Raw genomic sequence first — 56747 nt, forward strand, 5'->3', positions numbered from 1 at the left:
AATGATATTGCGAGTCATTCTCATTTGCGTTAAGGTTAACGATAAGCGAGCTCGAACGAGAGCACGTTTCGTCAACACTCAACAACAACACCGTCGAACAATCATGTCATTTCGGCCTCGCAGCGCTGCCGTTCGGTCTATTTATCCGATTGCCGCTCCATCTTCCGTTGCTCTCAAACCTTTATTGATCGCGGTACGCACGGCCTTTGTCGGTTTGTTGGCGACGGGCCTCGGTACCGTCGCCTGCGCGCAGGCGTCCGCGGACTCGGTGACGAGCCCGAGCGATTCGCGCAACACGCTCCCTGCGGTCGTAATCAAGACCGACGCAGTGGCGGATGAGCCGGTCAAACCCTACGCGGGCGGGCAGATCGCCCAGGGCGGGCGGCTGGGATTGCTCGGCAACAAAAGCGCAATGGATACGCCGTTCAGCGTGAGCAACTACACGTCGCAGCGCCTGGACGATCAACAGGCGCCCACGCTCGGCGATGCGCTGAACAAAGACCCATCGATTCGTTTCACTGGGCAAACGGGCGGTGTGACCGATTCCTTTTATATCCGCGGCTTTCCAGTCAACGAAGGCAACCTGAGCGATTTCGCATTCGACGGCGTATATGGCGTGGTGCCGAATTATCACGTCTTCACCGAATACGTCGAGCGTGTCGATGTGCTCAAGGGGCCGGCGGCGCTGCTTTACGGCATGTCGCCGAACGGTGGGGTCGGGGGCGTAGTCAACATCGTGCCGAAACGGCCGCTCGCGAAAGACCTAACCCGGTTCACGGCCGACTACACCTCCGATTCGCAAGTGGGCGGCCATATTGATATGAGCCGGCGGTTCGGCAGCGAACGACAGTTCGGCATCCGTTTCAACGGGCTGCATCGCCAAGGCGGCACACCGCTCGATAACCAGCGTTCCCGCGCGGAGGTCGGCGCCTTGTCGCTCGATTATCAGGGCGAGCGCTTGCGGGCGACGCTCGATGTCATCGAGCAATATCAATGGATCGATGCGCCCACACGGCCTTTCCTCGTGACATCGGGCATCGCGGTGCCGTCTGCCGCCGACGGCCGGCGCAACGTCACGCAATCGTGGGGCTGGTGGAAATCCTACGATCAGTCGACGCTGTTGCGTGCCGAATACGACGTGAACAGCAACGTGACGGTATTCGCCGATGCAGGCGGCGCCAAGACCGACGTTGCACGGCTGTCCGACCAGACGCCGACGATCATCGATGCCGCGGGCGATACGCGCTCGACGCCGCAGAACTGGAAATTCCAGGTCAACCGCTGGAGCGCCGACACGGGCTTGCGCGCCCACTTCGATACGGGTCCGGTCAAGCATGCGCTGACGCTGCAGGCGAGTCTCTATCAGGATCGTCTCGCGCAGACGAGCAATTCCGGCACCGCGATTCTCTCGAACATTTATTCGCCCGTCGCGAGCCCGGCTCAGGCCATCGCTTCGCCGTCGAGTGCGCCGAAGGTCTCGTCGTCGCAACTGACGGGCGTGGCGCTCGCGGATACGCTGAGCGTCTTGAACGATCGGGTCCAGCTCACGGCCGGCGTGCGCCATCAGCAAGTCGAGTCGGACAACTTCAGCGCAGCCACTGGCGCCAAGACCACATCCTACGACAAGAGTGCGGTGACGCCATTGGTGGGGATCGTCTTCAAACCCGTGCAGAACGTTTCGCTTTACGCGAACTATATCGAAGGGCTCAGCAAGGGCGACATTGCGCCGGCTGCCGCTTCGAACGCAGGCCAGGTGTTCGCGCCGTACAAGACGAAGCAGCACGAGGTCGGCGTAAAAGTCGACTTCAAGAACGTGATGGCGACCCTCGCGGCATTTCGAATCACGAAGCCCAGCGGTCAATTGTCAGGGACGGTGTTTACCGTCGATAGCGAGCAGCGCAATCAAGGGCTCGAGCTCACCGTAGCAGGCGAGCCGATCAGAGGCGTTCGCGTGCTCGGCGGCGCGACGCTGCTCGACGCGAAGCTGACCAGGACCGCCAGCGCCGCGACGACGGGCAATCGGCCCGTGGGTGTACCGACCTGGATGGCGAATGTGGGCGCCGAATGGGATCTGCCGTGGGTCGCGGGCCTGACGCTCACAGGTGGCGTGAACTTCACGGGGCGCGAGTATGTGAATCAGGCGAACACGCAGTCGGTACCGGGCTGGACGACGGTCGATTTCGGCACGCGATATACGACTGCCATTCACGGTAAAACCACCACCTTTCGTGCCGGCGTGTTGAATGTCTTCAACCGGAAGTATTGGTCTGGCGTCGCCTCTTTCGGCACGATCTCGCTCGGCGCACCGCGAACACTGTTCGCCTCCGCCACCGTGGATTTCTGATCGCGGCGATGGGAATACGGATGCAAACTCATCGCTCGCATCGGCAAGACCGAACGCAAGGCGTCCAGGTGTTCGAACCTGCCTCGCTGCGTCCCATTTTGGCGCCGGCGCTCGACCGTCTCGTGCACGGCGCGCCGCAAGCGCTGGGCGACATGACGCGGCAGTATGGCTCTCCACTCAACGTCGTGGTACCGGGCACGCTGGCTCGCAACGTCGACGCGTTTCGCGCGGTGCTGCGCCGGCACGATCTGCGCTTCGAGATTCTTTACGGCGCGAAGGTCAACAAGTCGCCCGCGCTCGTGCGTGCGGCGGTCGACGCAGGCATCGGGGTTGACGTATCGAGCCTCTACGAAATGCGCGATGCGCTGCGCGCCGGGATCGACCCGGCTCGATTGTGTGCGACGGGCCCGGCGAAGACACGAGTCTTTCACATGGCATTGGTCGCCAATGCAGCGTTGATATCGGTCGACTCGAGCGAGGAGTTGGCGGACCTCGAAACGATCGTCCGCGAGATCGAACCCGACCGGCCCGCACGCGTACTGTTGCGCTATCGCCCTGAAGAAGCGCCGGCGAGCCGCTTCGGTATGAACGCGGCGGATCTGCTTGCCTGCATGAAGCGGTTGGCTCTGCAAAGCAATTCATTTTCTTTCGAGGGTTTTCATTTTCATCTCGGCGGATATCGTTACGAGACGCGGGCCAGCGCCATGCGCCAACTCGTTCATTTCGTCGATGCGGCTCGCGCGATGGGCCTCGTTCCGAAGATCGTCGATATCGGCGGCGGAATGCCCGTGGGATACGTCGATCGTGAGGAGTACGAAGCGTTCGTTCGTGCACAGGACCCGAGTCACTACCGCAACGGCAAGATCCCCGCATCGTTTTATCCCTATGGCGGTCCGATCGGTGCCTGCGAGTGGCTGGACCGGTTGCTCGGCTCGCCCTGCACGGACGGTATGTCCATCGCACGGTATCTGAATGCGCAAGGCCTGACGCTGGCGATCGAGCCGGGAAGAAGCCTGGCCGACCAGACGGCCGTATCGATTTTTCGCATTACCCGTGTCAAGGCGCAGGCGGCGGGCGAGGCCGTCGTCTTCGTCGAAGGCAGCAGCTTCAGCGCGTGCGAAACGTGGTTCGGCTCGGAGTTCCTGGTGGACCCGATCGTCGTATCGGTGAATCCCACCGACGATGAAACGCGGACCGCGGTACCGGTGCGGGCCTGGATCGCCGGACACAGCTGTCTCGATGAAGACGTCTTGACGAATCGCCTCGTTCATTTTTCGAGAAGACCCCAAGCCGGGGATCTGCTGGTCTATGCCAACACAGCCGGCTACCAGATGGATCTGCTCGAAAACGAATTTCACCGCCATCCCATGCCGCGCCGGATTGCCGTGGCATTTGACGCCACGGGCGGCATGGACATTTCACCTGACGATCGAATGGAGAATCGGAATGATTTTGAATAAAGTCACCGACCTGATCGGAAACACACCTGTCCTGAGCATTTCTGTTCCAGCCCGGCAGGCAAGGCTGCTGCTCAAGATCGAGAAGAACAACCCCGGTGGCAGCATCAAGGACCGCATGGCGCGCAATATGATCGTCGCCGCGCTCAAATCGGGACGGCTGAGCCCGGGTGGCGTCGTCGTGGAGTCCTCCTCCGGCAATACGGGCATTGGCTTGGCGATCGCCGCCGTCGAGTTCGGTCTGCGCTTCATCGCCATCGTCGATCATCATGCGGCGCCCGACAAAATTGCCGTCATGCGCGCTTTGGGCGCCGAGATCCGTTATGTCGAAGGCACCTACCGCGAAGACGAAGTCGCGGTGGTTGAGCGCCAGCGCATGGCCGCGGAGGTAGCGAGCCAGATTCCTGGCGCCGTCTTCATGAATCAATCCGATAACGCGGCCAATGCAGGCGGATATTCGGAGTTCGTGAGGGAAGTCATCGCCGAGGTGGGCGGGGTGGATGCCTATGTGGGCTGTGTCGGGACGGGCGGTTCGATGACCGGCATCGCGCGCGGGCTCAAAGTCCACAACCCGCGCACGACGACCATCGCTGTCGAGCCTGACGGATCGATCGTCTTCGGCCAGCCGGGGCACCCCTACTATCAATCGGGCACCGGCACACCGGCCGGCGATACGGTGGGGCTCGTACTCGATTACAGCTGCATCGACATGGGCGTGCAAGTGGGCGATGCGCAAGCGTTCGAGACCGCCCGCTATATGGCGCGACGCACGGGGTTGCTCGTCGGTGGCTCGACGGGCGGTGTGATCTACAAAGCGCTCGAACTGATCCATAGCGGAACGATCGGCGGCAACGTGCTGGCCGCGGTGGCCGACGGCGGCGAGAAATATTTGAACACGGTCTTCGACGAGACGTGGCTCAGGGACCGCAATCTGCTCGACGCCGCGGTTTGGGACCAGCTCGATGGCTGGCTTGGACAGGAACATCCAGCCGAGCTGCCGCGCGACATTCCGCGTTTGCACGCGGTGCAGGCCGCATGACGGCGAGCGAAGCGAATCCCATGTCCACTCTGAACGTGGTGGTATGCGGCGGCGGCCGAACCGGGCATCTCGCGGCGGTGCTGTTCAAGCAGATCCCCGGTGTGCGCGTGGCGCTGTTGACGAACAGCGAGTATGCGATCGCGCGCGCTCGCGAGCACGAGAACGGCATCGTCGCAGTGCTGCCGGATGGCAGCCGATGCTTCGGTCGCCTGGATGCCATCGCGTGTGACCCCGCCACGGTGCTTCCGGGTGCCGATATCGTCATCGTAACGGTACCGGCGCATGTACGGCCGGCACTCGTGCGGGCCATCGCGCCGCATCTGTCTTCGGACAAGCCCGTATACGTCGGCGCGATCCCCGGCTTCTGCGGCTTCGATTGGCTCGCCGAGCGCGCCTTCGGAGAGCGCCCCAACGTCGTCATCTGGGGAATGAAGGATGTCGCGCATATCGCGTCCGATCTGCAGCCCGGCGAATCGGTCCGCATGGGGGGCGCGAAAAGCGTGCTCCATGTCGCGACGCATGCGCGCGAGAGCGATGCGTCGCGCCGTGCCTTGCTGGCGCACTTGCGGCGCCTCTATGCGGCGCCTGTCGAGTTGCTCGACGATTATCTCGAGATCACGCTGACGCCGGGCAATCCGATCATGCACAGCTCGGTGATCTATGGACTCATCGGCCCATACGGTCAGTGGCATGACAAGACGTTTGCCGCCCCGATCTGCTGGTGGACCGATTGCCCCGAGCTCGGCGCCTATTTCCTCGAACGCAGCGACGAAGAGAATCAGTTGCTGTGCAAGACCGTCGAACGCCGCCTGGGCGTAGAGCTTTCTTCGGTCAAACCGTTGAAGCAGGAGATCGTCGAGGCCTATGAACAGCAGATTCGGGACCGCGACACGATGCTGTCGGTGTTGCGCACGAACCGGGCATACAACGGCATCCAGGCTCCATTGATCCGTGCGTCGGATCGCCCGGGGTACGTCATCGACAGGACGCATCGCGCCTTTCACGAAGACGTGGCCTATGGGCTTGCGCTGCTGGTGGAAATGGGCCGCCGCCTCGGCGTTCGCCTGCCTCATATCGAAGAGGTCTTTCGCTGGAGCGTGTCCTACATGGGGGGACTACGCGGCTCCGCGCTCGACTACTTTCCCGAAACCTGGCCCGCCCGACGCAGGACACTTCATGAACAACACGCTTTTGCCATTGCAATCCGACGATGTCCGTTATGCCGAGCGCCATGAGACGGCGCTGAATCTGGCGCGGCGCAATGCGCTGCGGCGCGTGGTGCGCTGCCTTTTCGCCGAGAAAATTATTGCCACGGACAAACTCGTCTTCGCGCCGGTTGGCCCCAGTGCATGGCTGCCGCTCTGGGATACGCGGGCGCTGCTGTTCTTCAGCAATCTCGAATCCGCATTGGCCGATACGTTCGTCAATCACGGCACCGTGACGTTGATCGGTGTCGATGGCACGCGCGAGGAGATTCTCAGCGCGGCACGGTTGATCGATCTGCTACTGCCGCACTTCGACTTCGCGCCGAGCGAGGAGGGGGTAGCCGGGCTCGCGCGCGACATCGCCAACAGCATCGAGAACGACGCACTCGCGCGCGTTCACCGGGACGGTTGGAATGCCGATCTGCGCGCCGACATCGATGCGAGCGCAGCCGCGGGCTTTGCCGACTATCTTCGCAAGCAGCTGAGCGTGCGCGACGCCGCGATATTGCTTGACCAATGGGGCGCGCTCGAGGGCCACCCGTTCTATCCCACGTGGAAGAGCAAACCGGATCTCGATGCGCGGCAAGTCGCGGCGCTTTCTCCCGAATTCAATGCGACGGTGGCCGTGCGCATCGCGGCCCTGCGCGGCGACATGGCTCATATCGAGCGGATGCCGCATGTCGAGAGCTATCACGATTGGTTCGCCGAGAATTTCCCCGAGGTCTGGGCGCGCTGGAAGGACGGCTTGAACGAGAAGGGGCTCGACGAGCGTGCTTGGCTGCCCCTGCCGATTCACGCGTGGCATCTCGAACATTTCGTGCACAAGGAATACGCAGCCGAGATCGAGGAGGGCATACTCATGCTCGACGGCCCCGATATCGAGACGTGGCCGACGATGTCGTTTCGCACCATGATGCCGCGGTTGCCCGGTGCGGTGCCGTTCATCAAGCTGCCTGTCGCGCTTTGGCTGACGAGCGAGCAACGCAGCCTGCAAGCGAAATCGATCCATATGGGGCCGCGCATCAGCACGCTGATCCAGCGCATCCTGGCGGACGAGCGGGGCTTCGACCAAACGCTCGAAATCTTTCCCGAAGAAGTCGCATTTCACTATAAGCATGCTGTGCGGCAGGAGGACAGGCCCGGACGGCATTTGTCGGTCGCGTTCCGCGCGAGCAAGGACGCGTTCGAGCGTTCGGACGGACTGCTGCCGGTCACGGTGGCGTCCTTGCTGAGCGCATCGCCGATCGACGGCCGGCCGCTCGCGGCCGAGTTGATCGAAACGCGCGACGCCCGACGCGCCACGGCGAAAACGGCCGAAACCATCGAAGCGGTCGAAGCGTGGTTCAGGCAGTACGCGCATGTGGTCACGCATCCGGTGATCGGCATCTATCTGCTGTACGGTATCGCGCTCGAGGCGCATCAGCAGAACACCTCGGTGCTGTTCGCGGCTGACGGCACCCCGAAGCGCCTGCTGATTCGCGATTTCGGCGACGGACGCACCTACGCGCCGCTACTGGCCGCCCGCGGGCACACGCTCGAGCCCTATGTGCATCCCGGCATCCTCCCCACGGTTTTCGAGGGCGATATCGAACCCGTGCGTGCGTTCGTGCTCGATGCGTGCTTCGTCTGCCATCTGCACGAAATGGCGCTGTTGCTCACGCGCGAGTATGGGCTGGCACCCACGCGCTTGTGGGAGATCCTCCGTGAGGAAACGGCCCACTCGTTCGACGCCTTCGCCTCGCGAGTCGATGCGACGCTGTGGGAGACAGAGCGCGCCGCGTTTCTCGAGCACCCGTGGCCGACGCGCTCCGTCTTGCGCATGCATCTGCTGAGATACGCCGACTACCGGCTTCAGCATCATCTGCCCAATCCATTGCGACATGCGATGACGGCGCTTCGGGGGACCGACCGATGACATACGCCGGCGCCTCGCTTGCACCGCCGCGCGCTTCGCGGCTGATTCATGTGCTGTTCGCGATTCAACTCGTCTCCATGGGTGCGATGGAGATGAGCGGCCCGTTCTGGCCGCTTCGTCTCAAGGCACTCAGTACATCGAATCTCGAGTTCGGCTTTGCGGGTGTTGCCGTCTATGTCGGGCCAATGCTCGGCATCATGTTGACCAGTGCGTTGTGGGGCCGCATCGGCGACCGCACCGGGCACAAACTCATGATGATCCGAGCGCTGCTGGGCCTCGCATTGACGCAGCTCGCGCTGGCATGGGCGAGCGATGTCTGGGCGATCCTCGCGCTGCGTTTCGTGCAAGGCGCGTGCGCCGGCTATATTGCGCCGGCCCAGACTTATGGGGTGGGTATCGTTGCGCCGTCGCGGCGCGCGCGGCTCTTTGCGTATCTGCAGGTGTCGACGAATCTCGGCTCGCTGACGGGGGCTGTCGTCGGCGGGCTGATTCTCGATAACGCGACGTTTTTCTGGATCAATTTCGTCGCCGGCCTGCTTTGCTTGTGTTGTGCCATCGCCGTCGCGGTCGTCCTGCCGGATGTGCGTGCACAGCAGCCCGCGCGGACAGATTCCCCCGCACCGGTGCCGGCGGGCGGGGCGGGGACGGGCGCCGCATTTCCTTGGCGCGCATCTCCAATACCGGGCCTGCTCGGCATCGTGGGCATTCTGCTCGTGAGTCGGACGATCACGCAGACACCGTTCTCGCTTTATGTGAGCTCGACATTCAAGGCCGACAACTGGGTCGTCGGCCTGTGCTACGGCATGCTGTCGTTCGGATTCGTCGTTTCCGCCGCCCTCTGGGCCCGTTACTTCGAGAATCGGATGCGCAGCGAGGCGCTGCGCGCCATGACCTTCGTCGCCATCGCATGCATGGCCCTCACGCTGAGCGCGGCGCTCACGCGGCATATCGTCGTTTTCGTGGCAATCCATTTCGCGTGGGGTGTGCTGCTCGGCGCGACGACGCCCGTGCTGATGTCGTTGATCTCGCGCGCCGCCGGAACGGTTCATCAAGGGTATGTGCTCGGCATCGCGCAGAGCGTGACTCAGTTCGCGTCGATCACAGGCATTGCGCTGGGTGGCTGGTTGAGCGACGGCCTGGGCCTGCGATACACCTATTTTTTCGTGGCGGCGGCCTACGCATTCGCCGTGGCTGTCATCCTCGTGCTCTCGCGCGATCGGCATCCTGTCGCACGTGCGCGGGTTTCGGTCCGACAGTAACGGGTTCATGTTTATTCATCGCTATTTCCCGCAATGACACAAAAACGCCAACGGCGCGGCACCTCGATAGCCGCAGTCGCAATTGCCGCGCTCTGCGTCGTGCTCTCGTTATGGTGGTTATCGAAGCCGGCTGCGCAGCCCGCGGAGGCTTCGGCCGTACCGGCCTCCGGTACGCCCGCGCTGACGACAGTCACGGATTTGCTGGGGCGCCGGGTGCAGGTTCATGTGCCGGTGCGCCGGGTGATCCTCGGCGAGGGGCGTCAGCTCTATCTCGTCGCAGCACTCGATACCGACGATCCGATCAAGCGGATCGTCGGCTGGCGCAAGGACTTGATCCAATCGGATCCGGATACCTGGTCCGCCTACCGGACCAAATTCCCGAAGATCGCGGATATTCCGACGTTCGGCGGATTCGAGGACGGCACCTTCGACATCGAGCAAGCCGTTTCGCTCGAGCCCGATGTGATCCTGATGAATATCGAGGCGAAGCGCGCGACCGACGATGCGCGATACACGGAGAAATTGAGCGCGCTGGGCATTCCCGTGGTGTATGTCGATTTTCGTCACCATCCGATCGAAAACACCGAGCCGACGATGCGCCTCATCGGCAAGCTTTTCGGCAAGGAGGCGCGCGCGGAAGCATTCATCGCGTTTCGCAACGAACAGATTCGGCGGGTGACGGACGTCATCGCCGCCCGCCGTCCGGCGAGACCGAACGTGTTCATCGAACGCATCGGCGGCTATACGGAGGACTGTTGCCTCACGTTCGGGAACGAGAACTTCGGCAAGTTCGTCGAAATGGCGGGCGGGCATAACGTCGCCGACGGCATCGTGCGCACGACGTTCGGTCAGTTGAACCCCGAGCAGGTCGTCGCCGCGAACCCGGATCAGGTGATCGTGACGACCGCGAATTGGGAGGCCTTCGTGCCGCATGGACACTGGATCGGTCTGGGCCCGGGCGCGGACATGACCGAAGCCGCGCGCAAGCTCGAGTATTTCACGGCGCGACCGGCTTATGCAGGGACCGCCGCCAACCGAAATCGTGCGTTTCATGCGATCTGGCATCAGTTCTACAACAGCCCATACGATTTCGTGGCGATTCAGCAACTGGCGAAATGGTTTCATCCCGAGCTTTTTGCCGACCTCGATCCCGGTGCCACATTCCGCGAATTGCATAAGCGTTTTTTGCCGGTCGATTACAAACCCGGTTATTTCGTCAGCCTGCCCGCGAAGGAGCTTCATCAATGAGTTCGGTGTCCCTGCCCACTACGGTCGAACGTAGCGCCTATCGCGGGCTCGTGCGCCGCAAGCGGCTGCTGCTCGGCATCGTCGCGATCGCGCTGATCGCCAGCGTGCTCTGCGATCTCGCGCTCGGACCGGCAAGCTATCGCCCCGCCGACGTGTTGCGCGCCGTGCTGAGTCCCGCCTCGGTACCGGATCAACTGCGCGTCGTGCTGTGGGAGATTCGCATGCCGGTGGCCTTGATGGCGGTGGCCGTCGGCGCTGCCTTGTCGCTGGCCGGTGCGCAGATGCAGACCATCCTCAACAATCCGCTTGCCAGTCCATTCACGTTGGGCATCTCCGCGGCAGCCAGTTTCGGTGCCGCGCTGGGGCTGGCGTTCGGCATCAAGCTGCTGCCCGTGGCTGTCGACTACATCGTGCCGCTCAATGCGTTCGCCATGGCACTCGTTTCGGCGATGCTGATTCATTTGCTCAGCACGCGGCGCGGCGTCACGGCCGAAACCATCGTGCTGCTCGGCATTGCACTCGTGTTCACCTTCAATGCCCTGCTTGCGCTCGTGCAGTATCTGGCGACCGAGCAGGCCGTGGCCGCCGTCGTGTTCTGGACGATGGGCAGCCTCACCAAGGCCACGTGGGCGAAACTCGGCATCGTCAGCGCGGCGATCCTCGTCATGTTGCCGATCTTCGCGCGACGCGTATGGCAATTGACGGCGCTGCGGCTCGGCGACGACAAGGCGGCAAGCTTCGGGATCGACGTCTCGCGGCTGCGCTTGCAGACGCTCGTCATGGTCAGCGTGCTGGCGGCGTTTCCGGTCGCTTTCGTCGGCGTCATCGGTTTCGTCGGGCTCGTCGGGCCGCATATCGCCCGCATGCTCGTCGGCGAGGATCAACGCTTTTTCCTGCCGGCCTCGGTGCTGACAGGTGCGTTGATGCTCTCGGCAAGCTCGGTGGTCAGCAAGACCATCGTGCCGGGCGCGATCTTTCCGATTGGGGTGGTCACGTCCCTCGTCGGCGTGCCGTTTTTCATTTCGCTGATTCTGAGCCGCAAGAGGAACACATGGTGAAGCTATCGCTCGAGGGTGTCGGCGCCGCGTACGGCGCCCGCCGGATTCTTTCCGATGTCAGCACGCCCGTGTTCAAGGGCTCCGAAGTGATCGCGGTCGTGGGGCCGAATGCAGCCGGCAAATCGACGCTGTTCAAACGCATCGCGGGGCTCGTCGATGGGCCCGGCGAGGTGCGGATAGAGGGGGCGCGTCGCGGCATGGACGGCATCTGCTACATGCCGCAGGACTCGGTTGCCACCGCTCGGCTGACTGTCTACGAATCCGTGCTGCTGGCGCGCAAACAGCGCCAGCCGACATGGACCGTGCATGAAGACGATCTCGCGCTGATCGACACCGTCATGGCATCGATCGGCATCGGCGAGCTTGCGTTTCGCCATCTGGACGAGTTGAGCGGCGGACAGCGTCAGCTCGTTTCGATTGCCCAGACGCTCGCGCGCGAGCCCGAAATCATGCTGATGGACGAACCGACGAGTGCGCTCGATATGCGCAGGCAGTTTCAGGTGCTCGGCTTCATCCGGAACATTGCGAAGGCGCGGGGCATGATCGTGTTGATCGCGCTGCACGATTTGAATCAGGCATTGCGCTTCGCCGATCAAGTGCTCGTGATCGCTGACGGCACTGCGCGCGCCAGCGGCCCCTGCGAAGACGTCATCACAGGCCAGATGCTGCGTGACGTGTACCGGATCGAGGCGCGCGTGGAGCGCTGCTCGATGGGGGCGCGACACGTCATCGTCGATGGTGCCCTGCACGATCTGGCAGTGGCGTGACGCATCGAACACGCACGGCCTGCGCCTTAGCGACTTTCGTTCGATCCGGCGGTCCGGCGGTCCGGCGGTCCGGCGATTCCACCACGGAGGGCGAATGACCATCGAAATGCCCACTGAACCCGCATACTGCGTAGCGCTCAAGCCAGTCTCGTTTCTGCGGGCGTCGGAGATCGTCGACGAGGGCGACGTCTGCCGTCTCGCGTTGGCGATTCGCAATGTCGGCGACTGGACGACGCCGATTCCGATCGAGAAGGAGTCGGGGATCGTGATGGACGGCAATCACCGGCTACGCGCCGCGGCTGTGCTCGAGCTTCGCTATCTGCCATGCGTGCTGCTCGACTATCGAGACCCGAGAGTCTCGGTTACGCACTGGCAGACAGGCGAGCCGTTTTGCGTCCGTCATATCTGCAAGCGGATCTTGCAGGACAAGCTTCTTTTTCCGTATAAAACGACGCGCCACAGCTTTGCCCCTCGGCTTCCCTGCACGGAGATACCTTTGTCGCTGCTGCGCGGCGCCGTCTGATTCCCTGGGGCCCGCATGGCGGCGGCAGACGAACGATGCGCGGCGCAATTTTTGCAAAGCCTTCGACGGACAGTTGCTGGACAATCGCTTTGCTGTTCCAACGATCTCAGGAGGCGTCAAATGCTGGACCACGTTTCTATCGGCGTACGGAATATCGCGAAGGCCAAATTGTTCTACGACGCGGCCCTCGGTGCGCTCGGGTATCGCCGCTTGCGCGAGGCTGCCGACTTGCTCGGATATGGCGCGGATTCCCCGAGGTTCTGGATATCCCCCACCGATCACCCCGTCGATCCCGATATGCGCACCGGGCTGCATTTTTGCTTTACCGCACCGGACCGTGCGAGTGTCGACGCATTTTATAAACAGGCGCTGGAGGCGGGCGGACGCGACAACGGCAAGCCCGGCATACGCGATCTCTACGCGCCGGATTACTATGCCGCTTTTGTCATCGATCCGGATGGATATCGGATCGAGGCTTACTGCGGCGGGCAATAGCGGGACTTGCCACCGCTGCAATTTCGTTCAAGACGGCCAACGCCCCCTTCGTCACGATACGGACTTTCCGTATCGGTAGAGGAGGCGATTCGATGTATTTTCGACATGCTCGAGAGATCTGGGAGGATCATCCCGCTCTGGTTCCCGGCGTGCTGTTGGCGCCGGAAATCACCGACGGCGTCGACGTCGATGGACGCATCGCAAGGTTTCAAGGGATGGCCCGGTCGCGGCTGAGTCAGGTGGCGGAAGGCGAATGGCCGGAGATCCAGGCCTGGCGGCGGGCTTTTGCCAAGATGGGATGCAAGCCCACGCAATACCGCTGCGCCGCCGAATCGTTGCTTCGGCGTTTCCGAAAGGACGGCGCTTTGCCGCGGCTTCATCCGCTGGTCGATCTATGCAACGCGATCTCGCTCGCGTTCGCGGTTCCGATCGCAGTATTCGACGTCTCACGCGTTGCGCAGTATCTCGAGGTCCGCTTTGCGGCGGGCGACGAACACTATCTGTCCTTTTCCGGCGAACTCGAGTCGCCCGAGCCCGGCGAGGTGATCTTTGTGGATGAGGCGGCGTGCGCGCACGCTCGACGCTGGACACATCGGCAAAGCGCGGCTTCAGCGGTTCGTTCGGATACCAAGCACGTACTGATCGTTATCGAAGCGCTTCATGCCACGGCGATGACGGACATTGGCACGGTGCTCGATGTCCTGGCTCGTGAGGTAAGCGAGCTATGGACTGCGCCGAAGGCGCAGGCGATCTTGACGAAGACATCGCCCGCTTTCGAGTTTTAAACGCCGATTCGGATTTCTTTCACGATGCGATTGAAGCGGTTCCGTCGCTATTGGGCTTTTGTCATATGAAAATGGCGAAACCCTCTGCGCCGATGAAAGGTGAGGACGCTATTCAGCGTTCGTGGAATTCCGCGATCCTGCTCGCTACCGGGGAGCCCAGTGGGTTGGGGCTTTCGACGCTAGGGGGCTAAATCATTTCTCCGCGCTGCCGATAAGGCATTCCTTAGCGTGGAGAAGAATCTTGAGACTGCTCGCCAGCGTTTTCGTCGTGACCGCTTTTGCCGGTTGCGCCCAGTTGCAGGCAATGCGCCCAGATGCCGGCAATGCCGACGCCAAAACGCAGCCTGCTTCGGCGAGCGTCGTCGACCTCGTCATTCCACCGGATGCGCTCGGGGCGCGCGATCCGCAATTGAGCGAGGTGCTTGCCAAGGTCGGCGCCGTGGCCGCAAAGCAGCCGCAGCCGACGACGATCGTCGTCGCCGCGCTGGCGCAGGATTTCGGCTACCTCGATCAGGCAGTACGACGAGGCATCCCGCCTCAGCGCGCCGGGGTCGTTCGCATCGATAACGTGGCGACGGGAAGTTGCCAACCCTATAGCGTCAGGGTCAAGCCGACCGAGTGACAGGAGACGATTCATGTTGCGATTCACGATTGCTCTTGCACTCCTGCACGCCTCGCAATGCACATTCGCGGCACCGGGCAGCACGGACGCTACGCCCGTCGCTACGACGGCGGGCGCACCGGCCATGAAATTCGTCGCGCCTGCCGATCCCGACAAACTGCTGCCGCCCTTGCCGCCGCTCGCGTCGTTGCCGACATCGGCCGCGCAGGATGTCGAGGATCTGAAGGACGACGCTCCCGTCCCGCGCGGCACTCATCGTTCCAAAAAGGCGTTGCGCGCACGCGCTCATTCCACCAAGCCCGCCGAGATCGTCGTGCGCACGGTGGTCAGCCCGGAGTCGCGCGCCTACCTCGCGTCGATGTCCAGCAAGCTCGATGCGGTATTGCGCGGGACCGCGAACGATGCGCGTTCGGCGGCCGACGCCGTATCCGTTGCCATGACGCGATGATTCGCCGCCGCCAGCGCCAGGGGAGCCTATTGCGATGAAGAACCTTTTACCGGCTAGCCGCCGTTGCCGAAACTCGGTATGGATGCGCCTTGCGCTCGCGCTTGCCTGCACGGTCGCATTGAACGGCGCTGTCCACGCCGAGGCGGACTGCTATGAGCAGGCCGGCGCTTATCAGGGCGTCAATCCGCTGATCCTGCGAGCGATCGTTTGGTTCGAATCGAAAGGCAATCCGGAGGCCGTGCACCGCAACACGGACGGCAGCGTCGATATCGGAGAGGCGCAGATCAACTCGATTCACTTCAATGAGTTGCGCCGCAATGGCGTTCCGCCCGGGGCGCTGCGCAATGGCTGCGTGAATGTCTATGTGGCCGCGTGGATGCTCAAGCAGAAAATGCTGCGTCACGGCAATACGTGGCGAGCCATCGGCGCTTATCACTCGGAAACGCCGCGCCTGCGCGATCAATATGCGCGCGACATTCACGCGGTACTCGTTTCGTGGGGCGCTTCCGAATAGCGGCGGCGTTCTTTTGACGCGGGCGAGCCAGAGAGGCGCGACTCGCATGCCGCGAGCCAACGTCTTAGTCGCGCGAGCGCACGCGCCGTGCTCCCGCTTTCGGCGTTTTCGCCGGTTTCGCTGTTTCGGACGCCTCGGTCTGCCGATCCTGCGTGAACGATCGCGCATGCTCGATAAACGCACGCAGCTTCGGCAGTACCTGTTTCCTGTCAGGGAAATAGAGGAACAAACCCGATGTGAGCGGCGCGTGTCTGGCCAGCGCTTCTTCGAGCCGCCCCGAGCTCAAGTGCTCCGCGGCGACGGGCTCCGGCACCTGCGCCAACGCCGCACCGCTTAGCGCGGCCTCCAGCATCGTCGGGAAATCGTGAACGATCAACGAGCCCGACACGCTCAGATCGACCATTTCGCTCCCTTCTTTCAGCCGCCACGTGGCAAGCGCACCGTTGGACCGCCGCAGCCGAATGCACGAATGCGCGGCGAGCTCGGCCGGTGTGCGGGGGCGACCACGCCGTGTGAAATAGGCGGGACTTCCCACCACGATGAATCGAAACGGCGGCGTGAGCCGGATGGCGACCATATCGTTGGCGATCAGCTCGCCCATCCGTATCCCCGCATCGAAACCTTCCTTTGCCAGATCGACGAGCTTTTCGCTGGCGGCAATCTCGACGGCGATATCGGGGTAGGCGGCGCTGAACGAGGCCAGAAGCGGCTGCAATACGAGCGGTACGGCCGCGCGCGGTACCGCGATACGAAGCAGGCCCGACGGTTTTGCGCCGAGTTCGCGGGCGGCATTGCTTGCGGCAAGGATTTCCTGGAACGCGGGCAGGGCGCGCTCGAGAAACCGCTCACCGGCTTCGGTCAGGCCCACGCTGCGCGTCGTGCGCGTGAAAAGCGCGATGCCGACGCGCGCTTCGAGTGCCCGGACGGCTTGGCTCACGGCCGATGGGGTCACGCCGAGATCGGCCGCTGCGCCTCGAAAACTGCGGCGTTCGGCGACACGTACGAATGCCTCGACCCCGTCGAGTGTGCCCCGCTGGACTGCGTAGTCGCGCTTCATGGTCTGCTCGTATTCATTCGATTTGCCGAACGCCAAGTGGACGTAGCTTACGCGCAGCGCGGCAAATGGGGGAGCGCGAGTCTCTACAGACCCTGCCGCTTGACCCAGTTGGGGTCGTAGGTTTCGGCACGCTCGCCCAGCAGCGTCAGAGCCAGGTCGGGATGTATGGCGATCGGCTCGAACTCGGCGCCCTTCGCGTCATAGCTAACGGTGACGTGCGCGATATAACCGCCGCCGTACGCCCAGCCAGCGCCCTTATCTCTCGCGGCTTCCCACCTCTGCTCGAGGGCGGGCGCGTTGAAACGCAATGCGATGCCGTCGCCCAATCGCACCAGATGACAGCCTGCCCGCAGATCGATCGTCACCGGCTCGGTGAGCGGATCGAGCGTCGCGCCAGGGCGTAGCGGATTCGGGCTGCGTACGACCGTAACGTGCATCTTGTCCGGCGGTACCAAGGTCATTTCGCTCGTCGATATACCCTGCCCATGCAGCGTTTCGTCAACCAAGTCGAGCAAGCGTTGCGCACTGCCGTGTTCGACCTGGCGCGAGATGTATAGACCCTGCTCGGCGTCCTTCCTCAACGCTGCGCCGGCTTCACCATCGGCGGCGTCGGCCACCGAGGGTGAACGTCCATGGTCGCGCCGTGGCAGTTGCCGCAAACGGTCCAGGAGAGGATGAGACGCGGGCGCGGACGTCGGCGTCCCGGAATCGTTCGACGTCGTCTCGTTATTATCGTGCGGCGGCGCCGGTCCGGGCCGGGAGGCCCTGTTCCAAGGTAACCAAGACGTCAAGTGGCGGTCCGTAACCGTAGTGGGAAGTCCTGATCCTATCGGCGAGAACCGGCCACTCGAGCGAGCGATGCGAAGCACAGCAGCGCCCAACGAAGGCTCGATACGGCCCTTCGCGCGGGCGGTTCGCCTCCGCGTCGCGCACCAGCAGATGACCTAAGGGCAATCTCCCGTTGACAGAAAAAGTTTTGGCTTCCTATGATTGCATCCAATGCTGCACACAATGAAGCACTCATTAATGTGTGGCAGAGCTATTACTCCATCTGCGGGATTACCCTAGTTCGAGAGGTCAACATGGTTCGGCTGTCTCTTTTTTCGCGTCAACTCCTTCTCTGTGTGGCGGCATCGGTTGCGTTGATGGGCAGCGCGCCGTCGCGGGCCGAGGACGCCAACGCCTGGCAAAGCGTCAAGAAAGCCGGTGTGTTGCGCTGCGGCGCGGCCGTGGCGCCGCCCTATGTCATGCGCGATGCAAAGACGGGGCAGTACAGCGGATTCTTTTCCGAACTGTGCCGTGACTTCGGGCAGAACGTGCTGAAGGTCAAAGTCGAGTTCGTCGACACCACCTGGGACAACATCGTTGCGGGCTTGCAATCGGACAAGTGGGATTTGTCGATGGCGCTGAACGACACACCCGAGCGTGAAAAGGCCATTTCGTTCTCGACGGCCGCGACCGACTACAACGTCTCGCTCGTCTACAACAAGAACAATCCGAAGCTGCCCAAGGACACCCATTCGCTTGGCGACATCGACAAATCCGGCGTCGTCGTGGCAGTCATGTCGGGCACGGCGCAGGACAAAGCGATCTCAGCCGTGCTGAAGAACGCGCAAGTTATGCGGCTTCCGGGCAACGACGAAACGCGTTTGGCATTGATGTCGAGGCGCGCGGATCTGCTCGCGGATGCGAATATCACCAACATGCTGCTGACCGAGGCGCATCCGGACTGGGCGACTGCTCTTCATCCGAATCCGCCACTGGCTCAACAGGAAGTGGCGTTCGGCGTGAGGAAAGACACTTCCGCGGCCGATCTGGCCGTACTCAACGGCTACCTGGAAAAGCAGGTCAAGTCCGGCGCGGTCAATCGCTTGATCAAGACGTCGGTGCAACAAATGCTGGTTCAACAAAAGAATTGAGATCGGTCCCGCGCCGCGTAGCGACGTATTCGCGGTCGCGAGATCGATCGTCGACTCGATATAAGAAAGCACTCCGAGCACAGGGCCAGCCTGGGACAAGAGCGTCGCTGTCACCCATGACTCGATAGCGACGGCTCGACGCATGCCCATCTCAACGACATATCAGTTTGGACTCCTAATGAAAAAGACCATTCTTGCGGCGTTCGTCGCGGCACTATCGATTCCCGCATTTGCGCAGAGCACTGTCGCGCTTTACGGTCTGATCGATGAAGGTTTCGACTTCACGAACAATGTGAAGGGCAGCAAAGTGTACGAACTGCAGAGCGGCTATGCGCAAGGCAGCCGCTGGGGCCTGAAAGGCACCGAAGACCTCGGCGGCGGGCTGAAAGCGGTCTTCCAGCTGGAGAACGGCTTCAACGTGAATAACGGGCGGCTCGGGCAGGGTGGTCTCATGTTCGGCCGGCAAGCCTATGTCGGTCTCGCGGACAGCCGGCTGGGCACTGTCACGCTGGGCCGGCAGTACGACTCGCTCGTCGACTATCTGGCGCAGACCACGGCGAACGGCAACTGGGCCGGCTATCTGTTCGCGCATCCGTACGACAACGACAACACCGACAACACGTTCCGTGTGAACAACACGGTCAAGTACGCGAGCCCGAACCTTTCGGGCTTCCAGTTCGGCGGCACCTATAGCTTCAGCAACGACACGAACTTCGCGAACAACCGTCAGTACAGCTTCGGCGCGCAATATGCAAACGGCGGACTGCTCGTGGCCGCTGCCTACTTGCAGGCCAACAATCCGTCGTCGAGCGCCGGCGGAGCAATCAACAACGGCGGCGACGAGAACTTCCTCGCCACGCGCCTGCGCGTCTTCGGTGCCGGTGTGAATTACGCATTCGGCCCGGCTACCCTCGGCTTTGCCTACACGAACACCTACGTCGTGCAGCCGACGAGCTCCGGCTACGTGGGAGCCATCACGCCGACGGCGGGCACGCTCTCGAACCTGCGCTTCCAGAACTTCGAGGTGAACGGCAAGTACCAGTTCACGCCGGCGTTGTTCGTCGGTGGGATGTACACCTACACGCGCGCGAGCTTCAACGCGACGACCGGAAAGGAGCATCCAACCTATCACCAGATCGGCTTGATGGCGGACTACAACCTGTCGAAGCGCACGGACGTCTATGTGCAGGGTGCCTATCAGCACGTGGCCGGCGACAAGACCGGGACGGTGCTCGATGTCGCCTACGTGCCCGGCGCGGCCGATGTTTCGTCGAATCGCAACCAATTCGTCACGCGCGTTGCCATCCGCCACAAATTCTGAGCGCCGCTGTTTGAACGAGAGTGTTTCGGCGCCTCGACAGGGGCGTCTCTCCGCGCTTTACGCCGCCTTGCCAGCGGCGTTTTTTTGCCCGCGGACATCGGGCGTACGCACGCAAGCCGCCCCGCCGCTCAGTGATTTCCCTGAGGCGATCAGGCAAACGTTGACAGTCGCGATTTTGGTCCCCTACTATTGCATACATTGATGCACGCAATGAAGAGCACAAGTATGTGCTCCAAATGCCATCGATGCAGTGCGTGCCCCGCTGGCGGCGACCTAACGGATTCGCCTATCAAGCGCTTCGATGGAGAGACTCCTCATGTCGGTACCTGAATCCGTGGTTATCCCCGCGCATGTTCAAGCGGCAAGCCGCGCCGGCTCGTCCGCAGCCGAGTTTGTTCGGTTTCACGAGGTCTATAAGTCGTACGGCCCGAATCTTGTCGTCATGGACAAAATCGACCTCGAGATGCGCGCCGATGATCGGCTCGTCATCATCGGCCCAAGCGGGAGCGGAAAAAGTTCGCTGCTGCGCGTGATGATGGGGCTGGAAGGGATGCAGGGCGGCCGGATCGATTTCCAGGGCCGACCGTACATCCATGGAGCCGATTCGGGGCGCGCGAAACGCATCGACGGGAAGCTGCAAAAGCAGATCGGCATGGTGTTTCAGCACTACACGCTGTTCCCGCATTTATCGGTGCTCGGCAATCTGGTTCTCGCTCCGGTCAAAGCGGGGGGCCTTTCGAAGACCGAGGCGACCGAACGCGCACGCACCTATCTGGCCCGTCTCGGGCTCGAGAGCAAGCTGCACGCGTATCCGAGCCAGTTATCGGGAGGACAGAAGCAGCGCGTCGCCATCGCCCGCGCGCTGATGCTCGAACCGAAGCTGATGCTGTTCGACGAAGTGACGTCCGCGCTCGATCCCGAAATGGTGATCGAAGTGCAGAACGTAATGCTGCAACTGGCCGACCAGAAGATGGCGATGATCATCGTGACCCACGACATGCACTTCGCTCGCGATATCGCGACGCGCGTCGTGTTTTGCGCGGGCGGCAAGATCGTCGAGCAAGGGGCGCCCGCGGAAATGTTCAAGTGTCCGAAGGAAGCGCGCACGCGCGAGTTCCTCGAAAAAGTCCTGCATCTCGATTGAGGTCGAAGCCATGAACTATCACTTCGATTTCGGCTTTCTGGCCGGGAGCTTCGGCAAGCTGCTGGAAGGTTTGAGGGTCACGCTCGAGCTTGCCATCGCGGCCAACGTCATGGGGGTGGTGCTCGGCTTCCTGCTGTGTCTCGTCGTCATGAGCCGCTGGTCGTTCGTGCGCTGGCCCGCTCAGCTCTTCATCGAATTTTTCCGCTGCACACCGGCGCTGCTGCAAATCGTCTGGTTCTTCTACTGCATTCCGATGATCGTCGATGTCTTCATCGATCCGATCACGATGGGCGTGCTCGCGCTCGGTCTCAATCTCACCGCGTTCAATGCCGAGGCATATCGCGCGGGCATTCAGTCGGTTCCGAAGGAGCATCTCGACGCTTGCGTCGCACTCGGGCTGAAACCGTGGCAGCGCACTGTTTATGTCGTGCTGCCGCAGGCACTGCGCAGTGCGATGCCGGTGCTGATGACCAATGGAATCGGCACGCTCCAGCAAAGCGCGCTCGTTGCAATCGTTGCGGTGGCGGATCTGATGTACGTCGCGAAAAGCCTCGCGACCGAAGCGTACCGGCCGCTCGAGACCTACTCGGTCGTGGCGTTGATCTATTTTGCCCTTTCCTTGCCGGTGGCGCGGCTCGTGCACATGATCGAGCGTCGGCAGGACGCAGCGATCCAGCGTTGAGGAGCGGAATATGCATCTCGATTTCTCGCTCGTTCCGCCGTATTGGGCGGTGTTGCTGAAGGGCCTCGGGTTGACGCTCGCATTCACGAGCGCGTGCGCGATCGTCGGCAGTCTCGGCGGCTTCGTGCTGAGCCTGCTGCGGATGTCGCCTTCTCGCTGGATGAAGGCCGTGACGACGTTCTATGTCGAGTTCTTCCGCGGCACGCCGCTGCTGATTCAGCTGTTCTGGGTGTTTTTCTGTTTCCCCGTCGTTTTCCGGCTGCCGATTCCGCCGTATCTGTCGGTGCTGATCTCGCTGACACTCTATATGGTTGCGATCACGAGCGAGACGTTTCGCGGCGCGCTGAAGTCGATCTCGTCCGAGCAGCACGATGCCTGCATTGCATTGAGTCTCACGCCGCACGTGAAGATTCTCTATGTGATTTTTCCGCAGGCGCTGCTGCGCGCAATTCCGCCGCTGCTATCGAATGTCGTGAGCCTGTTCAAGGAAAGCGCGCTCATTTCGTCGGTCGGCATTGCGGATCTCATGTTCGTCGGCCAGAACATCTCGAACAGCACGGCGCACCCGGTCGAATTTCTGACGACCGTCGCGCTCGTCTACTTCGTCGTGGCATTCCCGCTGACGCGTCTCGTCGGCGTCGTGGAATCGCGCTTGCTCAGGCGCTTCGCCTATTAATTCCTCTCGTTATCCGGAGAAACTCGCATGCAACTGAAAGGCATCCTTCCCGCTCTTGTCACACCGTTCAATGCAGCGGGCGCGGTCGATCACCAAACGCTCGCCGATATCCTCGAGTTTCAGCTCGCGGTCGGCGTCAAGGGTTTCGTTCCGCTCGGGTCGACGGGAGAGTATTACGCGCTCACGAACGAAGAGCGTCGAGCCGTCCTGAAGACGGTGCGTGAAGTCGTCGGTAATCGCGGTACGCTGATCGCCGGTGCAAACGGCTCGTCGACGCGCGAAGTCATCGAGCAGGTCATGCAGACGCGCGATGCGGGCTATACCAACATATTGATCGCGCCGCCGTACTACGCGCTGCCCTCGCAAGATGAGCTGATCGGCCACTATCAGGCGATTCTCGATACAGCGACGGACATCAACGTGATTCTGTACAACTACCCGGTTCGGACGAACGTCGAAGTGGGTTTTGGTGTGCTCGAGGCGTTCAAGGATCACCCGCGCGTGATCGGCATCAAGGAAAGCAGCGGTAACTTGCTGCGCGCCATCCAGATCGGCACCCAGTACAAGGACGACTATCAGCTGTCGTGCGGCTCCGACGATCAGGCTCTGGACTTTTTTCTGTGGGGTGCGAGCAGCTGGATCTGCGGACCGGCAAACTGTTTTGCGAAGCAAGTCGTCGACTTCTACGACAAGTTCACGGCCGGCGATATTCGCGGCGCGCAGGCGGTCATGTGCTCGTTGTTCCCGGTGATGGCCAGCATGGAAGCCGGCAAGTTCATTCAGAAGGTCAAGTACGGCTGCGAGCTGGCAGGCTTCAAGGTCGGCAACGCGCGTATGCCGTTGCAGCCGCTCACCGATGAGGAGAAGGGCGAATTTCGCGCAGTGTTCGAGGCGTCGCGGGCGTGATCGAGCGGCAGCGCGGGCGATGGCATCGGTGCAGCCTTATGCGCATGATCTTTCCTTGCAGGAGTTCGTCAATTGAACGCCATTCCTCGTGATCGCGCTGATTTCTCCCGGGCAGCGGTCAAGCCGGGCGCCGCCGTCGTGATCGGCGGCGGGATAGTAGGCGTATGTTGCGCGCTGTACCTGCAGCGCAACGGGCATGCCGTCACGTTGATCGATCCGGCTGCACCCGGCGACAGCACTGCGAAGTGGAGCTGCGGTCAAATGGCGGTGAGTGAAGTGATTCCGCTATCCAAACCCGGCATCCTGATGAAGGTGCCGGGCTGGTTGATGGATCAGGAGGGACCGCTGGCGTTGCGGCCGCGCGCGTTGCCCGGCATTTTGCCGTGGTTCTTGCGATTCGTCCTGTGCGCGCGCCATTCGAAGATCGTCGATATCGCGAAGGCGATGGCAACACTCACACACGACGTCTACGCGGACTTCGCTCCGCTCATCGATGCCTGCGAAGACAAGACGCTGATGGGCGAACAGCCGATCATCGAAGTATTCGATACGCCGGCGGGCCTCGAGCACGAGCGGCCGCATCTGGAGCTGCGCGCCTCGCTCGGCTTCGCATCCCAGCGGCTGAACGCAGCGGAGATCGGCGATCTCGAACCGGCGCTGGCTGGCCGCTTCTCTCATGGCATCCTGTTTCCCGATTGGCGCGCGGTGAGCGATACAGAAGGCTTTATCGCCGCGCTGACCGCCAGTTTCGTCGCACAGGGCGGACGCCGCGTTCGCACGGAAGCGACGCGTATCGATGAGTCGTCCGGGCATGCGACCGGCGTCACGCTTGCCAACGGCGAACGCGTTGCGGCCAGTCACGTCGTCGTTGCGGCCGGGACCGGCTCCCGCCGTTTCTTCGATGCGCTGGGCGTGCGTGTGCCGCTGGAAGGCATCGCCGGATATCAGGCGTTGCTACCAGAGCCGGGCGTCGATATTCGCCATTCCGTCATTTATGCGGACGGCGGCTTCTGTTTCAGCCCGATGACGCGAGGCTTGCAGATTGGAGGCACGATCGAGTTCGCCGGCCGCAACGCGAAGCCGAACTTCAAGCGGGCCGAGATCATCCTCGCAAAGGCTCGGCGGGTCCTGCCAGAACTGCGTACGGACAGGCTCGAATACGGTGTCGGCTATCGCCCGTTCCTGCCGGATACGAAGCCCGTCATCGATGGATCGCGCCGCCTGCCGAATGTCTTCATGGCATTTGGGCATGGGCAGCTCGGTTTGACGCTCGGTGCGACTACGGGGCGGCTGATTGCCGATCTGGTTGCAGGCCGCCCCACCAAACAGGACCTGGCGCCGTTCAGCGCCTATCGGTTCGCTTGAAAAGAGACATTCATGAAATCGTACGACCGACTATTCATCGACGGCGAATGGGTAAAGCCTGTCGAGGGTGGCACATTCCAAACCGTCAATCCGAGCGACGAAACCGTTCTCGCTGATGTGGCGGCCGCGACGGCCGAGGATGTCGACCTCGCGGTGGGCGCCGCGCGCGAGGCTTTCGACGAAGGTCCCTGGCCGCGCATGAGCGGAGCCGAGCGGGGCGCGATATTGAGGAAAATCGCGGCAGGAATCCGCGAGCGCCTGGACGAGCTGGCTCAAATCGAAGTCCGGGACAACGGCAAACCGTTACCCGAAGCGCTGTGGGATCTCGGCGATGCGGCCGGCTGCTTCGAGTTCTATGCCGGTCTGGCGGAAGCGCTCGATGCCAATGCCGAAAAGCCGGTCGCGCTCGCCGACGGTCGTTTCAGCTCGATCGCGCGAAAGGAGCCGATTGGTGTGGCCGGCGCAATCATCCCGTGGAATTTCCCGATGCTGATGGCCGCCTGGAAGGTTGCGCCCGCTCTTGCGGCGGGGTGCACGATGGTGCTCAAGCCGTCGGAGCTCACACCGCTGACGGCACTCGAATTGGCGGGCATCGCGTCGAAGGCAGGGCTGCCGCGCGGCGTGCTGAATGTCGTGACCGGGCTCGGGCAAGATGCGGGCGCGCCGCTCGCTGAACATCCGGGCGTCGACAAGCTCGCGTTCACAGGCAGCGTGCCGACAGGCAGCCGCATCATGCAGTCCGCGGCGCGCGACATCAAGAACGTGAGCCTCGAGTTGGGCGGCAAGTCGCCGTTCATCGTATTCGACGATAGCGATATCGAAGCCGCCGTCGAGTGGATCATGTTCGGCATTTTCTGGAATCAGGGCGAAGTTTGCTCGGCTACGTCACGCGTGCTCGTGCAACGCAAGCTCTACGCGCCGTTGCTCGAACGCCTGACCGAGCAAGCGCGAAAGATCACCATTGGCGATGGCCTTCAGCAAGACGTGCTGCTCGGGCCGCTCGTCTCCCGGGGGCAATACGATAAGGTGCGCGAGGCAATCGCGCGCGGCGAAGCCGAAGGCGCGCGACGCCTGACGGGCGGCGAACGCCCGGCGCATCTGGCCAAAGGCTACTTCATCGAGCCCGTGGTGTTGGCCGATGTGTCCGAGGACAGCTGGATCTGGCGCGAAGAGATCTTCGGTCCTGTCGTCTGCGTGCGGCCGTTCGACGATGAAGCCGAGGCCGTCCGGAGTGCGAACGATTCCCGCTTTGGCCTCGCGGCGGCGGTCATGTCGAGCGATCTCGCGCGCTGCGAGCGCGTCGCACGCCTCATGCGTGCCGGTATCGTCTGGATCAACTGCTCGCAGCCCACGTTCACCGAGGCACCGTGGGGCGGCTACAAGCAAAGCGGCATAGGCCGCGAACTGGGCGAGTGGGGCTTGAACAACTACCTCGAAATCAAGCAGATTACGCGTTATGAAAGCGACCAGCCATGGGGTTGGTACATCAAGTCCGAACGGAGCGAATGATGAATTGGGAACGCTCGCTGGATCTGCTCGAGGTGCATTGCCAGGGCGAGATCGGCAAAGTCATCGTCGGCGGCGCACCCGAGATTCCGGGCGCGACCCTGCTGGACAAGATGAATCACATCAACACGGTCGACGACAGCCTGCGCCGCTTCGTCACGTTCGAGCCGCGCGCGAACGCCGCGATGTCCGTCAATCTGCTCGTCGCGCCGACCCGTCCGGACGCCGACGCCGGCTTCATCGTATTGCAGGCCGACCGTGCGCATCCGATGTCGGGCAGCAACTGCATCTGCGTCGTCACGGCGCTGCTCGAAAGCGGACGCGTGCCGATGCAGGAGCCGGAGGCGGTGGTCCGGCTCGATACGCCGGCGGGCCTCATCGTCGCGCGGGCGGCTTGCCGTAATGGTCGGTGCCTTTCGGTCAGCCTCGACAACGTGCCGTGCTTCGCCGAGTTACTGGACCGGCCGATCGAGACGCCACGCTGGGGGCGTATCGAAGTCGATGTCGCGTTCGGTGGCGTCTATTACGCGCTGGTCGATGCGCAGCAGATCGGGCTCGATATCGTGCCAGGCAACGCGCGCGCCCTGGCCGAGGCAGGCATCGAACTGAAAGCGCTGCTTGCGGGCCAGATCGAGGTGCGGCACCCGACACTGACGGGCGTCGACGAAATCGCCTACGTCATGTTTCGCGGCCGCGAGCCTGATGGTGCCGTGCGCACCTGTACGACGCTCAAGCCGGGCCGCGTCGATCGTTCGCCATGCGGTACCGGCAGCTCGGCGAACCTCGCGACATTGTTCGCGCGTGGGGCTATCGCGGTCGGAGACCGCCGTACGTCGCGCTCGATCATCGGCGGCGAATTTGTCGCGGAAGCGATCGGCGAAACCGAAGTGGGCGGTCGCCGCGCGATATTGCCGCGTATCACGGGACGGGCATTCGTCTATGGCCGGGAACAGCTCCGGTGGTCCGACGATGACCCGTTTCCGGATGGATTCGCGCTGTCCGACACCTGGGGGCCGCAGGTTCATTTGCTGGCGTAAGGGCGAACGCGATGGCTATCGACGGCGCATCGCGGCTACATCGGACCCGGCTCCGAGTCACTGTCGAGTTTGTGCAGTGCTACACTGAAACGCATGCTGGATCAGCGGATCGATGATGGAGAGACGGGTGTGACGAGCAAAGCGACGAAGGAAGCGGAAGGTGGCGTGCGCCGGCACGGCGGGCGGTACGTCTATGAAGAACTGCGCAAGCAGATTCTGACGCTCAAGCTCAAGCCGGGCGCCCAGCTGGATGAGATCTCTCTGGCCGAGCAGTTCGGCTTGTCGCGCTCGCCCGTGCGCGATGCGCTGGCCCGATTGATCAGCGAAGGGCTCGTCACGATTTTGCCGAACCGAACGACGCTCGTGACGCCGTTCGAAATCGAGGAGTTTCCGAAGTACATTTCGGCGTTGGATCTCATGCAGCGGGCCGTGACGCGATTGGCCGCGACGCAGCGGACCGAAGCGGATCTGGGCAAAATCCGCAAGGCTGACGATGTCTACATGGAAGCGGTCGAAAGCGGTGATTTCCAGGCGATGTCGGAGACGAACAAAGCGTTTCATATGGCTATCGCGCACGCGGCAAACAATCCGTATTTTGTCGGCTACTACGAACGGCTACTCGGCGAAGGACAGCGGCTGCTGCATTTGCATTTCGATTTCACGGTCAACTCGCCCACGGCCTCGAAGCTCGATCGGGACCATAACGAGATGATCGAGGCCATCGCGAGGCGCGACGCGGACGCTGCCGAAAAAGCCGCGCACGAGCACACGATGTTGTTTCAGAAGCGGTTCCTCGACTATATGCGGCAGAACATGACCGAATCGATGGCCATCGTGTAGCGATTCAACGAATCGGCCTTGGCGGGAGGCATCGTCCGCTTTCGGTCCCCGAACGCTATGCCGCAAGCCCACGGATGAACTCCCACAGCTCGGGCACATCGGATGTCGCCGCATTGAATCTGAACCAGGCCGATTCGGCCTCGGCCGGGCGGAAATACGATCCGGGTGCGAGCCAGATTCCCTTGGTCAGCGCTTCGGTCGCAACGGCCAAACTCTCGTCGGGCCGGATGGGCAGCTTCGCCCACAGGAAAAGCCCGGCGTTGGGGGTATGAAAGATTTCGAGCCCTGAGCTCAGCATCGATTCGGCCACGCTCGCATGCGCATTGAACAGCCGCTCGCGTATATGAGCCGTGTGACGATCGTAGTGTCCTTCGATCAGCACATTGGCCACCATTCTTTCCGTGACTTCGGAAGACGTCAGCCCCACGACCATCTTCGTCAGTGCGAGCTTTGAAATGAGCTCGCGGTTGGCGGCGATGTAGCCGACGCGCGCAGCCGGCGTAATCGTCTTCGAGAATCCCGACAGATAGATCACGCGCCGCAATCCTTCCATCGCGGCGAGACACGGCGCGCCGGGCGGCGCGAGTTCGCGCGAGATGTCGTCTTCGACGACCCATAAACCTTCGCGATCGGCGATCTGCAGCAAGCGGAACGCGGATGCCGCGCTGAGCGACGTGCCCGATGGGTTTTGCAGCGCCGTGTTGACGAATATGCCTTTGGGGCGATGCTCGCGGATAACGGTTTCGAGTTCTTCCGTATCGATGCCTTCCGCCGTGCGGGTCACGCTGACCACATTGATGAACGCGACCTTCAGGATCTGCAGCAAATTGCAGTAGCAAGGATCCTCGACGACGACGGTATCGCCCGGCTGCAGCAACGTCCGTACGATCAGGTCCAGCCCCTGCGTGACGCCTTGTGTCAGCAGGACGTCCGCAGTGCCGACGGACAGCGAATAGCGGCGCAACGATCCGCTGATGTATTCGCGAAGGGCGCCCAGACCATAAGGATGCCCGTAACCGCCGATGCGCGCGCCCGGCGTGCGGCTCACCACACGCAGCGCATGCTGCAGACCGCTCTCGTTGACCCAATCGTTCGGTATCCAGCCGCTGCCGGCCTTGATCGGTATCGATTGATCGGCGAAAACATCCGAGAGCAACCAGGCTCCGTTCAGGCTCGGCGCATGCCATGCCGGCGCGGCGGGCGCCCGACCCACCGGGGTTGCGACGCGGTAGCCCGCGCCTGCGCGCGCCACGATCAAACCGAGCGAGACGAGCCGCTGATACGCTTCGGATACCGTATAGGTGCTGAGGTTGTACGACTTGGCGAGCGCGCGTACCGACGGGAGCGCAGTGCCCGCGGGGTAGGTGGCGTTCTTGAGTTCCTGCCTGACCGACGAAACGATCTGCTCGACCAGCGTACCTTCGTCTTTCCGGGACCGGGATAAATTCAGCTTGAACATTTCAATACAGTCGGGACGAAAAAACCAGTACGGTCTGAGTATTCGTTTTTTGCTGTCCAGTGATTGTAGCCTGCACAGTCGCTAAAGTCGGTCGCACATCGATGGAGACATAGAATGAGCGCAATGGAAAACCCGAATCTTTCCAATTTCTGGATGCCCTTTACGGCAAATCGCCAATTCAAGACCGCGCCGCGTCTGTTCAAGGCCGCCAAGGGCATGTACTACACGACGGTCGACGATCGCTTCGTGCTCGACGCAACGGCGGGGCTGTGGTGCGTGAATGCGGGGCACGGTCGCGCCGAAATCACCGAAGCGGTCTCCCGCCAGTTGGCGACGATGGACTACGCGCCGACGTTCCAGATGGGCCATCCGCTCGCGTTCGAAGCGGCATCGAAAGTGGCCGACTTCATGCCGGCCGGCCTGGACCGGATTTTCTTCACCAATTCGGGTTCCGAATCGGTCGATACGGCCCTGAAAATCGCGCTCGCCTATCACCGTGCGCGCGGCGAAGGTCAGCGCACCCGCTTCATCGGGCGCGAACGCGGTTATCACGGCGTCGGCTTCGGCGGCATTTCGGTTGGAGGTATCGCGCCCAACCGCAAGGCGTTCTCCGGCAATCTGATGCCGCATGTCGATCATTTGCCGCACACGCTCAATATCGCAGAATGCGCCTTCACCCGCGGCCAGCCGACCTGGGGTGCGCATCTCGCCGACGAACTGGAGCGGCTCGTTACGCTGCACGATGCCTCGACGATTGCGGCTGTCATCGTGGAGCCGCTCGCCGGATCGACCGGCGTGCTGGTGCCGCCCAAAGGCTACCTGCAACGGCTGCGCGACATTTGTACCAAGTACGGCATCCTGCTCATCTTCGACGAGGTCATCACGGGCTTCGGCCGTCTTGGCGCGCCAACCGCGAGCGAATACTTCGGCGTGACACCAGATCTGCTGACGATGGCCAAGGCGATCAACAACGCGGCGATCCCGATGGGTGCCGTTGCGGCGAGCCGTGCCGTTCACGACGCGGTGATCAATGCCGGGGCCGCCAATGCGATCGAGTTTTTCCACGGCTACACCTACTCGGCCCATCCGTCGGCGGCGGCCGCCGCGATCGCCACGCTGGACATTTACAAGCGTGAGCGGCTCTTCGAGCGCGCGAAGGAATTGTCGGGCGCGTTCGAGGATGCGGTGCACGAATTGCGCAACTCGCCGCACGTCAAGGACATCCGCAACCTTGGCCTGGTCGCCGGAATCGAACTCGAATCGCGGGCGGATGCGCCAGGGGCGCGCGCTTACGACGTTTTCGTGAAGTGCTTCGAAGCCGGCGTGCTCGTCCGTTATACAGGCGATATCCTGGCTTTCTCGCCGCCGTTGATCGTCGACGAGCGGCAGATCGACCAGATCTTTTCGACGGTTGGTGACGCGCTGCGCCAGGTCGGCTGATCGAAAATGGGCCGCCGTGCGCGGCCCGTATCGTCGCTACCTTTCCCGGGACCAGGCAACGCCGGCTGCGCGCAGCGATGCGGCAGCCGCTTGGGCTCGGGCGATGTTCTTGTTGTACGACAGCAGGTTGCGCGGGTCGAATTCGGACTTGAGCGCGCACAGGCGTTGCCATTTCTCGGGAGAGCCGTAGAGGTTGCGTAACCATTCGGCGCCACGGTCGGTCGACAAATTGACGTACCCGGTTCGCAGCGAATACGGGTTCAGTGCGTTCATCACACCGTCCACCCAACCCTCGTACTGCGCGTCTTCATCGGGCGTGTCCCATTGCCCTAGCACTTCCCAGAGCCAATAGGCACCTTCGCGCGAGTACGCCATCGCATCCTCGCCAACGTCGAAGTTCGCGCCACCCAGACAAGGAAAAGCAATCGCGACGCTCGGGCCGGGCCCGGTCGGTGCCGGCGCGCGCGATACGAGATCGACGGCAGTCTGGGCGATCTCGGGGGTGATCGCCGCCAGGTATCCGCCGCGGCTATGCTGGCGGCGGCCCGGCGGTGCCAACACATCGAGGAGCGAATTCGCTTCCAGCCACGACGATGGGCGAACCATGTCGGCAAGCGGGCGTGCCAACGGCCGCACTCCTGTGAGCGCTTCTTCATACTTCGCCGATTCGCCTGTGTAGACCACGATCAGCACGAAGATCGGTACCCCGATCATATGCGGAGGCAGCCCGGGTAGCGGTGGCGCCGGCAGAATCACAGGGTACAGCGTAAGCTCGCGCGGGGCGGCGAGCATGACTTCGTCGATTCGGCCGAGGATGGGCACCGCAGCCTCGATGGGATAGACGATCAGCCCGCTCGCGATCTCGGGTCCTACCTTGTGCGCCCGATAGGTGAACGACGTGGCGATTGCGAGATTGTGCCCGGCGCCGCGCAGTCCCCAGAACAGTTCCGGGTTTTCTTTCGCCGACGCGCTCAGCCTGCGGCCGTCGACGGTCACGACATCGACCGAGAGAAGATTGTCGACTGTCATGCCGAATCGCCGCGTCAGGTAGCCGATACCTCCGCCCAGTGTCAGGCCAGCCGCGCCGGTGGTCGAAACGGTACCAGAGGGCACGACGTACCCGTGTCGTTGCGTCGCCGCGTCCATCTCGCCGAGCAGCACTCCCGCTTCGATCGTCGTGACGCCGGTCTGTGGATCGACCTCGATGTGCTTCATCAACGACATATCGATGACAAATGCATCGTGCGGCATCGCGTGCCCGTCGATCGCATGCCCGCCGCTGCGAATGGCGATCGGTTCGCCGCGCCCGGCGCAGTACTCGACCGCCATCACGATGTCCTCGATATCGCGGCAGCGCGCGATCAGCGCAGGCTGACGCGTCGCATATCGAGCGTTGGGTAGCGCCCGGGCCTCGGCATATCCCGGGTCGCCCGGACGCAAGACGACACCTTTGAAGCCCGCGGGAGGGAAGTCTGAAAACGTCTTCGAAGACATGGGTCGAGTCATTGAACGATCCGAGCGGGCAGCGATTTGATCAGGGCGGTCTCCGAACCGGCAAATTCGTGCTTGACCGCATCGGGTGCTATGAGCTCGATGTCCGGCAGCCTCCGCAACAGCGCACCTAGCGCCACGTTCATCTCCATGCGAGCCATCGGCTGACCCATGCAGGCGTGTATCCCGAAACCGAAGGTCAGCAATCGGTTACTGCCGAGGTCGCGATCGAGATCGAATGTATCGGGGTCCCGGAACACCTTCGGATCGCGATTGGCGGCCGCCCACATCAGTTGCACCGAGCTGCCGGCCGGGATATCGACGCCACCTACCGTCACATCTCGGGTAGTCATCCGATAGATGCCGAAAAAAGGTGTATGCAGCCGCATCGATTCCTCAACCGCGAATGGGATGAGGAAGGGATCTTCGATCAACCGGCTTCGTATGGCAGGGGAGCGCAGCACTTCCCATAAAAGGCTTGTCAGCCCACTGACCGTTGTGCCGTGGCCCGCGTTCAGAAGACTGTTCATCGTCGCGCCCACTTCCATCGCGGTCAGCGGCCGGTCGCCCAGCCGCGCATGCGCCAGCTTGGTCAGGAAGTCATCGCGCGGTTCCTGGAGCCGCGCATGAACCTCTTCGAGACCAAACTCGGCAAACGCCTGGAAGGCCGCGGCTGCTCTATGAGGGTCTCCAGAAGCAGCATGCAGTTCGACCGTATAGCGTCGGACTTCGCTGCGCTTGGTCTTGTCGAAGCCGATCAGATGACACAGCGCGAGCAACGGAACCTGCTCCGCGAAATCCGCTTGCAGATCGAATGTCCCGCGCCGAGCGACGTCGTCGAGTAGTTCTTCCACGTCCTCCCGTACAGCCGCTTCGTGAAGCGTTGCCGTATCGGGGTTCAATACCTCCGCAAATAATTTGCGCCACGACGCATGTTCGGGCGGATCGTATTCGATCGGCGGAAATCTTGGCCGCTCGGCCAGCGGGCGCAGCACCTGTGGGCCGGAACGGTAGGTTTCCCAATCGATGTGCGCTGCCTTGACGTCGGCGTGGTCGAGAAACACATAGTGGCCCCCTTGCGTGTCGCTCCAGAACACGGAGCGTCCGGACGCCCGGGCTTCACGAAATAATGCCAATGCTTCGTCGGGCGTCGTTTCATAGGTGCTGAAGCCCGCGAGGCGCTGATCGAGGCTGTATGACGATGTCTGCGCCATGAAATCGCTCCTGTCCAGTCGACTTGCACTGTATCTCCATGGTCGGGAATTGCACGCGCGCGCAATCGTAGCTTGCGGCTCGCCGCGGAGATTCACCTACGGCTTTGATTCGTTCGCAGTCCTAACCCTCGAAGCATACTGAGCACGCGTGAATTCCCGGACGGTGGCAAGTGTGCGTGACGAAATGCAGGCGGCTCGAACGCTCCTCGAAGCGCTGGGCACAAATCGATCGCCGGTCAGTGTATGGACCGGGCAAGCCGAAGCGTGGGTTCGGGAATGGGCCGTCGCATTCGGGCTCACGCGCTCGAAAGTTGCCCGGGACCGGTTCCGCAAGACCGCTGCCGGTGCCCTGGCAGGCCGCGTTTATTCCACTGCCATCGATCAGGATCGGCTTCAGACGGCAACCGCCTGGATTGGCTGGCTCTTTCTGATCGACGATCAACTGGATGAGGGCGAAACAGGAAGAGAGCTGCAACTCGTCAGAGACCGCCTGCGGCCCTTCATTGCGATGGCGGGCGAAATGACGGGAAGGACAGCGGTGCGCCTCGAAGACGGCGCGCGGTCGGTGAGTCCGGCCCGAGAACCGTCGTCGTGCCTGCCCCTCGTTAGCGCCCTGCGGGACATCTGGTACCGGCTGGCTGGGCGCATGACGGAGCATTGGCGCGCTGTGTTCGCGCGGCATTATTTGGGCTACCTTTCCGGCTGCGAGTGGGAAGCGGCAAATCGAGGGCATGGCCGCATACCGCCGATCCACGAGTTCGTGCCCAACCGTCGTCACGCGGGCGCGATCTGGCCGTCGCTCGATCTGCTCGAATATGTGGCTGATGCGCCGCTGCCGGACGATGTTCGCAGCCATCCGCTGCTGCTCGAAGCTCGGACCGCATGTGCCGATGTCGTCTGCTGGAGCGACGATTTGCTCACCGTTGCCAAAGAGCGGGCGCATGGCGATGTGCACAATCTCGTCATCGTTCTAGAGCACCAGACAGGATGCGATGAACCAACGGCATTGCAGAAGGTGGTTGAGCGGATTGCATTGCGTATCGCCGATTTCGATGCGTCGCGCCAAAGAATATCCGCAACGGATCTCGGCGGTCATTCACGCGATGCCGTCGACCGGTATATACAGGGATTGCATCACTGGATGCGAGGTCACCTGGATTGGGGCTTGCAAACGATACGATACGATGCCGATGCGACACTGGGGGCGCCCTATCTCGAAGATCTGCTGAGCATGGGCGAGTAGCGCGGTGACCACGGGCGAGCGTGTCATCGTCGTGGGCGCCGGCGTAGCTGGCCTCGCCGCGGCCTACCGGTTGAACAAGGCAGGCCTTCGCGTGACGGTGCTCGAGCGCATGGGCGAGGTCGGTGGCCGCATGTCGACGCATCTTCGGGATGGCTACCGCATCGACCTTGGTGCGAGTCTTTTGCCGACCAGCTACCGGCACATGTTGGAGTTGATCGACGAAGCGGGTCTTGCCGATCAGATCGTGCCCACGTCGAGCCTTTTCGGTCTCGTGCGCGACGGCAACGTGCACCGCTTTCAGGCGGGCAATCTCAAGGATATGCTCGGAATTCCGCTTTCCGCGCGCAGCAAGGTGACGCTGTTGCGCGCGGTATGGGATTGCATACGGCTCGGAGACAAGCTCGACTGGTTCGATCTTTCGCGCGCACATGCCGCCGACCGTGAAAGCGCTCCCGTGTATGCAGTGCGGCGCCTCAATCTCGAGATTCGCGACTACCTCGTCGAACCGACCTGCGCGAGTATGACGCTCAATACGGCGGAGGACAATTCGGCGGCCAGCTTTCTGTTTTTCATTCGCCGCGTGCTCGCGACCCGGGGGCTCTTCAATTCTCCATCCGGCGTCGCCTTCTTGCCGAGAGGGCTGGCGCGCCATATCGATGATGTGCGGCTGGAAGCGACCGCGCTCGAGGTGGAGCGCACGCGAGCGGGGGTCACGGTCACGTGGCGCGATGCGCACGGGGAGCAGCACAGCACTGAGGCCGCCGCGTGCGTCATTGCATTGCCTGCGCTTCAGGCAGCGCAGCTTTATCGAAACTGGACGCTGGATCAGCGCGCGTTTCTCGAGAGCGTGCGCTATGGCAGATGCGTCAATGTCTCGTTCGCGCTATCGGTCCCGCCCGCTGAGCCGGCGTGTTTTCTGCTCGTACCCCGCGTCGAACAACCAGACCTCGGAGCGATCGTCCTCGAACACAACAAGGCACCGGGTCGAGCGCCCGCCGGCCGCGGCTTGGTCACGACGTACTGGCGGCAGACGTGGAGCGACCCGCGGGCCGATCTCGACGACGATGCGATCGGGAAAGCCGCGCTCGATACGCTCGCCGGCGCACTGCCGCATCTGCTGACAGACGTGCAATGGACGCATGTACAACGGTGGAGCCCATCGATCGCGGTGAATGCTCCCGGGCACCTGTCGGCGCTGCGGAGCTTCGTTCAATCGGTCGATGCGGGCTCGCCGGTGCAACTGGCCGGCGACTACTTTTCCGGTTCGACGACGAACTCGAGTCTTTGCTCAGGAGAGCGTGCTGCGGCGCGTGTGCTGGCTAGCCTCGCGAAGAGCGGCGCAGGCGCGTCGGCCATCCCACTCTGACCAACACGTCATCGGGTGCGTTCAGCGCGAACTCGTACATTCCCCACGGTTTGTCGCTCGGGTCGCCGCTTCCGAGGATTTCGGCACCGAACACGGCGGCGAGTTCGTCTACATCCTCGCGGTAGAGGTAAAGCCCGAACGGATTGCGCCCCGGCAGGAGCCACCCTTCGACAGCCGGATTGAGGTGGACTCGCCCACCGAAACCGTCGGCGAGCATTCGATAGTCGCCGAGACTGCCTGCCTCGCGCTTGAAGCCCAGCCGTGCGAAAAACGCCTCGGTGCGGTCAAGATCGTTGCAGGGCAGTATGGCGGTAAGGGTCGGTTGCATGTCGTCAATCTCGCGTGAAGAGCGGGCAATAGCGCTGCATAAAGCAAAGGAACAAGAGCGGATCGAGCTTCCCGACCCATCGACCGGAGCTTGGGTCCGTGTACTCACTGCTACGCCGAAATCGGGCAACGCTGGTCACTGCTGTTGGGGGCCGCTTTCACGCTCCATATCCGCCGGTGCGGATGGCGCCGTTTGCGCTGGTTCCGACGCCGCACCACCCGCATCGGGCACAACAGGGAAGGGCGGCGCGGACGCTGCTTGCGACGTACTCGCCGGCGCCGGCACGGACGCAGCCGCAGCTGCAGCCGCAGCCGGCTGTGCCTGCGTCTCGATAGTATCCTGCACCGCTGCGCCGGCGGATTCGTTGACGTTCGTTGCGCCGCTCGCCTCTTCGGTTGCACTGGCGGACGGCGGCCGCGGAGCCGGGGGAGTCCGAACCGCGCCGGTCGCGGCTCGTTGCGGCGCTGCGCCGCCGAAGAGCGCCTCGCGCCATCCTTGCAGCCGTTCGCTCAAGCGCGAGCGGAATTGTTCGAACGCGGAAGGCTCCGCTACCGTATCGAATCGCACGCGCGCATCGACGATTCGCGCACGCAACGCCCGCTGAAAGAACTCCCCGACGATCGGTAATGCCGTATGCGCGCCTTGCGCCCAATAATCGCTGCGCAGCGTGACGCGCCCGTCGTCGAACCCTACCCACGCGCCTGCCACCAATTCCGGATGCATGAGAATGAACCATCCATCCGCGCCGTCTTGCGTCGTGCCCGTCTTGCCGGCAACGTCGGCGCGAATGCCAAAGCGGCTGCGAATCGATGAACCGGTGCCGTAGTTCACGACATCTCGCATTGCATCGACGAGCGTACGATCGACATCCGGGGCAAGCGCACGCTCGGCTTGTGCCGGAGCGAACTCGGCGAGCACGTTACCGTTCGCATCGTCGATTCGCGTGACCATCTGCGGTGCGCGGTACACGCCGTCGTCGGCGATGGTGCTATAGGCCGCAACCATTTCTTTCAGCGTCACGGGACTGGTGCCGAGTGCGAGCGAGGGCACCTCTTCGAGCGGACTCTCGCGCACACCCATCGCGCGGGCCAACCGGGCGACCTTGGCCGGGCCGATGCGTTCAATCACCTGCGCGGTGATCCGGTTGCGCGAAAGGGCGAGCGCGCGCCGGAGCGTGAACGCGTCCCCATTCGCGGGTGTTTCGTCGGAGGGGCGCCAGATTTCCCCGCCTTTGAGCGCGATTGCGACGGGTTGGTCGACGAGCTTGTCGTCGGCTTTCGCGCCGGCCGCAAAGGCGGCGCCATAGACGAACGGTTTGAATGTCGAGCCAGGTTGCCGCCGCGCTTGTTGAACGTGATCGAACGGCTCGCGCGCGAAGTCGCGGCTACCCACCCACGCGCGGATCTCGCCCGTGCGCGGGTCGATCGCGAGAAAACCCGCCTGGATGTCGGTCTTCGCAGTGCACAGCGCGCGCATGAAGGATGGATCGCGCGCCAGTTGCTTCACCGTATCCGACTCGCTTTGACCCGCCGCGCGGGCGGCGCGGTAGAGATCGGTCTCGCGCATGAACGCGACGAAAGTCGGATTGGCCGCGGAGCAACCTTCTCTTCCCGACCAGGCGCGGTTCGCTATGCTCTGCAACTGACTCGTCTGCCATGCGACGGCCTGCGTTGCCATCGTCTGCAGTCTCGCGTCGATCGTCGTATGCACGACGAGGCCATCGGCATAGATGTTGTAGTCGTTGCGATCGGCCCAAGCGATCAGCCATTTGCGCAACTGCTGCGCGAAATGAGGCGCGGGTCCGGGCGGCTCGGTCTGCCGCTCGAAATCGATGCCCAGCGGACGCGCTTGCAGCGACGCGTACTGGGCCGGCGTGAGCCGCCCGTATTTGACCATCTGGGCAAGCACCGTGTTGCGTCGCTGCAGCGCTCGCGCGGGGTTGAGCCTCGGGTTGTAATAGGCATTGCCTTTGAGCATCCCGACGAGCGTCGCGGCCTGGCGCGCGTCGAGTTCCGCGGCCGACGTGTCGAAATACGTGCGCGCGGCCATTTCTATTCCGTACGCGTTATAGAGGAACGGCACCGTATTGAGGTAGGTCTCGAGAATCTCGTCCTTGCGGTAGACCGCCTCGATCTTCAGCGCGGTAATCGCTTCCTTGAGCTTGCGTGTGAGGGTCGGTGCACGTCCGATTTCATCGGGATAGAGGTTGCGGGCGAGCTGTTGCGTGATCGTGGAGCCGCCTTGGCGGTCGCCCGAGAACGTATGGAGCGCCGCACCGATCGTGCGCCGCCAGTCGATACCGTGATGCTGGTAGAAGCGATGGTCCTCGGTGGAGATCAGCGCATCGATGACGCGTGGCGAGATATCGGCCAGCTTGACCCATTCGCGGTTCGACGGCTTGAATTCGGCCAGCAGCTTTCCGTCCGACGAAAGAATCTGGGCGGGGCGATCGACGCGTGCCTTGCGGATATCGCCGATACCGGGAGTCAGAGGGATCAGCGCCAGGACGTAGAGCACGAACAGAACGGGGACCGCCGCGAGCGCGAGTGCGATGCCCCGCCGCGTGGGGCGCCGCAGGCGTGCGCGTCCGGCAAGCGCCAGTTTGCGCGCCGAGAGAAGCAATTGCTGGACGGGCTCGATCATCTATCGGTACGAGGCAAAACGAGAATGAAAGCCGCGATCGTACCAAAAGAGGAGCAGGGCATCGCCGCCCGGTTAGTGACCGAGGGTGGACATCGCACGCCGCAAACTGTTTCGGGCGCGGTGCAGGATTGCCTTGACGGTGGCTGGCGGCCTATCGATGATGTCGGCGATTTCCGTCATGGAGTGGCCTAGCACGTAGGCGAGCGACATGACCAGGCGCTGTTCGTCCGGCAGCAGATTGAGTGCTTTGGAAATGAGATCGCTCGATTCGTAGTCGTGCCAGTAGTGCATGAGTGCGTACGAATCGTCGAGCGGTACGAGCAGCCGCGTGTGACGCTCGCGGCGCAAAGCGCTCAGCGCGCAACGGTACGCGATGCTCATGATCCAGGTCGACGCTGCACAGTCGTAGCGGAATTGCGCGGCCTTGTTCCAGACAACCATGAACGTGTCATTGATCACCTCTTCGATCAACTGCTCGTTCCAGCTCATGCGATTGAGAAAACGCGTCAAACGGCGGTGATAAGTCCTGTAAAGCTGCGCGAGCGCAGCCGCGTTGCGTTGCGCGATGCGCTCGACGACGGGCGCGTCGGGGTCGACCGCCGGCGCGGCCCCGTGTGCGCCGCCGAGTTCGGCGTTGATTTCGCGGGCGACCGATTGAAACTCGGCATGCGTATCGCGCAGGCCGCGCACATCGGCAATATCGTGCATGGCGCCGACGATACCGGCGATGCGGCCAGCGCTGTCGCGAATCGCACTTTTGAAAAAGCGGACCATGCAAATCTTGCCGCTGGCGTGCCGCACGCCGGTGGCATAGCTTTGGAGCCCACCCGAGGACACGAGGTCCAGATCGGCACGATGGTAGGTCAGTGCAAGCTCCGACGGCGCGACGTCATACACAGTCTTGCCCTGGATGGCCTCGCGTCCGAAGCCGAGAAAATTCTCGAATCGATCGTTGCAGCCGATGTAGATGCCATCGGCGTCCTTCATGAAGACGGGCGAACCCATGGCATTCGCATGAGCCTGTATTTGAGCGAGCCCGGCCTGCGTGCCGAGTGCGAGGCCAATCAAGCCTGCATGCCCTTTCGCGTCCCGAATGATGCCTTCGGGCTGTTCGATGTCCCGCTCCGTGACCGCATCGTTGGCGCCGTGCACGACGAGCGAAACGACACGCTCCGCCGTAAGTTGGCGCACGACGGGAATGAGATAGGGTTTCGGGCCGGTTTCGGCCCGCATCTTCGCCAATTCGTTTGCCGCATCCGCTTCGCGGCAGTCCAGGAAGACAACGGCAGGCTCGGTGTTGTCGAGCTCGCACGGCGACGAAAGCGCAACGGCTCCGTGCGCTTGAATGTTGGCGGGCGCGGCGTGTGCGCGCGGACTGAACCAGAACAGGTGGGGCTCGTCAGTACAACTCATCATGACTCGTTCTCGTTTTGCGATGCAATGGTTCAGGGTACTCAACAACTCAAAAGATGTAGGTCAGTGGATTGTTTGATATGCGGTTGACTGAATCGAATACGCGGACGGTGACCGCAATGCCCCTTTGGCGTTTCGCCGATGGGTTCGGTCAGGCCGGGAGCCATCGGGGCAGCGTCGTTAAACGATACGGCGCTTTGCGAGAAATAGTAAGAATTGGCGCCGTAGGGATTTCCGTATTGTTGCGTCATCCACCCTGAAACCGGGAAGATTCCCTCTATCGCTGTCAAATATTGAGACAAGGGGAAAATGTACCGATGCCCGGGTGGACGCTATGTGACGAATCGATGACACAGCTTGCGGCGAATGCAATATCGAACGCGCGCGTTCAGGCGTTCAGGCGTTCGCGCGCGGACCCGGCGGTTCGGCGGACCGAGGTCTCAAGACTGTCCGCGCGGCGATGCTCCGGTTCGGACATGCACGCGCCGGCCCGCGGCATAACCGAATCCCGCCGACACGGCGCAGACGGCGGCGCACAGGGATGCCAGACTGTAAAGCGAGCCGGTTGCATGCAGGAGCGAACCCGCGATGAAGGGGCCGCTCGACGCGATCAGATAGCCGATGCCTTGCGCCATACTCGAGAGCTGAGCGGCAACATGCGAATCGCCCGAGCGCAACCCGATGACCGTGAGGGCGAGTGTGAAGGCGCTACCCTGAGCGATGCCGAGCAACACTGCCCAGCCCCACATCGTCGAGATCGGCGCGAAGAAACACCCCACGAGGCTCAGCCCGGTCAGCAACAACGCACCGACGTTCACCCAGCGCTGGTCAGGGAGACGCGCGATCAGAAATGGCAGCAGCAAAGAGGCCGCGGCCTGAGCCATCACGCTGAGCGAAAGCATGAGCCCCGCATCGACCGCACTCATGCCTCGCATGCGCAAAACGGTCGGAAGCCAGCCGAACACGATGTACGCCAATGACGATTGCGAGCCCATGAACAGCGTGACCTGCCAGGCGAGGGGGTCTCGCCATAAACCGCGCACGACCCGTGAAGTCCGTTCGATGCGCGTGCCGGCCGGAGGGAGTTGAGTGCTCCACATGAGTATCGCGAAAACAGCGGGCAGAGCCCACATCGCCAAGGCCCATGCCCACGCATTGCCGCTCGTGTTGCCGAATAGCTGCCCGATCGCGTTTGCCGCTGGCGCCGTGACTGCCGCGGCGGTCGCCGCGCCCGCGCACATTGCGGCACTGTAGAGACCGGTCATGAGCGCGACGTGATGCGGAAAGTCGCGCTTGACGACGCCGGGCAGCAGCACGTTCATCAAACCAATCGAAAAACAGGCCACCACCTGACCGAGATACAGAAGCTGCCAGGACGGTATGACCCGCAATGCCGTGCCCGCGGCAAGCAGCGTCAGCAGGAGAAGCAACGCCCGTTCGCTGCCCATACGACGAGACAGCATCGGCGCAATCGGCCCGAACAACCCGAAGCAGAGCGAGGGAAGGGTAGTCAGCAAACTCGCACCGGTGGTTGTCAGCCCGGTTGCGCGAACCGCTTCCAGCAGGATCGGGCCCACGCTCGTAATCGGCGTGCGAAGCGAGAAGGCGATCAAAGCGAGGCTCGCCGCCAATGCGATATTGTGAGTGCCGGCGCGGTTCCGAGCCGTATCGGGGGTGTCGCTTGCTTTCATCTGGCTCCTGCGGTTCTAACAATTTTTGACAGATTTCTTCGTTTCAAGCCGCTACCCTACATCGCCCGACACAGCGAGGGCATAGCGGGGAGTGCCACCGTGACGACAAAAGGAGAATGTAAATGGCAGCACATGGAATTATCGTTTGGCTCGTGATCGGCGCCATCGCAGGCTGGCTGGCAGGCTTGATCGTGGGCGGCGGAGGCTTCGGGCTACTGGGCGATATCGTCGTCGGTATCATTGGCGCGTTCGCGGGCGGCTGGCTCGCGGGGGTGCTGGGTATTCACATTGGCGGCGGGTTCATCGCATCGATCATAACGGCGACGGCCGGCGCGGTGGTGCTTCTCGTCCTTTGGAAACTGATCCGTCGGGCGTAGATTCGGCCTCGACGGGCCCGTGACCGACGGCCGCAATTGTCGTGGCCGTCGGTGCGCGGATTGCCTGAATCCGCTACAGGCCGCCTATCGCAAGCGGGACGGCCTCACGCATCAGCGCGACGAACCGCAGCAACCGGGATGGATAAAACTGCGCGTGCGGATAGATGATGTAAACGGGCAGTGCCGCGGCCTGCCACTTTGGCGCGAGGTGGACGAGGCGCTGCGCGGCAAGATCGTCTGCAAGCAGCCAAGCCGAGCTCGCGCATGCACCGATGCCGAGCAGTGCCGCGCTGCGAAGCGCATACAAGTTGTCCGTGCTCATGCGCGGGTTGATCGAGATGCGGCGCTTCTCGCCCGTGTCTGCATGTGTCAGCGTCAACTCGGTTCGGTAATACGTCCGCAACGCGAGCCACGGTAGAGACATCAGTTGTTCCGGTTCTTCCGGCACCGCGCCATATTCGAGCAACGACGGCGAAGCCGCCACGATCCTCGAGACATTCGACAGCCGGACCGCCACCACGGCGGGGTCGCTGGGCTCGCCCACCTGGATCGCGCAATCGATGCCGTTGGCGATGAAATCCCGCACATCGTCGCGCAGCAACCACTCGACCGATACGCGCAGGTGATCGCTCAAATATGCCGCCAGCGGCTCGACCAATCTGTGTTGACCGAATGCGTGCGGCACCGCCACTCGCAGCAATCCCTCGGGCTCCTCCTGCGCCCCGCGTACGTCCGCCTCGAACGATGCCCAACTCGCCAGCAACTGCTTGGCGTGCTTGAAGCACCGTTCGCCATCGACCGTCAGCCGCATCGCGTGCGTCGTGCGCTGCAGCAGTCTCACGCCGAGCGACCGTTCGAGTGCCTGCAAGCGGCGGCTGATCGTGGGCTGTGTCGTTCGCATTTGCGCCGCGGCAGCCGACAAGCTGCCGGCCTCGACTATACGCACGAACGTTTCCATGAGCTCGAAACGCTGGCTCGCACTGTCGGTGAAACCTTCCGGGGTGCGCGAGCGGGCGCCTGGGGCGGCGAAAGGGCGAGATTTTGTTGTCATACGCTCAGCGTATAACAAATCTGCATGCTGCGGTACTACCAGGGCGATGGCAGGAACGTCACACTCGCGTCCATTGATTCGACACCCGAATAAGGATCCGACGATGTCCACTTCACAGACCCTCGATGCAGCGTCCTCGGCTTTACCGCAGACCGCGCGGACACAAGCCTCGGCAGCTGCGCTCAGTCCTCGCCTGGTGTTGCTGCTCGCGGCCGCCGCCGGCCTTGGCGTTGCCACGCTTTATTACAGCCAGCCGATGCTCGGCATACTGGAGACTCATCTTGGCGCGTCCACACGCGTCGTTGGAATGGTGCCGATGCTGACCCAGCTCGGCTACGCGCTCGGCATCTTGCTGCTTGCGCCGCTCGGCGACCGGTTCGATCGGCGCCGCGTGATTCTCGTCAAGACCACTGCGCTCGTCGGCGCTTTGTTGCTCGCGGCGGTTTCCCCTTCGATCGGATACTTGCTGGCAGCCAGTTTCGCGATCGGGTTATCGGCGACGATGGTGCAGGACATCGTGCCTGCGGCAGCCACGCTCGCGCCTGACACGAGTCGCGGCAAGGTGGTCGGAACGGTGATGACGGGATTGTTGCTCGGCATTTTGCTGTCGCGCGTTGTGAGCGGTTTCGTCGCCGAGCATGCCAGCTGGCGGGCAATGTTCTCCGCTGCGGCGGCAAGCGTCGCAGCGATCGGCGCGACTGCTTGGCGGGGACTGCCGTCGTTCAAGCCGACGACGCATCTGTCGTATCGCGCCTTGATCGGCTCGCTCGCACATCTGTGGTGGCATCATCGCGCGTTGCGTCGCGCCGCATTCGCGCAAGGGCTGCTTTCAGTGGGCTTCAGCGCGTTTTGGTCGACGCTGGCTGTCATGCTGCACGGCGCGCCGTTTCACCTCGGCAGCTCGGTGGCAGGCGCATTCGGTCTTGCCGGTGCGGCCGGCGCGTTGGCCGCGCCCATTGCCGGGCGCTTGGCCGATCGCCGCGGGCCGGAGATAGTCACGCGCATCGGCATTGCTATTGCGACGCTTTCGTTCGCGGCGATGGCAATCGGTCTGACGATGGCGCCTCATACGCACCTGGTCGTGCTTGCGCTCGCGACGGTCGGCTTCGATCTCGGTGTGCAGGCGACGTTGATCGCACATCAGACGATCGTCTACGGCATCGATCCTGCGTCGCGTAGCCGTTTGAATGCGGTGCTGTTCGTCGGAATGTTCATCGGCATGGCGGCGGGGGCGGGCATCGGTAGCTTGGCTCTGGCGCAATGGGGCTGGGCTGGCGTGATCGCGCTTGCGGTGGTGTCGTCGATGGCCGCGCTCGCGGTGCGGATGTGGCCGCGCTGAGCGGTAATAGGTGATCGGTGACCCGAGAAGGCCGTCATCCGGCGTTTCGGCATTCGCGAACGCCGGACATTGCCGCCAGTCGCGCACAGATAGCGGCGAAGTCGCTGTCCGCGGTGCGAGACAGTCCGATCTGCACGTCGTCGAGTTCGGGATCGTCTTCGGACTGCTGGACGATGAACTGCTTGACCCGGACGCTACCCGTACCGAGGGCCTCGTGAACACTATCGAGCGACACGCTGCCGCGCTCGACCAGCATGTGGATACTGCGCTGTTGCTTGACCGAAATAAAACGACGTTCGAGCGGTTTCACCCCGGCAAGAATGACCAGGATGATGATGGTGGCGCCGATAGCGGCAGTGTACATCCCACCACCGACCGCCAGGCCGACGCCTGCGACGGACCAGAGGCTCGCGGCCGTCGTGAGTCCACGCACGATCTCCCCGCGCAGAAGAATCGAACCGGCTCCGAGGAAACCAATGCCCGATACGACCTGGGCGGCGATCCGTGACGGATCGAGTACGACGTTCTTTTCGCCCAACACATCGGCGAATCCGAACGCCGAGACCAACATGATCAACGACGAGCCCACACACACGAGCATGTGTGTGCGCAATCCGGCGGCCCAGTTCATCCGCTCGCGCTCGAAGCCAATGGCGCTGCCAAGCAGCGCTGCAAAAACGAGTCGGCCTAAAACCTCGAAGTTGGTTATCGTGTGTTGCATGTCAATAGAGGGGGGCGAACAAGGTAAGCGTAAATTCCTATCATAAGTGGCGAAGTTGTGAAAACAGGTGCGCTTATGTGGAAGTCCGTATAAACGGCCTACTGCTTGAAATCCCGTGCGGCAAACGCCTGATCGAACTGCCGCGCGCGCTGAACTTCGTCGCTGTGCAGATAGGTCGACGTCGTGGAGATCGACGAATGGCGCAGATTGTCGCGTTCGTTTCCACAGGCGTTCTCCTGGTGGCTTGCTATGGCTTGCCAGACTGCGCAGCAACGCCGTTCATGTGGAGCGTTGCACCACGTGGCATGTCGAAGGTAGGGAGCAGACTTTGACAGGGTAGTACATCCGCCTTGAAGCGGTGCCTCCATGCCGGCGCCCCGCGTCAAACCGATTCTGAACGATTTTCCATGTGCGCTCGCCACAGCGCACAGGCCGCGCCTGCGAGCATCACCGCAACTATCCCAACTGCTCGTCTGCGCGGTCCTTACCGGATTAGCGCACGTGGCCGTGCCACTGGCGCACGCGTTGACACGCTCACCTGGCACGGCGTGCTGATGATTCCCGTGTTTTCCGGCACCGTGATCAGCCTGGAAAAGGACGGCGGTCATGCAGCGCGTGGCTGACCGTCGGCGCGGTATCGGCCGCTGTACGATAGGGCTGTCGTTCATGATTCTGACCTTTGACGGTTGTGGTACGCACGGTCATTACAGTCAATCGAGCGCCGTCGCCGGTTTGCCAATGAGCATGCGCCACAGGTCGAGGGAACCCTTTTCGCCCTGCCACCAGAACTCGTCCGGCAGTTCGGCAACAAACTCCTCGAGCAACGGCTCAGGATTGTGGTCCGATACGAGTTCGAGCGCCTGGCCGGGGGGCAGTCTTGCAAACGTGTTGAAAACCATTGAATGACGATCGTGCGGATCAACGGTGTCGATGTCGACGACGATCACGGCGGCAGAGATTGTGGGAGCGGACATGTTCATACTCCAGAATGAAACAGAAAAACACCGTGAGATGCGCAAGAGACCTCAATGCACAGGCCAACGGAGCACCTCGCGAGCTGCGTCGCTCATCATGGCTGGGGACCATAGCGGCTCCCAAACCAGCGCTACGTCGACCGGCATATCGGCGGGTGCGACTTCTTGCGTCGCGGGCAGTACTTCGTCGGTTGTATTTGCCTGGCGCATAAAAGGCATCGACAATACATGTTTTAGCGCAGCGGCGCACACGCGAATCCGATCTGGGTCAATTGGTCGCACCGTGCAATGACGCAGACACCGTCGGCGCTCTGAGGCGGGGTGCAGGCACGCTGAAGATCGTTCAGGCACTCAACCATGGTCTATCAAGCCAATCGGTCGGCATCATTGCGAATCTGGCGTAAATGATATATTTTTAATGCATGTTAAATGAGCGCCGAAGCTGGACGCTCCGCGCTCGGACCCACCGTGCCGCTTCAAGGATGGAGCCACTATGCACCTCACCGTCTACACCGATTACACGCTTCGGGTGATGATGTATCTGGCTCTGAAGTACCCGGACGGCGGCGTTGCGACGATCGACGAAATCGCGGGAGCCTACGGGATTTCGCGCAATCACCTGACGAAAATCATCCACGAGCTCAGTCGCGCCGGCTTTATCGAGACGACGCGCGGCCGGGCCGGCGGCGCCAGCCTGGCACGCGCGCCCGAGCAGATTTCGGTAGGGGAAATCGTGCGTGTCGCCGAGAAAGATTTTTCCGTCGTGCGTTGCCACGATATGACCGTCGCGCACGACTGCGCGATTTTTCCGGCCTGCAACCTCAGGCGCAGGCTGTACCGGGCGGTCGACGCCTTTCTCCACGAGCTCGACACCATGACGCTGCGAGAGGCCATTGCGGCGCCTACGGTGGCGGCGACCGTCCTGGGCATAGCCCAGCGCCGCGAGTTGGTGCCGGATGCCATGTCCGTGTCGGGCCCGCGTGGCGGTACGAGCCGCCGCGCTGGAGTCAGGCAATGAAAATGCATCTCCCGCGCCGTTCCTTTTTCGTGTCTCCGGCGTCGGAGCTGCCCGTCCTGAGACTCGGCTTCCGGCCGTTTTATCTCGGGGGTGCGCTGTTCGGTGTACTCGCCATGATCGTGTGGATTGGCGCGCTGCATGGCATTGCACCTGCAGGCCGGATGACGTCACTCAACGGTATCCTGTGGCATGCGCACGAGATGATCTTCGGGTTTACCGCGGCCATCGTTGCCGTTTCCTGCTGACGGCGGTGCGGGCCTGGACATCGCTCGAAACACCATCTGGCGCGCCGCTGGCCCTGTTATGGCTTTTGTGGCTGGCTGGGCGCATCGCGGTTTGGTTCGGCCCGGAGCCGCTTGAAGCGAAACGATGTGAGCGCAAAATGAAGTCCGACAACTTTTTGATCAAGCCCGCGCCCTCTTTCGACGAACCGATCGAAATGCTCAGGGCGTGCCATGAGCGCATTGCCGCGCAGTGCGCCACGCTCGAGAAGCTCGCGGCGCATCTGCCTTTGCATGGCCCGGATACGCAGGCGCAGCAGGCAGCCAGAAACATCATGCGCTATTTCGACGTGGCGGGCCCGCATCACCACGCTGACGAGGAACAGGATCTCTTCCCTATGCTCATTGAGATCAGTCAACGCCAGTGCTCGCCGGTGGGCGGACGGATAGCATCCTTGCTCGACGAGCATCGATCCCTGGAGGCCGCATGGGTGCAATTGGGCGCCGTGCTCGCCAACGTCGCCGACGGGAAAACAAGGCTGCTCGAACGGCGCTGGGTAGCTGACTTTGTCGGCGCTTACCGCGCTCACATTGCGCTCGAAGAGAGTCAGATCTTTCCATTTGCTGAAGCGTGCCTTGATCGACAGCAACTGACCAGACTAAGCGCGGCCATGGTGGCCCGACGCACCATCACGCCGCAGTGACGGCCACGATCGGCCGCCTTTCAGGAGAAACATCCATGCGAAATCCAGCAGACGTCCTTCCCATTCTTTCCCAGCAGTACGTCTTCGATGCGCGCGGTATTGCGAGACGTTTCCGCCACGCAGCCATTTTCGGCGCGCTTGATGCGCTGGAGCCAGGCGAGGTGATGCGCTTTGTCAACGATCACGACCCGCTGCCCCTCCTGGCGCAGGTTGAGCATCACTTCGGGCCGCGCGTGGACATCGGATACGTCGCTCGTGAGCCGGGCAACATCGTGATTGACTTCACCGTGAAGGCCGTGGATTGAAATGCCCGCGTAGGTCCACGCATCCGCCCACCTGGATATTCATGGACAGAGGAAAGCATGCTGACCACAACCGTACCCCAGAGAAGCCCCACTTCTGTCGCCCACCATGAACTGTTCGCACGGCCGGGCGAACGAGGGAGGTGGACGGCAGACATCGGCTGCAAGACGTGTGCGATGGCAGAACTTTGCAGCCAGAGCGCAATTGACCCCGTGGCTCACGAGCGGCTCAACGATGCTGTGCAGTGCGTCCGTACCGTGAACCGTGGGCATGCCTTGTATCGCCCGGGAGACACCTTCGGAAGCATCTATGCAGTCCGCGCCGGTTCGTTCAAGACCGTGGTCATGCATCGCGAGGGGCACGAGCAGGTCACGGGTTTCGGCTTCGTTGGCGACACCCTCGGTCGAGATCAACAGGTGTCACGCGTGCCGAGGCAGACCTCACGTGACGTCGTTAGGCGAAAGTCTCGTCGTCCGATTTTGCAAGGCGACGCCGTCACACGTTGAAAGACGCCTCGGGCTTAACTTGGCCGAAACCATCATTAAGGACTATTATGCAAATTGCTCATGAAATCGAGTGCGCAGCCAGTCAGTGCGCAGATCACCTCGAAGCCCTGATCGACGAGGCTGGGGCGGAGAGCTTCCCGGCAAGCGATCCTCCCGCCGTCCATCCGGAACCCTGGACAGTCCCGACGAACGCGGCGGACGCTGTCGCCCCGGCGAAAACGCAGTCATAGATCGTTTGCTGAGGGTGGGCTCGATCAAGGGGGCAACCAGCCCGCCTTCGCGGCAAGTGGCGCTACGCGTCGCCCTCCTTGCATCCGCAATCGGCTTCGGCGGCAATCACGCGGTGAAGCTGCACAAAGCGTTCGTGTACCGGCGTTTGAAACAGCGGATCGGCTGACCGCTGCGGGTGTGACTGCAAGATCGAGGACCAATCGTCGGAATCCAGATGATGCGTCGCGATGGGAAACATCGTGAGTTCCTCAACCGCCATGTTGTGCCGCAGCCGCTCCGCGTACAATCGGACACGAAACTCCAGGAGCTCTCTGGACATATTTTCGTCACGGATCATTGATTCGAGATCCTGAATCAACTCGTGGCCCTGAAGCGCCAGCGTCGCGTGCTGCGCCGACAGTTCGCTTCCCAACTCATCGGTCAACACTCCCTTCTCGCGCAGTTTGCCGATGATGCGGTCCTCCAGCGCATGATGGTTCACGTCGGGAAATCGCGTCAGGTAATACAGGGTATCCACAAGCAATACGGTATTCGCTGTCGCCTGCGCGTCGCGGAGCATCGATCGACGTTCGAGGAGGCGCACCAGTTGCTCCAACCGTCGGTGTTCGACGGTCAGGTTTTCAATGATGCTCGCCATGCTGGGCCTCACGCGACTGCCCCTCTTCCCTCATCACGTCGAGCGCGAGTGCGGAATGCGCGTAAGCTGCACCCGCACGCATCTCGGCTGCGACCCAGATCGCCTCCATGATTTCCTTCTCCGATGCGCCGACCTTCAGGGCCTCCTTCGTATGTCCACGGATGCAATAGGGACACTGCGTTACGTGCGCGACGGCCACCGCAATCAGTTGCTTCGTCTTCGCAGGCAGCGCGCCGTCCGCGAAAACACTGCTACTGAAATCCCTGAACGCAGCAAGGGATTCGGGTGCGAGTTCCCGGCGTTGTCTGGCAATTTCCGGGCTTGGCTGCGGATACATTGAGTTTTCCATCATTCACCTTCTGCAAAAAACGCGGACGTCCGCGGGCGACATCGACGCACTCAATCAGGCCCAACGTGTCGGTGCTTGCGCTGATGCCGCCAGGAAAGAAGGGTCCCGCAAAGCCCGCCGTCACGCCGGTCGGGTTGTGGAACCCGTTCGTAACCATCTCTTGAACTCCAGATATGCAACGATGAAGCGGTGCCGGTAGGGATGGGAGTGGGCGAAATGTCCTCTGCTGAGGACCGCACGACGGTAGATGTGAATCGTGCGGCACACCCACTCGGCGGCCTGCGGCAACCCGTCGCGTTCGACGAGAAACTCAATGCGTGCTTGCTCGCTCATTCTCGCCTCTCGATTGCCCTCCGGGCCTCACTTGCAATGTTGCTCTTGCCGACCGGCCCCGGGTGCCCTATTGATCGTGCGGAAGATAAAGAGTCACAAGCACTGAGGCGTTTTCCACGGCCTCGAGCCAATGTGATTCCCCGCCCAGAAGAAATAGCATATCCCCGTTGCGCATCAGTTGCGCTCCCGCGCCGGTGCCGAATTTGACAACTCCTTCCAGACACTGCACGGTTATTTCCCCTGGCGCCCGGTGCTCGGGAATGTGCTTGCCTGCCGGAAGCACAAGCCGAACGACCTCCAGGTGGTCCGACCGCATGAGGGTGATCGATTTCGAATCCCGCAGTGCATCACCAAGTGGTCGAACGTCGATCAGTTCCCCCTGTGTCGCCCGTGGCATTGCCATAACAGCCTCCCAACGTTAGATTGCGGCACTCAGATCGTCCGGCGCGCAAGCATGGTTCGGATCTCCCCGATCGCCTTTGCCGGATTCAGGCCTTTGGGGCAGACGTCCGTGCAGTTCAGTATCGTCCGACACCGGAAGAGGCGGTACGGATCGTCAAGATTGTCAAGCCGCTCACCCGTGCCCTCATCGCGGGAATCGACCAGAAAGCGATAGGCTTGCAGGAGCCCGGCGGGACCAACATATTTATCGGGATTCCACCAGTACGAGGGGCACGCACTGGAACAGCACGCGCACAGGATGCACTCGTAGAGACCATCGAGCTGATCGCGTTCCTCCGGCGCCTGGCGCCTTTCCCGCTCGGGTGGCGGAGTGTCGTTGATCAGGTAAGGCTTGATCGAATGGTACTGTTTGAAGAACGCGGTCATGTCCACGATCAGGTCGCGAACGACCGGCAATCCCGGCAGCGGACGCAGAACGGTGTGGCGGGGGATGTCGTTAAGGTTGGTTATGCAGGCGAGCCCATTCTTGCGGTTGATGTTCATCGCATCTGAGCCGCACACCCCTTCGCGACACGAACGCCGAAAGCTTAGCGTCTCGTCCTGTGCCTTGAGTCGGACAAGTACGTCGAGCAACATCCGGTCATTTGGAGTTACCTCTATCTCGTACGTTTGCATGTACGGCTTGGGATCCCGGTCTGGATCGTAGCGGAAAATCTCAAAGGTTCTCGTTTCACTCACGATGTTCCTCCTCTGTGGAACCGATCGTCCAGCGTATGTTGTTCGCTACCTCGAGCCGCGTCTCTCCATCGCCGCTCAATCGTATCCCGGACAGAGATTCGATCGACGACATATCAAATTCGTTGCGCCCCCTGATCGGATGCTGCGATGGCCGGAGATCGAGCCCTTGCCACCAGAATCATGTCACGATGTGATTGAGGGGGCGACTTTTGCCCGCGCTGCAGTAGTGACATCTCTCACATCGTGACACACCTGTTCTTGCATTGGCAAGGAGCACACGGCGATCAACGAACGCATCGGAAAAAATGCGCCGAACCGGTATGCGCGTCGTCACGACAGCAAAAACGGACGTGCTAGCGTTGAGCTATTTGGACGTCATACCCGGCATCGACGAAAGCAACGAGGAATTCCTCGGCGAAGAGCCAGGAGTCTACGTCCACCATGTTCGCTCGCACGTCGGCAGCGACGTTCGCATCGGGATCGACCGAAAGGATCGCGTCCGTGATTCTCGGTACATCGCCGTCGTTGAGCGTTTCCAGTACCTTAAATTTCATCGCCCCTCCTTTTTTGAAATAGCGTGAATGCGAAGTGCCATCGAGGTGAACGCGCCGCGTATGGAGATCCTTGTGGTGATCCGCCCCGGCGACGAACGCGAAACCGCACAGACGAAGCAGTTGAACACGACACGATGACCGGCGATGATTGGCAGCGCTATCCGCACGGTGGCAACTAATGGTGCCGGAGCTTTCGCATCAAATAGTCGCGGAGGACAACTGCCTGATTGTGCTCGGCGTCTCGCGCGCCATACAGAAGCGTCACGGGCTTTTTCGTCGCGGCGTCCAGTATCGGCTGCCAGCTTGCTCGATTGTCATCCAGTTCGTGTTCATAGCGTCGCCTGAATTCGCACCAGCGCTCGGGGTCGTGCCCGAACCAATCGCGAAGTTCATTGCTCGGCGCTACCTCCTTGAGCCAGCCGTCGAGGCTCAGCGATTCCTTCTTGACGCCTCGCGGCCAAAGCCGGTCGACCAGGAAATGGAGATGCCTGTCATCGCCTGCGTGCTCATAGACGCGTTGAATATCAATTGCGTGTTTCATGATCGCGACACTCCGTGTTGGTTTCTCCCAAAAGAACGTGATAGTCAGTGCCGGCCCAGCGTCGTGACTCAGGGAAATAGAAACTGAAATCCACGATTGAGTGACCGGCAACGTCTGCGCTATCGAAGCGGACGCTGTGCAGAGAAAATGCCCCTTTCTCCGAAGCCCTGTCAGCCACCTCATGCCATCCATCGAACCCATAGTGCAGTTGGAAGGGCTCCGGGTTCTCGATGAGCAACGCTCGGCCTGCGGGCAGCGCATCGAACGGCTGCGCCTGCCTCCAATGCCAGGTCGCCGCCTCGGGCCGACGGGAGTGGTAGCGCCGTTCGACGCTCGCAAGCAGTTCAATCGGGCGCCCTTGATGCCGCGCAATCAGCAACTTGAGAAATTCGGCATGTGCCCATACGAGCGGCATGGCGCTGCCGGTCGGCTTCCCGGGCTCGAGGCCCCGCTCGGGTATCGGATCGGCGTCCCACACCTGTTCAGGAATGAGGCCACCGGCTCCGGTCATGCATGTCATCATCTCAAGATAGGGCAAGGGATCGATTCCCAGCATCAGATCGAGATGGGCTCGTTCGCCCGTCAGCAGGGGCCACAAACGTCCAACGCCTGTGCCGTCGAACGGGGCACCGTTTTCGTGTTCGCCGTAACCATCGCCGTTGTAGCGCCGATAAGCCATGCCGTGCGGTGTGTGGACACCGAGCAAGCTGTCGATGACTTTTACCGTGTTCTGGATATATCGATCGCGTGCATCCCGCAATCCGAGACGAGCCAGATAGAGGCATTCCATACCGATGAGCGCGACGGCAGGCGCACTCTCTCCCTCGCGATTTTTAATGTCGATTCGTCCGCGCAATCCGCCCTTGAGTAGCGGCGGAGCGATTCGAACGTAATAGCCGTCAATGCCGAAGGCTTGGGAAAACGTACCGTTCTCGGCATAGGTCCAATCTTCCAGCCGTTCATTCCAATAGTCGGCGAGTGAGAGGGCATAGCTGCTCTCGGCAGCAGGCAAATGTTCGGCCGCGCAGACCAGGGCTGCAATCTCGATACCAAGTGTGAATGGCGAAATACCGGCGTTTTCTTCCCAGCGGTCCTGCGGGCTGCCAGGGCCATTGCGCGCAAGATAACCGACGGCGCGCACGATCATCTCGGCTACCCGTGGCAAACGATCCATCGCATCCGCTTCGGCGAGCTTGGCTGCAAGCAGCACCGGAAAGCCCACTTCATCGAGCTGTACACCGGTCCAGAACGGCCGTCCATCCGGATAGCTGTTCTGACTCCAACTCCCATTCTCTCGCTGCGTCGCAATCAGGTAGCCAAGCGTGCGTCGCGCATCCTCGACACAACCGATCGAGAGAAGTGCGAAAGCGGCTTCAACAGCGTCGCGGGTCCATACCAGGTGATACCCGCCCGTGCTATCGCTCGAATTGCCCCATGGAATGCTCAAGCTGGCGATCAGCGCGCCCGGATATGTCCGCCCCTCATGGGCTTTCAGTACCATCGCGGAAAGACATGCCTCATGTCGAACCGGTCGCGGCGCTTCCGGAATGACTATTTCGGTGGCCCATGCTTGCCAAGCCGTGGCGCATGAACGCTGCGCGGAATCGAAGCCCTCGGAAAGGCTCGATCGCGCGAGCGTGCGGGCGCCTTCCGGCGTCTCGGCGAAGCTGAGCGCAAGCACCCCCATAGAGGCGCCCAATTCCCCGATCAGGGCAACGTTTCCGTCGAGCGCCTCCGCGAAGGTCCAGGCCATGCAAGCATGGCGGGCGAAGTCTTGCCAGCCGTCGGAATACCCGACATACCCAGCGCTCACCCTCGAGAAACCGCAGTCGGCGGCAAGATGAAGCGCGCAGGCGTCTTTCCAAGCCACCAGACCCTCTGCCGCGTGAGCATTATTATTGAGACCGCTGCCGCCCAGATGAGGCGCAAGCAGGGCATAGAGCTTGACGTCGTTTCCAGTGAGCTGGAACGCGACGAGCATCACATCACGAATCGGGTCCGGCGACAAATTGAGCTCAAGGCGATACCCGTCACCTTCGTGCACGATTTGCGGCAGAGGAATGAAAGGACTCGGGAGCAAGAGCCGGTACTGCCCGACGCGCTTCAGTTCGTGCCAGCCGTTCGGACCGGCGACGATGAAACCCAGATCACGTACCTGAGGCTCACCGGCCGATGGCCAGTAGACCTCGTTGAGAATGCCATGGCCGATGGACGCCCAGACACGGCTACGACCCAGCGCGGTCGTCACGAGGTCCTTCGCGCTCGAGGTCCAGGTGGGTGCGATGCCTGGCCAGCCAGGCGCGGCACCCGAAACATCCACTGCCTGCGTGTTCATGTCGAAGTCGAGGAGGAAAGCTTTACACCGTGAGCGACGGCTCCATGTCACCATCAAGCGGCGCGATCGCGCGACGCTCGCAGTTCGTCCAGCACGCCGCTATCGATGAGCTTCACGGCATATTCCAAAGCGTCGCGTCGGGCCTCGCCCTCGGACAACCAACGTTCACTAGCTTGGCACGGCACGTGACGCTGTAGCGGCTTCACCGGATTCCCTATCGTCGAGAGAAAACTCACGGCGTTCATCTGTGTCGCAGGGACCGGCGGTTCTCAATTTACCCTGATGGAATCAGGGAACGTTGAGCCACATCAAGATATTGAGAATATGTCACAATGTGATATATAGAGCGCTGATATGGGTTTCGGCGCAAGCGCAGGTCAATGCGGATATACGGCGACGCGTGTCCGTCAATCTGTCAAGAGTCTTCTAAATGTTGCTGCGTCAGGAAAACGCCTGCGACCACGACGTCGATCGCCAACTCGCCTGCATACTGGCTGCGATTGCGGGTGCGCTGAATACCGCGGCCTTCCACGCCGTCGGTTTTTTCTCGGCCAACATGACCGGAAACGTGTCGTCACTCTCGGATCACGCCGCGCTCGGACAATGGTGGGTCAGCACCTTCTATCTGGCCATCGTCGTCATGTTCGTTTTCGGCGGCACCACATCGACTCTGCTGATCAACGCAGGACGCCGGCGCACCATCCGCAGCATCTACGCGATCACTATCCTTACAGAAGCGACTCTCATCACAGTGCTCGGTCTGGCCGAATGGTCGATCCCGTCGATCGAACGAGGACCCGTGCTGCGTAGCCGTTTCTGCTGCTCCTCTGGCTCGTTCTCGGCAATCACATCCCCGCCGAACGACAACCACTTCGAGAAGCCATTGTACGACCCGATCTTGTTCGTGTTTGCGGTAACCTCCTGCCGCAGTTCGAGGCTGCCGATCCACTCAAGCAGGAATACCGTGCGAACGACGTTGCCGAGCTCGCGGGC

The 56747-nt window shown here is 62.1% G+C and carries 54 protein-coding genes and 4 pseudogenes (2 of these 58 only partly in view); 36 read left to right on the forward strand and 22 right to left on the reverse strand.

Annotation, left to right across the window (positions count from 1 at the left end; genetic code table 11):
* Positions 1-103 precede the first annotated feature (103 nt).
* The 15 genes from ACO1XS_RS19740 (at position 104) to ACO1XS_RS19810 (ending at position 15679) form a co-directional block, all read left to right on the forward strand.
* On the forward strand, positions 104-2344 hold the full coding sequence (locus ACO1XS_RS19740; RefSeq protein WP_486391471.1) for a TonB-dependent receptor: 2241 nt from the start codon (positions 104-106) through the stop codon (positions 2342-2344).
* 20 nt (positions 2345-2364) lie between these two features.
* Entirely contained in the window at positions 2365-3804 is a 1440-nt protein-coding gene (locus tag ACO1XS_RS19745) for a Y4yA family PLP-dependent enzyme (protein WP_486391472.1), read from the forward strand.
* Complete coding sequence (locus ACO1XS_RS19750; protein ID WP_486391473.1) at positions 3791-4840, forward strand: PLP-dependent cysteine synthase family protein; 1050 nt, start codon at positions 3791-3793, stop codon at positions 4838-4840. Before ACO1XS_RS19745 ends, ACO1XS_RS19750 begins: the two co-directional genes overlap by 14 nt.
* 20 nt (positions 4841-4860) lie before the next feature.
* Positions 4861-6075, forward strand: a complete 1215-nt coding sequence (locus ACO1XS_RS19755) for an NAD/NADP octopine/nopaline dehydrogenase family protein (protein WP_486391474.1) — start codon at positions 4861-4863, stop codon at positions 6073-6075.
* Positions 6017-7960 (forward strand): IucA/IucC family protein, encoded by a 1944-nt coding sequence (locus ACO1XS_RS19760; protein ID WP_486391475.1) that lies wholly within the window; start codon positions 6017-6019, stop codon positions 7958-7960. Before ACO1XS_RS19755 ends, ACO1XS_RS19760 begins: the two co-directional genes overlap by 59 nt.
* The gene (locus ACO1XS_RS19765) at positions 7957-9219 is read left to right on the forward strand and encodes an MFS transporter (RefSeq protein WP_486391476.1); all 1263 of its coding nucleotides are present in this window, start codon (positions 7957-7959) and stop codon (positions 9217-9219) included. The genes ACO1XS_RS19760 and ACO1XS_RS19765 overlap by 4 nt, the downstream gene beginning before the upstream one ends.
* Before the next feature lie 33 nt (positions 9220-9252).
* On the forward strand, positions 9253-10467 hold the full coding sequence (locus tag ACO1XS_RS19770; protein ID WP_486391477.1) for an ABC transporter substrate-binding protein: 1215 nt from the start codon (positions 9253-9255) through the stop codon (positions 10465-10467).
* Positions 10464-11525 carry a FecCD family ABC transporter permease gene (locus ACO1XS_RS19775; protein ID WP_486391478.1) on the forward strand — a complete coding sequence of 354 codons (1062 nt, stop codon included), beginning with the start codon at positions 10464-10466 and terminating at the stop codon, positions 11523-11525. Before ACO1XS_RS19770 ends, ACO1XS_RS19775 begins: the two co-directional genes overlap by 4 nt.
* Entirely contained in the window at positions 11519-12292 is a 774-nt protein-coding gene (locus tag ACO1XS_RS19780) for an ABC transporter ATP-binding protein (RefSeq protein ID WP_486391479.1), read from the forward strand. Before ACO1XS_RS19775 ends, ACO1XS_RS19780 begins: the two co-directional genes overlap by 7 nt.
* A 94-nt stretch (positions 12293-12386) precedes the next feature.
* Positions 12387-12815 carry a ParB N-terminal domain-containing protein gene (locus ACO1XS_RS19785; RefSeq protein ID WP_331572615.1) on the forward strand — a complete coding sequence of 143 codons (429 nt, stop codon included), beginning with the start codon at positions 12387-12389 and terminating at the stop codon, positions 12813-12815.
* Positions 12816-12935: 120 nt separating this feature from the next.
* The gene (locus ACO1XS_RS19790) at positions 12936-13310 is read left to right on the forward strand and encodes a VOC family protein (RefSeq protein ID WP_486391480.1); all 375 of its coding nucleotides are present in this window, start codon (positions 12936-12938) and stop codon (positions 13308-13310) included.
* Positions 13311-13402: 92 nt separating this feature from the next.
* Positions 13403-14095, forward strand: coding sequence for a B3/B4 domain-containing protein (locus tag ACO1XS_RS19795; protein ID WP_486391481.1), 693 nt, complete (start codon positions 13403-13405; stop codon positions 14093-14095).
* Positions 14096-14336: 241 nt separating this feature from the next.
* Complete coding sequence (locus ACO1XS_RS19800; protein ID WP_331572621.1) at positions 14337-14717, forward strand: hypothetical protein; 381 nt, start codon at positions 14337-14339, stop codon at positions 14715-14717.
* 13 nt (positions 14718-14730) lie between these two features.
* A complete protein-coding gene (locus ACO1XS_RS19805; protein WP_486391482.1) occupies positions 14731-15165 on the forward strand; it encodes a hypothetical protein in 435 nt (144 codons plus the stop codon).
* A gap of 34 nt (positions 15166-15199) precedes the next feature.
* On the forward strand, positions 15200-15679 hold the full coding sequence (locus ACO1XS_RS19810; RefSeq protein WP_331572625.1) for a lytic transglycosylase domain-containing protein: 480 nt from the start codon (positions 15200-15202) through the stop codon (positions 15677-15679).
* A gap of 64 nt (positions 15680-15743) precedes the next feature.
* Here the strand turns inward: ACO1XS_RS19810 and ACO1XS_RS19815 are convergent, their stop codons facing one another.
* Complete coding sequence (locus ACO1XS_RS19815) at positions 15744-16736, reverse strand: LysR family transcriptional regulator (RefSeq protein WP_331572627.1); 993 nt, start codon at positions 16734-16736, stop codon at positions 15744-15746.
* An 83-nt stretch (positions 16737-16819) separates the two neighbouring features.
* A complete protein-coding gene (locus tag ACO1XS_RS19820; RefSeq protein ID WP_486391483.1) occupies positions 16820-17353 on the reverse strand; it encodes a hypothetical protein in 534 nt (177 codons plus the stop codon).
* Positions 17354-17818: 465 nt separating this feature from the next.
* Between ACO1XS_RS19820 and ACO1XS_RS19825 the strand changes: the two genes are divergently transcribed.
* From ACO1XS_RS19825 to ACO1XS_RS19870, 10 genes are all read left to right on the forward strand, one after another.
* Complete coding sequence (locus tag ACO1XS_RS19825) at positions 17819-18655, forward strand: substrate-binding periplasmic protein (RefSeq protein WP_486391484.1); 837 nt, start codon at positions 17819-17821, stop codon at positions 18653-18655.
* A gap of 178 nt (positions 18656-18833) precedes the next feature.
* Entirely contained in the window at positions 18834-19976 is a 1143-nt protein-coding gene (locus ACO1XS_RS19830) for a porin (protein WP_486391485.1), read from the forward strand.
* A 316-nt stretch (positions 19977-20292) separates the two neighbouring features.
* Positions 20293-21120, forward strand: coding sequence for an amino acid ABC transporter ATP-binding protein (locus tag ACO1XS_RS19835; RefSeq protein WP_331572635.1), 828 nt, complete (start codon positions 20293-20295; stop codon positions 21118-21120).
* A 10-nt stretch (positions 21121-21130) separates the two neighbouring features.
* Entirely contained in the window at positions 21131-21802 is a 672-nt protein-coding gene (locus ACO1XS_RS19840; RefSeq protein ID WP_331572637.1) for an amino acid ABC transporter permease, read from the forward strand.
* 10 nt (positions 21803-21812) lie between these two features.
* Positions 21813-22478, forward strand: a complete 666-nt coding sequence (locus ACO1XS_RS19845) for an amino acid ABC transporter permease (RefSeq protein WP_331572639.1) — start codon at positions 21813-21815, stop codon at positions 22476-22478.
* A gap of 27 nt (positions 22479-22505) precedes the next feature.
* Positions 22506-23384: a dihydrodipicolinate synthase family protein gene (locus tag ACO1XS_RS19850; RefSeq protein WP_331572641.1), complete on the forward strand. Its 879-nt coding sequence runs from the start codon at positions 22506-22508 to the stop codon at positions 23382-23384.
* A gap of 72 nt (positions 23385-23456) precedes the next feature.
* Entirely contained in the window at positions 23457-24749 is a 1293-nt protein-coding gene (locus ACO1XS_RS19855; RefSeq protein ID WP_486391486.1) for an NAD(P)/FAD-dependent oxidoreductase, read from the forward strand.
* Between the two features lie 12 nt (positions 24750-24761).
* Positions 24762-26258 (forward strand): aldehyde dehydrogenase family protein, encoded by a 1497-nt coding sequence (locus ACO1XS_RS19860; protein ID WP_486391487.1) that lies wholly within the window; start codon positions 24762-24764, stop codon positions 26256-26258.
* Positions 26255-27292 (forward strand): proline racemase family protein, encoded by a 1038-nt coding sequence (locus ACO1XS_RS19865; protein ID WP_331572647.1) that lies wholly within the window; start codon positions 26255-26257, stop codon positions 27290-27292. Before ACO1XS_RS19860 ends, ACO1XS_RS19865 begins: the two co-directional genes overlap by 4 nt.
* Positions 27293-27421: 129 nt before the next feature.
* Complete coding sequence (locus ACO1XS_RS19870) at positions 27422-28132, forward strand: GntR family transcriptional regulator (protein WP_331572649.1); 711 nt, start codon at positions 27422-27424, stop codon at positions 28130-28132.
* Positions 28133-28187: 55 nt separating this feature from the next.
* Here ACO1XS_RS19870 and ACO1XS_RS19875 read toward each other — a convergent pair whose 3' ends face one another.
* The gene (locus ACO1XS_RS19875) at positions 28188-29591 is read right to left on the reverse strand and encodes an aminotransferase-like domain-containing protein (RefSeq protein ID WP_486391488.1); all 1404 of its coding nucleotides are present in this window, start codon (positions 29589-29591) and stop codon (positions 28188-28190) included.
* Between the two features lie 114 nt (positions 29592-29705).
* Here ACO1XS_RS19875 and aptA point away from each other — a divergent pair, with 114 nt between their 5' ends.
* Positions 29706-31031, forward strand: a complete 1326-nt coding sequence (gene aptA / locus ACO1XS_RS19880; RefSeq protein WP_486391489.1) for an omega-aminotransferase AptA — start codon at positions 29706-29708, stop codon at positions 31029-31031.
* A gap of 36 nt (positions 31032-31067) precedes the next feature.
* Here aptA and ACO1XS_RS19885 read toward each other — a convergent pair whose 3' ends face one another.
* Positions 31068-32525 carry an FAD-binding oxidoreductase gene (locus ACO1XS_RS19885; RefSeq protein ID WP_331572656.1) on the reverse strand — a complete coding sequence of 486 codons (1458 nt, stop codon included), beginning with the start codon at positions 32523-32525 and terminating at the stop codon, positions 31068-31070.
* Positions 32526-32533: 8 nt separating this feature from the next.
* Positions 32534-33736 (reverse strand): cytochrome P450, encoded by a 1203-nt coding sequence (locus tag ACO1XS_RS19890; protein ID WP_486391490.1) that lies wholly within the window; start codon positions 33734-33736, stop codon positions 32534-32536.
* A gap of 148 nt (positions 33737-33884) precedes the next feature.
* On the opposite strand from ACO1XS_RS19890, the gene ACO1XS_RS19895 reads away from it, so the two are divergent.
* Together ACO1XS_RS19895 and ACO1XS_RS19900 are read left to right on the forward strand one after the other, a co-directional pair.
* A complete protein-coding gene (locus ACO1XS_RS19895) occupies positions 33885-34979 on the forward strand; it encodes a terpene synthase family protein (RefSeq protein ID WP_486391491.1) in 1095 nt (364 codons plus the stop codon).
* 4 nt (positions 34980-34983) lie between these two features.
* Complete coding sequence (locus ACO1XS_RS19900) at positions 34984-36345, forward strand: protoporphyrinogen/coproporphyrinogen oxidase (RefSeq protein ID WP_486391492.1); 1362 nt, start codon at positions 34984-34986, stop codon at positions 36343-36345.
* Here the strand turns inward: ACO1XS_RS19900 and ACO1XS_RS19905 are convergent.
* The 4 genes from ACO1XS_RS19905 to ACO1XS_RS19920 all read right to left on the reverse strand — a co-directional run bounded on the left by ACO1XS_RS19905 (position 36299) and on the right by ACO1XS_RS19920 (position 42420).
* Complete coding sequence (locus ACO1XS_RS19905) at positions 36299-36673, reverse strand: VOC family protein (RefSeq protein ID WP_331572664.1); 375 nt, start codon at positions 36671-36673, stop codon at positions 36299-36301. The genes ACO1XS_RS19900 and ACO1XS_RS19905 overlap by 47 nt on opposite strands.
* 135 nt (positions 36674-36808) lie before the next feature.
* Positions 36809-39316, reverse strand: a complete 2508-nt coding sequence (locus ACO1XS_RS19910) for a penicillin-binding protein 1A (RefSeq protein ID WP_331572666.1) — start codon at positions 39314-39316, stop codon at positions 36809-36811.
* A gap of 72 nt (positions 39317-39388) precedes the next feature.
* Positions 39389-40732 carry an RNA polymerase sigma factor gene (locus ACO1XS_RS19915; protein ID WP_331572668.1) on the reverse strand — a complete coding sequence of 448 codons (1344 nt, stop codon included), beginning with the start codon at positions 40730-40732 and terminating at the stop codon, positions 39389-39391.
* A gap of 437 nt (positions 40733-41169) precedes the next feature.
* Complete coding sequence (locus ACO1XS_RS19920; protein WP_486391493.1) at positions 41170-42420, reverse strand: MFS transporter; 1251 nt, start codon at positions 42418-42420, stop codon at positions 41170-41172.
* 122 nt (positions 42421-42542) lie between these two features.
* On the opposite strand from ACO1XS_RS19920, the gene ACO1XS_RS19925 reads away from it, so the two are divergent.
* Positions 42543-42797 (forward strand): GlsB/YeaQ/YmgE family stress response membrane protein, encoded by a 255-nt coding sequence (locus ACO1XS_RS19925; RefSeq protein WP_173255638.1) that lies wholly within the window; start codon positions 42543-42545, stop codon positions 42795-42797.
* Between the two features lie 73 nt (positions 42798-42870).
* Here the strand turns inward: ACO1XS_RS19925 and ACO1XS_RS19930 are convergent, their stop codons facing one another.
* Entirely contained in the window at positions 42871-43848 is a 978-nt protein-coding gene (locus tag ACO1XS_RS19930) for a LysR family transcriptional regulator (RefSeq protein WP_486391494.1), read from the reverse strand.
* A gap of 103 nt (positions 43849-43951) precedes the next feature.
* Here ACO1XS_RS19930 and ACO1XS_RS19935 point away from each other — a divergent pair, with 103 nt between their 5' ends.
* Positions 43952-45187, forward strand: coding sequence for an MFS transporter (locus tag ACO1XS_RS19935; RefSeq protein ID WP_486391495.1), 1236 nt, complete (start codon positions 43952-43954; stop codon positions 45185-45187).
* Positions 45188-45221: 34 nt separating this feature from the next.
* Here the strand turns inward: ACO1XS_RS19935 and ACO1XS_RS19940 are convergent, their stop codons facing one another.
* Both ACO1XS_RS19940 and ACO1XS_RS19945 read right to left on the reverse strand, forming a co-directional pair.
* The gene (locus tag ACO1XS_RS19940; RefSeq protein WP_486391496.1) at positions 45222-45908 is read right to left on the reverse strand and encodes an MgtC/SapB family protein; all 687 of its coding nucleotides are present in this window, start codon (positions 45906-45908) and stop codon (positions 45222-45224) included.
* A 710-nt stretch (positions 45909-46618) separates the two neighbouring features.
* Positions 46619-46882 carry a DUF2249 domain-containing protein gene (locus tag ACO1XS_RS19945; protein ID WP_486391497.1) on the reverse strand — a complete coding sequence of 88 codons (264 nt, stop codon included), beginning with the start codon at positions 46880-46882 and terminating at the stop codon, positions 46619-46621.
* 493 nt (positions 46883-47375) lie between these two features.
* On the opposite strand from ACO1XS_RS19945, the gene ACO1XS_RS19950 reads away from it, so the two are divergent.
* From ACO1XS_RS19950 to ACO1XS_RS19970, 5 genes and pseudogenes are all read left to right on the forward strand, one after another.
* Positions 47376-47900, forward strand: coding sequence for an RrF2 family transcriptional regulator (locus tag ACO1XS_RS19950; protein ID WP_486391498.1), 525 nt, complete (start codon positions 47376-47378; stop codon positions 47898-47900).
* Positions 47897-48264: pseudogene (locus tag ACO1XS_RS19955) on the forward strand (NnrS family protein); the annotation flags it as partial. The gene ACO1XS_RS19950 and the pseudogene ACO1XS_RS19955, both read left to right, overlap by 4 nt.
* Positions 48265-48282: 18 nt before the next feature.
* Positions 48283-48825 (forward strand): hemerythrin domain-containing protein, encoded by a 543-nt coding sequence (locus ACO1XS_RS19960; protein WP_486391518.1) that lies wholly within the window; start codon positions 48283-48285, stop codon positions 48823-48825.
* A 35-nt stretch (positions 48826-48860) separates the two neighbouring features.
* Entirely contained in the window at positions 48861-49130 is a 270-nt protein-coding gene (locus ACO1XS_RS19965; RefSeq protein ID WP_486391499.1) for a DUF2249 domain-containing protein, read from the forward strand.
* A gap of 57 nt (positions 49131-49187) precedes the next feature.
* A pseudogene (locus tag ACO1XS_RS19970) lies at positions 49188-49538 on the forward strand (FNR family transcription factor); the annotation flags it as partial.
* Positions 49539-49926: 388 nt separating this feature from the next.
* Here the strand turns inward: ACO1XS_RS19970 and ACO1XS_RS19975 are convergent.
* The 8 genes from ACO1XS_RS19975 to ACO1XS_RS20010 all read right to left on the reverse strand — a co-directional run bounded on the left by ACO1XS_RS19975 (position 49927) and on the right by ACO1XS_RS20010 (position 55808).
* Positions 49927-50502, reverse strand: coding sequence for a hemerythrin domain-containing protein (locus ACO1XS_RS19975; RefSeq protein WP_486391500.1), 576 nt, complete (start codon positions 50500-50502; stop codon positions 49927-49929).
* Complete coding sequence (locus tag ACO1XS_RS19980) at positions 50486-50839, reverse strand: carboxymuconolactone decarboxylase family protein (protein WP_486391501.1); 354 nt, start codon at positions 50837-50839, stop codon at positions 50486-50488. The genes ACO1XS_RS19975 and ACO1XS_RS19980 overlap by 17 nt, the downstream gene beginning before the upstream one ends.
* 132 nt (positions 50840-50971) lie before the next feature.
* Positions 50972-51184 (reverse strand): hypothetical protein, encoded by a 213-nt coding sequence (locus tag ACO1XS_RS19985; protein WP_486391502.1) that lies wholly within the window; start codon positions 51182-51184, stop codon positions 50972-50974.
* A 67-nt stretch (positions 51185-51251) separates the two neighbouring features.
* Positions 51252-51587 carry a cupin domain-containing protein gene (locus ACO1XS_RS19990; protein WP_486391503.1) on the reverse strand — a complete coding sequence of 112 codons (336 nt, stop codon included), beginning with the start codon at positions 51585-51587 and terminating at the stop codon, positions 51252-51254.
* A 29-nt stretch (positions 51588-51616) separates the two neighbouring features.
* On the reverse strand, positions 51617-52324 hold the full coding sequence (locus ACO1XS_RS19995) for a succinate dehydrogenase iron-sulfur subunit (protein WP_486391504.1): 708 nt from the start codon (positions 52322-52324) through the stop codon (positions 51617-51619).
* 353 nt (positions 52325-52677) lie between these two features.
* Entirely contained in the window at positions 52678-52878 is a 201-nt protein-coding gene (locus ACO1XS_RS20000) for a copper chaperone (RefSeq protein WP_486391505.1), read from the reverse strand.
* 175 nt (positions 52879-53053) lie between these two features.
* Complete coding sequence (locus ACO1XS_RS20005; RefSeq protein ID WP_486391506.1) at positions 53054-53419, reverse strand: DUF488 domain-containing protein; 366 nt, start codon at positions 53417-53419, stop codon at positions 53054-53056.
* Entirely contained in the window at positions 53403-55808 is a 2406-nt protein-coding gene (locus ACO1XS_RS20010; protein ID WP_486391507.1) for a glycoside hydrolase family 15 protein, read from the reverse strand. The genes ACO1XS_RS20005 and ACO1XS_RS20010 overlap by 17 nt, the downstream gene beginning before the upstream one ends.
* A gap of 376 nt (positions 55809-56184) precedes the next feature.
* On the opposite strand from ACO1XS_RS20010, the pseudogene ACO1XS_RS20015 reads away from it, so the two are divergent.
* Positions 56185-56514 (forward strand): annotated as a pseudogene (locus ACO1XS_RS20015) (YoaK family protein); the annotation flags it as partial.
* A 44-nt stretch (positions 56515-56558) separates the two neighbouring features.
* Here ACO1XS_RS20015 and ACO1XS_RS20020 read toward each other — a convergent pair.
* Positions 56559-56747, reverse strand: a pseudogene (locus ACO1XS_RS20020) (Tn3 family transposase) (its annotated part continues 66 nt past the right edge of the window); the annotation flags it as partial.
* A protein-coding gene (locus ACO1XS_RS20025) for a Tn3 family transposase (protein WP_486391508.1) crosses the window boundary here: on the reverse strand, positions 56704-56747 show its final stretch. The gene runs 223 nt beyond the window's last position; 44 of the gene's 267 nt are visible here — the last part of the coding sequence; the start codon falls outside the window, past its right edge; the stop codon is at positions 56704-56706. The pseudogene ACO1XS_RS20020 and the gene ACO1XS_RS20025, both read right to left, overlap by 110 nt.

It is taken from the genome of Trinickia sp. (genome assembly GCF_057351765.1).

Bases quoted from the DNA above. Each gene is read 5' to 3' on its own strand.
- ACO1XS_RS19740 (WP_486391471.1), top strand. From the start codon at position 104: ATGTCATTTCGGCCTCGCAGCGCTGCCGTTCGGTCTATTTATCCGATT.
- ACO1XS_RS19745 (WP_486391472.1), top strand. From the start codon at position 2,365: ATGCAAACTCATCGCTCGCATCGGCAAGACCGAACGCAAGGCGTCCAG.
- ACO1XS_RS19750 (WP_486391473.1), top strand. From the start codon at position 3,791: ATGATTTTGAATAAAGTCACCGACCTGATCGGAAACACACCTGTCCTG.
- ACO1XS_RS19755 (WP_486391474.1), top strand. From the start codon at position 4,861: ATGTCCACTCTGAACGTGGTGGTATGCGGCGGCGGCCGAACCGGGCAT.
- ACO1XS_RS19760 (WP_486391475.1), top strand. From the start codon at position 6,017: ATGAACAACACGCTTTTGCCATTGCAATCCGACGATGTCCGTTATGCC.
- ACO1XS_RS19765 (WP_486391476.1), top strand. From the start codon at position 7,957: ATGACATACGCCGGCGCCTCGCTTGCACCGCCGCGCGCTTCGCGGCTG.
- ACO1XS_RS19770 (WP_486391477.1), top strand. From the start codon at position 9,253: ATGACACAAAAACGCCAACGGCGCGGCACCTCGATAGCCGCAGTCGCA.
- ACO1XS_RS19775 (WP_486391478.1), top strand. From the start codon at position 10,464: ATGAGTTCGGTGTCCCTGCCCACTACGGTCGAACGTAGCGCCTATCGC.
- ACO1XS_RS19780 (WP_486391479.1), top strand. From the start codon at position 11,519: ATGGTGAAGCTATCGCTCGAGGGTGTCGGCGCCGCGTACGGCGCCCGC.
- ACO1XS_RS19785 (WP_331572615.1), top strand. From the start codon at position 12,387: ATGACCATCGAAATGCCCACTGAACCCGCATACTGCGTAGCGCTCAAG.
- ACO1XS_RS19790 (WP_486391480.1), top strand. From the start codon at position 12,936: ATGCTGGACCACGTTTCTATCGGCGTACGGAATATCGCGAAGGCCAAA.
- ACO1XS_RS19795 (WP_486391481.1), top strand. From the start codon at position 13,403: ATGTATTTTCGACATGCTCGAGAGATCTGGGAGGATCATCCCGCTCTG.
- ACO1XS_RS19805 (WP_486391482.1), top strand. From the start codon at position 14,731: ATGTTGCGATTCACGATTGCTCTTGCACTCCTGCACGCCTCGCAATGC.
- ACO1XS_RS19810 (WP_331572625.1), top strand. From the start codon at position 15,200: ATGAAGAACCTTTTACCGGCTAGCCGCCGTTGCCGAAACTCGGTATGG.
- ACO1XS_RS19815 (WP_331572627.1), bottom strand. From the start codon at position 16,736: ATGAAGCGCGACTACGCAGTCCAGCGGGGCACACTCGACGGGGTCGAG.
- ACO1XS_RS19825 (WP_486391484.1), top strand. From the start codon at position 17,819: ATGGTTCGGCTGTCTCTTTTTTCGCGTCAACTCCTTCTCTGTGTGGCG.
- ACO1XS_RS19830 (WP_486391485.1), top strand. From the start codon at position 18,834: ATGAAAAAGACCATTCTTGCGGCGTTCGTCGCGGCACTATCGATTCCC.
- ACO1XS_RS19835 (WP_331572635.1), top strand. From the start codon at position 20,293: ATGTCGGTACCTGAATCCGTGGTTATCCCCGCGCATGTTCAAGCGGCA.
- ACO1XS_RS19840 (WP_331572637.1), top strand. From the start codon at position 21,131: ATGAACTATCACTTCGATTTCGGCTTTCTGGCCGGGAGCTTCGGCAAG.
- ACO1XS_RS19845 (WP_331572639.1), top strand. From the start codon at position 21,813: ATGCATCTCGATTTCTCGCTCGTTCCGCCGTATTGGGCGGTGTTGCTG.
- ACO1XS_RS19850 (WP_331572641.1), top strand. From the start codon at position 22,506: ATGCAACTGAAAGGCATCCTTCCCGCTCTTGTCACACCGTTCAATGCA.
- ACO1XS_RS19860 (WP_486391487.1), top strand. From the start codon at position 24,762: ATGAAATCGTACGACCGACTATTCATCGACGGCGAATGGGTAAAGCCT.
- ACO1XS_RS19865 (WP_331572647.1), top strand. From the start codon at position 26,255: ATGATGAATTGGGAACGCTCGCTGGATCTGCTCGAGGTGCATTGCCAG.
- ACO1XS_RS19875 (WP_486391488.1), bottom strand. From the start codon at position 29,591: ATGTTCAAGCTGAATTTATCCCGGTCCCGGAAAGACGAAGGTACGCTG.
- aptA (WP_486391489.1), top strand. From the start codon at position 29,706: ATGAGCGCAATGGAAAACCCGAATCTTTCCAATTTCTGGATGCCCTTT.
- ACO1XS_RS19885 (WP_331572656.1), bottom strand. From the start codon at position 32,525: ATGTCTTCGAAGACGTTTTCAGACTTCCCTCCCGCGGGCTTCAAAGGT.
- ACO1XS_RS19890 (WP_486391490.1), bottom strand. From the start codon at position 33,736: ATGGCGCAGACATCGTCATACAGCCTCGATCAGCGCCTCGCGGGCTTC.
- ACO1XS_RS19905 (WP_331572664.1), bottom strand. From the start codon at position 36,673: ATGCAACCGACCCTTACCGCCATACTGCCCTGCAACGATCTTGACCGC.
- ACO1XS_RS19910 (WP_331572666.1), bottom strand. From the start codon at position 39,316: ATGATCGAGCCCGTCCAGCAATTGCTTCTCTCGGCGCGCAAACTGGCG.
- ACO1XS_RS19915 (WP_331572668.1), bottom strand. From the start codon at position 40,732: ATGATGAGTTGTACTGACGAGCCCCACCTGTTCTGGTTCAGTCCGCGC.
- ACO1XS_RS19920 (WP_486391493.1), bottom strand. From the start codon at position 42,420: ATGAAAGCAAGCGACACCCCCGATACGGCTCGGAACCGCGCCGGCACT.
- ACO1XS_RS19925 (WP_173255638.1), top strand. From the start codon at position 42,543: ATGGCAGCACATGGAATTATCGTTTGGCTCGTGATCGGCGCCATCGCA.
- ACO1XS_RS19930 (WP_486391494.1), bottom strand. From the start codon at position 43,848: ATGACAACAAAATCTCGCCCTTTCGCCGCCCCAGGCGCCCGCTCGCGC.
- ACO1XS_RS19935 (WP_486391495.1), top strand. From the start codon at position 43,952: ATGTCCACTTCACAGACCCTCGATGCAGCGTCCTCGGCTTTACCGCAG.
- ACO1XS_RS19940 (WP_486391496.1), bottom strand. From the start codon at position 45,908: ATGCAACACACGATAACCAACTTCGAGGTTTTAGGCCGACTCGTTTTT.
- ACO1XS_RS19945 (WP_486391497.1), bottom strand. From the start codon at position 46,882: ATGTCCGCTCCCACAATCTCTGCCGCCGTGATCGTCGTCGACATCGAC.
- ACO1XS_RS19950 (WP_486391498.1), top strand. From the start codon at position 47,376: ATGCACCTCACCGTCTACACCGATTACACGCTTCGGGTGATGATGTAT.
- ACO1XS_RS19960 (WP_486391518.1), top strand. From the start codon at position 48,283: ATGAAGTCCGACAACTTTTTGATCAAGCCCGCGCCCTCTTTCGACGAA.
- ACO1XS_RS19965 (WP_486391499.1), top strand. From the start codon at position 48,861: ATGCGAAATCCAGCAGACGTCCTTCCCATTCTTTCCCAGCAGTACGTC.
- ACO1XS_RS19975 (WP_486391500.1), bottom strand. From the start codon at position 50,502: ATGGCGAGCATCATTGAAAACCTGACCGTCGAACACCGACGGTTGGAG.
- ACO1XS_RS19980 (WP_486391501.1), bottom strand. From the start codon at position 50,839: ATGTATCCGCAGCCAAGCCCGGAAATTGCCAGACAACGCCGGGAACTC.
- ACO1XS_RS19985 (WP_486391502.1), bottom strand. From the start codon at position 51,184: ATGAGCGAGCAAGCACGCATTGAGTTTCTCGTCGAACGCGACGGGTTG.
- ACO1XS_RS19990 (WP_486391503.1), bottom strand. From the start codon at position 51,587: ATGGCAATGCCACGGGCGACACAGGGGGAACTGATCGACGTTCGACCA.
- ACO1XS_RS20000 (WP_486391505.1), bottom strand. From the start codon at position 52,878: ATGAAATTTAAGGTACTGGAAACGCTCAACGACGGCGATGTACCGAGA.
- ACO1XS_RS20005 (WP_486391506.1), bottom strand. From the start codon at position 53,419: ATGAAACACGCAATTGATATTCAACGCGTCTATGAGCACGCAGGCGAT.
- ACO1XS_RS20010 (WP_486391507.1), bottom strand. From the start codon at position 55,808: ATGGTGACATGGAGCCGTCGCTCACGGTGTAAAGCTTTCCTCCTCGAC.